General features: G+C 70.2%; 48 protein-coding genes and 1 pseudogene (1 of these 49 cut by a window edge). 24 read left to right on the top strand and 25 right to left on the bottom strand.

Annotated elements, in window-relative coordinates; translation table 11 throughout:
• The 6 genes from ABDZ66_RS02605 to ABDZ66_RS02630 all read right to left on the bottom strand — a co-directional run.
• Window positions 1-278 carry the 5' end (the start) of a beta-galactosidase gene (locus ABDZ66_RS02605; protein ID WP_343755715.1) on the bottom strand. It extends 1765 nt beyond the left edge of the window, so the window shows 278 of its 2043 coding nt (coding positions 1-278); it begins with the start codon at window positions 276-278; its stop codon lies beyond the left edge, outside the window.
• A gap of 129 nt (window positions 279-407) precedes the next feature.
• A complete protein-coding gene (locus ABDZ66_RS02610) occupies window positions 408-1277 on the bottom strand; it encodes a carbohydrate ABC transporter permease (protein WP_343755717.1) in 870 nt (289 codons plus the stop codon).
• Complete coding sequence (locus ABDZ66_RS02615) at window positions 1274-2176, bottom strand: carbohydrate ABC transporter permease (protein WP_343755719.1); 903 nt, start codon at window positions 2174-2176, stop codon at window positions 1274-1276. Before ABDZ66_RS02615 ends, ABDZ66_RS02610 begins: the two co-directional genes overlap by 4 nt.
• Window positions 2177-2445: 269 nt before the next feature.
• Window positions 2446-3714 (bottom strand): ABC transporter substrate-binding protein, encoded by a 1269-nt coding sequence (locus tag ABDZ66_RS02620; protein ID WP_343755721.1) that lies wholly within the window; start codon window positions 3712-3714, stop codon window positions 2446-2448.
• Between the two features lie 38 nt (window positions 3715-3752).
• Window positions 3753-4511, bottom strand: a complete 759-nt coding sequence (locus ABDZ66_RS02625; protein WP_343755723.1) for a DeoR/GlpR family DNA-binding transcription regulator — start codon at window positions 4509-4511, stop codon at window positions 3753-3755.
• Window positions 4512-4705: 194 nt separating this feature from the next.
• Window positions 4706-5047 (bottom strand): FKBP-type peptidyl-prolyl cis-trans isomerase, encoded by a 342-nt coding sequence (locus ABDZ66_RS02630; protein ID WP_343755725.1) that lies wholly within the window; start codon window positions 5045-5047, stop codon window positions 4706-4708.
• A gap of 124 nt (window positions 5048-5171) precedes the next feature.
• On the opposite strand from ABDZ66_RS02630, the gene lepB reads away from it, so the two are divergent.
• The 3 genes from lepB to ABDZ66_RS02645 all read left to right on the top strand — a co-directional run bounded on the left by lepB (window position 5172) and on the right by ABDZ66_RS02645 (window position 7162).
• Window positions 5172-5777: a signal peptidase I gene (gene lepB / locus ABDZ66_RS02635; protein WP_343755727.1), complete on the top strand. Its 606-nt coding sequence runs from the start codon at window positions 5172-5174 to the stop codon at window positions 5775-5777.
• A gap of 79 nt (window positions 5778-5856) precedes the next feature.
• Window positions 5857-6372: a hypothetical protein gene (locus ABDZ66_RS02640; protein ID WP_343755729.1), complete on the top strand. Its 516-nt coding sequence runs from the start codon at window positions 5857-5859 to the stop codon at window positions 6370-6372.
• Window positions 6373-6433: 61 nt separating this feature from the next.
• Window positions 6434-7162 carry a DUF2259 domain-containing protein gene (locus ABDZ66_RS02645; RefSeq protein ID WP_343755731.1) on the top strand — a complete coding sequence of 243 codons (729 nt, stop codon included), beginning with the start codon at window positions 6434-6436 and terminating at the stop codon, window positions 7160-7162.
• 70 nt (window positions 7163-7232) lie between these two features.
• Here ABDZ66_RS02645 and ABDZ66_RS02650 read toward each other — a convergent pair whose 3' ends face one another.
• From ABDZ66_RS02650 to ABDZ66_RS02660, 3 genes are all read right to left on the bottom strand, one after another.
• Entirely contained in the window at window positions 7233-8888 is a 1656-nt protein-coding gene (locus ABDZ66_RS02650; RefSeq protein WP_343755733.1) for a VOC family protein, read from the bottom strand.
• Between the two features lie 138 nt (window positions 8889-9026).
• Entirely contained in the window at window positions 9027-9536 is a 510-nt protein-coding gene (locus tag ABDZ66_RS02655; RefSeq protein WP_343755735.1) for a MarR family winged helix-turn-helix transcriptional regulator, read from the bottom strand.
• A 104-nt stretch (window positions 9537-9640) separates the two neighbouring features.
• A complete protein-coding gene (locus ABDZ66_RS02660) occupies window positions 9641-10918 on the bottom strand; it encodes an aspartate aminotransferase type Ic (RefSeq protein WP_343755737.1) in 1278 nt (425 codons plus the stop codon).
• Between the two features lie 266 nt (window positions 10919-11184).
• On the opposite strand from ABDZ66_RS02660, the gene ABDZ66_RS02665 reads away from it, so the two are divergent.
• Together ABDZ66_RS02665 and queA are read left to right on the top strand one after the other, a co-directional pair.
• Complete coding sequence (locus ABDZ66_RS02665) at window positions 11185-11733, top strand: LabA-like NYN domain-containing protein (RefSeq protein WP_078299597.1); 549 nt, start codon at window positions 11185-11187, stop codon at window positions 11731-11733.
• 31 nt (window positions 11734-11764) lie between these two features.
• A complete protein-coding gene (queA, locus tag ABDZ66_RS02670) occupies window positions 11765-12907 on the top strand; it encodes a tRNA preQ1(34) S-adenosylmethionine ribosyltransferase-isomerase QueA (protein ID WP_343755851.1) in 1143 nt (380 codons plus the stop codon).
• 21 nt (window positions 12908-12928) lie between these two features.
• Here the strand turns inward: queA and ABDZ66_RS02675 are convergent, their stop codons facing one another.
• Together ABDZ66_RS02675 and ABDZ66_RS02680 are read right to left on the bottom strand one after the other, a co-directional pair.
• Window positions 12929-13954, bottom strand: a complete 1026-nt coding sequence (locus ABDZ66_RS02675; RefSeq protein WP_343755743.1) for a GNAT family N-acetyltransferase — start codon at window positions 13952-13954, stop codon at window positions 12929-12931.
• A 339-nt stretch (window positions 13955-14293) separates the two neighbouring features.
• Complete coding sequence (locus tag ABDZ66_RS02680; protein WP_343755745.1) at window positions 14294-14722, bottom strand: hypothetical protein; 429 nt, start codon at window positions 14720-14722, stop codon at window positions 14294-14296.
• A gap of 131 nt (window positions 14723-14853) precedes the next feature.
• Between ABDZ66_RS02680 and recO the strand changes: the two genes are divergently transcribed.
• Window positions 14854-15591 carry a DNA repair protein RecO gene (gene recO / locus ABDZ66_RS02685; protein ID WP_343755747.1) on the top strand — a complete coding sequence of 246 codons (738 nt, stop codon included), beginning with the start codon at window positions 14854-14856 and terminating at the stop codon, window positions 15589-15591.
• Between the two features lie 20 nt (window positions 15592-15611).
• Here the strand turns inward: recO and ABDZ66_RS02690 are convergent, their stop codons facing one another.
• Both ABDZ66_RS02690 and ABDZ66_RS02695 read right to left on the bottom strand, forming a co-directional pair.
• Window positions 15612-16340 (bottom strand): 16S rRNA (uracil(1498)-N(3))-methyltransferase, encoded by a 729-nt coding sequence (locus ABDZ66_RS02690; protein WP_343755749.1) that lies wholly within the window; start codon window positions 16338-16340, stop codon window positions 15612-15614.
• Window positions 16337-17146 (bottom strand): 50S ribosomal protein L11 methyltransferase, encoded by an 810-nt coding sequence (locus ABDZ66_RS02695; protein ID WP_343755751.1) that lies wholly within the window; start codon window positions 17144-17146, stop codon window positions 16337-16339. The genes ABDZ66_RS02690 and ABDZ66_RS02695 overlap by 4 nt, the downstream gene beginning before the upstream one ends.
• Window positions 17147-17398: 252 nt before the next feature.
• Here ABDZ66_RS02695 and ABDZ66_RS02700 point away from each other — a divergent pair, with 252 nt between their 5' ends.
• The 8 genes from ABDZ66_RS02700 to ABDZ66_RS02735 all read left to right on the top strand — a co-directional run bounded on the left by ABDZ66_RS02700 (window position 17399) and on the right by ABDZ66_RS02735 (window position 27668).
• Window positions 17399-19618, top strand: coding sequence for an HD domain-containing phosphohydrolase (locus ABDZ66_RS02700; protein ID WP_343755753.1), 2220 nt, complete (start codon window positions 17399-17401; stop codon window positions 19616-19618).
• Window positions 19619-19743: 125 nt separating this feature from the next.
• Window positions 19744-20535, top strand: coding sequence for a pyrroline-5-carboxylate reductase (proC, locus tag ABDZ66_RS02705; RefSeq protein ID WP_343755755.1), 792 nt, complete (start codon window positions 19744-19746; stop codon window positions 20533-20535).
• Window positions 20536-20854: 319 nt separating this feature from the next.
• The gene (locus tag ABDZ66_RS02710) at window positions 20855-21868 is read left to right on the top strand and encodes a LacI family DNA-binding transcriptional regulator (RefSeq protein ID WP_343755757.1); all 1014 of its coding nucleotides are present in this window, start codon (window positions 20855-20857) and stop codon (window positions 21866-21868) included.
• A 513-nt stretch (window positions 21869-22381) separates the two neighbouring features.
• Complete coding sequence (locus tag ABDZ66_RS02715) at window positions 22382-23644, top strand: ABC transporter substrate-binding protein (protein ID WP_343755759.1); 1263 nt, start codon at window positions 22382-22384, stop codon at window positions 23642-23644.
• Window positions 23645-23719: 75 nt separating this feature from the next.
• Window positions 23720-24691: a carbohydrate ABC transporter permease gene (locus ABDZ66_RS02720; RefSeq protein ID WP_343755761.1), complete on the top strand. Its 972-nt coding sequence runs from the start codon at window positions 23720-23722 to the stop codon at window positions 24689-24691.
• 2 nt (window positions 24692-24693) lie between these two features.
• A complete protein-coding gene (locus ABDZ66_RS02725) occupies window positions 24694-25542 on the top strand; it encodes a carbohydrate ABC transporter permease (protein WP_343755763.1) in 849 nt (282 codons plus the stop codon).
• A gap of 107 nt (window positions 25543-25649) precedes the next feature.
• On the top strand, window positions 25650-27005 hold the full coding sequence (locus tag ABDZ66_RS02730) for a GH1 family beta-glucosidase (RefSeq protein WP_343755765.1): 1356 nt from the start codon (window positions 25650-25652) through the stop codon (window positions 27003-27005).
• Window positions 27006-27092: 87 nt separating this feature from the next.
• Window positions 27093-27668 carry a hypothetical protein gene (locus tag ABDZ66_RS02735; protein WP_343755766.1) on the top strand — a complete coding sequence of 192 codons (576 nt, stop codon included), beginning with the start codon at window positions 27093-27095 and terminating at the stop codon, window positions 27666-27668.
• A gap of 21 nt (window positions 27669-27689) precedes the next feature.
• Here ABDZ66_RS02735 and ABDZ66_RS02740 read toward each other — a convergent pair whose 3' ends face one another.
• Both ABDZ66_RS02740 and ABDZ66_RS02745 read right to left on the bottom strand, forming a co-directional pair.
• A complete protein-coding gene (locus tag ABDZ66_RS02740; RefSeq protein ID WP_343755768.1) occupies window positions 27690-28340 on the bottom strand; it encodes a glycosyltransferase family 2 protein in 651 nt (216 codons plus the stop codon).
• A 68-nt stretch (window positions 28341-28408) separates the two neighbouring features.
• Window positions 28409-30223, bottom strand: coding sequence for a hypothetical protein (locus ABDZ66_RS02745; RefSeq protein WP_343755770.1), 1815 nt, complete (start codon window positions 30221-30223; stop codon window positions 28409-28411).
• 213 nt (window positions 30224-30436) lie between these two features.
• Here ABDZ66_RS02745 and ABDZ66_RS02750 point away from each other — a divergent pair, with 213 nt between their 5' ends.
• From ABDZ66_RS02750 to ftsY, 3 genes are all read left to right on the top strand, one after another.
• Window positions 30437-32515 carry a protein kinase domain-containing protein gene (locus tag ABDZ66_RS02750; RefSeq protein WP_343755771.1) on the top strand — a complete coding sequence of 693 codons (2079 nt, stop codon included), beginning with the start codon at window positions 30437-30439 and terminating at the stop codon, window positions 32513-32515.
• Window positions 32512-32787, top strand: a complete 276-nt coding sequence (locus ABDZ66_RS02755; RefSeq protein WP_343755773.1) for a glutaredoxin family protein — start codon at window positions 32512-32514, stop codon at window positions 32785-32787. The genes ABDZ66_RS02750 and ABDZ66_RS02755 overlap by 4 nt, the downstream gene beginning before the upstream one ends.
• Before the next feature lie 318 nt (window positions 32788-33105).
• A complete protein-coding gene (gene ftsY, locus ABDZ66_RS02760) occupies window positions 33106-34062 on the top strand; it encodes a signal recognition particle-docking protein FtsY (protein WP_343755775.1) in 957 nt (318 codons plus the stop codon).
• Between the two features lie 198 nt (window positions 34063-34260).
• Here ftsY and bshC read toward each other — a convergent pair whose 3' ends face one another.
• Complete coding sequence (bshC, locus tag ABDZ66_RS02765; protein ID WP_343755778.1) at window positions 34261-35826, bottom strand: bacillithiol biosynthesis cysteine-adding enzyme BshC; 1566 nt, start codon at window positions 35824-35826, stop codon at window positions 34261-34263.
• A 171-nt stretch (window positions 35827-35997) separates the two neighbouring features.
• Entirely contained in the window at window positions 35998-36672 is a 675-nt protein-coding gene (locus ABDZ66_RS02770) for a Crp/Fnr family transcriptional regulator (protein ID WP_343755780.1), read from the bottom strand.
• A gap of 105 nt (window positions 36673-36777) precedes the next feature.
• On the opposite strand from ABDZ66_RS02770, the gene ABDZ66_RS02775 reads away from it, so the two are divergent.
• Window positions 36778-37536 carry a WecB/TagA/CpsF family glycosyltransferase gene (locus tag ABDZ66_RS02775; RefSeq protein ID WP_343755782.1) on the top strand — a complete coding sequence of 253 codons (759 nt, stop codon included), beginning with the start codon at window positions 36778-36780 and terminating at the stop codon, window positions 37534-37536.
• A 20-nt stretch (window positions 37537-37556) separates the two neighbouring features.
• Here ABDZ66_RS02775 and ABDZ66_RS02780 read toward each other — a convergent pair whose 3' ends face one another.
• Window positions 37557-38075 (bottom strand): hypothetical protein, encoded by a 519-nt coding sequence (locus tag ABDZ66_RS02780; protein ID WP_343755784.1) that lies wholly within the window; start codon window positions 38073-38075, stop codon window positions 37557-37559.
• A 132-nt stretch (window positions 38076-38207) separates the two neighbouring features.
• Here ABDZ66_RS02780 and ABDZ66_RS02785 point away from each other — a divergent pair, with 132 nt between their 5' ends.
• The 3 genes from ABDZ66_RS02785 (at window position 38208) to ABDZ66_RS02795 (ending at window position 43381) form a co-directional block, all read left to right on the top strand.
• Window positions 38208-39563 carry an acyl-CoA dehydrogenase family protein gene (locus ABDZ66_RS02785; protein WP_343755786.1) on the top strand — a complete coding sequence of 452 codons (1356 nt, stop codon included), beginning with the start codon at window positions 38208-38210 and terminating at the stop codon, window positions 39561-39563.
• Between the two features lie 46 nt (window positions 39564-39609).
• Complete coding sequence (locus ABDZ66_RS02790) at window positions 39610-40425, top strand: alpha/beta fold hydrolase (protein ID WP_343755788.1); 816 nt, start codon at window positions 39610-39612, stop codon at window positions 40423-40425.
• A gap of 367 nt (window positions 40426-40792) precedes the next feature.
• A complete protein-coding gene (locus ABDZ66_RS02795) occupies window positions 40793-43381 on the top strand; it encodes an ATP-binding cassette domain-containing protein (protein ID WP_343755790.1) in 2589 nt (862 codons plus the stop codon).
• 87 nt (window positions 43382-43468) lie between these two features.
• Here ABDZ66_RS02795 and ABDZ66_RS02800 read toward each other — a convergent pair whose 3' ends face one another.
• The 6 genes from ABDZ66_RS02800 to mntE all read right to left on the bottom strand — a co-directional run bounded on the left by ABDZ66_RS02800 (window position 43469) and on the right by mntE (window position 50735).
• A complete protein-coding gene (locus ABDZ66_RS02800; RefSeq protein WP_343755792.1) occupies window positions 43469-43600 on the bottom strand; it encodes an MFS transporter small subunit in 132 nt (43 codons plus the stop codon).
• A gap of 82 nt (window positions 43601-43682) precedes the next feature.
• Window positions 43683-45083 (bottom strand): L-lactate MFS transporter, encoded by a 1401-nt coding sequence (locus ABDZ66_RS02805; RefSeq protein ID WP_343755794.1) that lies wholly within the window; start codon window positions 45081-45083, stop codon window positions 43683-43685.
• 128 nt (window positions 45084-45211) lie between these two features.
• Window positions 45212-45994, bottom strand: coding sequence for a formate dehydrogenase accessory sulfurtransferase FdhD (locus ABDZ66_RS02810; protein ID WP_343755796.1), 783 nt, complete (start codon window positions 45992-45994; stop codon window positions 45212-45214).
• A gap of 32 nt (window positions 45995-46026) precedes the next feature.
• Window positions 46027-46530, bottom strand: coding sequence for a helical membrane plugin domain-containing protein (locus tag ABDZ66_RS02815; protein WP_343755798.1), 504 nt, complete (start codon window positions 46528-46530; stop codon window positions 46027-46029).
• A gap of 61 nt (window positions 46531-46591) precedes the next feature.
• Window positions 46592-49612: a formate dehydrogenase subunit alpha gene (gene fdhF / locus ABDZ66_RS02820; protein WP_425544393.1), complete on the bottom strand. Its 3021-nt coding sequence runs from the start codon at window positions 49610-49612 to the stop codon at window positions 46592-46594.
• 193 nt (window positions 49613-49805) lie between these two features.
• On the bottom strand, window positions 49806-50735 hold the full coding sequence (mntE, locus tag ABDZ66_RS02825) for a manganese efflux transporter MntE (protein WP_343755803.1): 930 nt from the start codon (window positions 50733-50735) through the stop codon (window positions 49806-49808).
• Window positions 50736-50843: 108 nt separating this feature from the next.
• Between mntE and ABDZ66_RS02830 the strand changes: the two genes are divergently transcribed.
• Genes ABDZ66_RS02830 through ABDZ66_RS02840 form a run of 3 tightly spaced genes read left to right on the top strand, consistent with a single transcriptional unit; the run spans window position 50844 to window position 55171 of the window.
• On the top strand, window positions 50844-54116 hold the full coding sequence (locus ABDZ66_RS02830; RefSeq protein WP_343755805.1) for a UvrD-helicase domain-containing protein: 3273 nt from the start codon (window positions 50844-50846) through the stop codon (window positions 54114-54116).
• 60 nt (window positions 54117-54176) lie between these two features.
• Entirely contained in the window at window positions 54177-54821 is a 645-nt protein-coding gene (locus ABDZ66_RS02835) for a polymorphic toxin-type HINT domain-containing protein (RefSeq protein ID WP_343755807.1), read from the top strand.
• A 23-nt stretch (window positions 54822-54844) separates the two neighbouring features.
• Window positions 54845-55171 carry a hypothetical protein gene (locus tag ABDZ66_RS02840; RefSeq protein ID WP_343755808.1) on the top strand — a complete coding sequence of 109 codons (327 nt, stop codon included), beginning with the start codon at window positions 54845-54847 and terminating at the stop codon, window positions 55169-55171.
• Window positions 55172-55393: 222 nt separating this feature from the next.
• Here ABDZ66_RS02840 and ABDZ66_RS02845 read toward each other — a convergent pair.
• Window positions 55394-56060, bottom strand: a pseudogene (locus tag ABDZ66_RS02845) (IS630 family transposase); the annotation flags it as partial.
• Window positions 56061-56175: the final 115 nt, after the last annotated feature.

Here is a 56175-nt window from a genome sequence, read left to right on the forward strand (position 1 = left end):
CGGATCAGCCACGCGGGCGGGGTGGGCGTGGGCGTGCACAGCACCACCCGCAGGCCCTCGGCGTGGTACGCCCCGATCGCGTCGTCCAGCCAGCCCCACTCGAAGGTGCCGGGAAGCGGTTCCAGACGGCTCCAGGCGAATTCGGCCAGTCGCACGAAACTCAGGCCCAGGTCACGCTGCATCCGCGCGTACACGGGAGGACGGTCCTGCGGGACATGCTCCGGGTAATCGCAGGTGCCAAGAAGGAGATGGAAGGGAGATGCGTCAGCTTGGGTCATGAACTCGTCCTTACGGGCAGGCCTGCGCGCGGCGGAGAGGCCTGTGGAAACGGGAGGAACAGCCAGCGGAAACCGGCCGGGTCACGTGCAGGAGAAGGGGGAGGGGCGGGGGCCAGCGGCCCCCAGGCGTCAGTCCTTGACCGCGCCGCCCGCGATGCCCGCCACGAAGTGCCGCTGCAACGCCAGGAACAGCGCCAGGAACGGAAGGGTGGCGATCGCCGTGCCCACCATGATCCCGCCCCACGACACGCGCGTCAGGCCGATCAGCGTGCCCAGCGCCACCGGCATGGTGTAACTGTCCTTCTGGGTCAGGACCAGCAGCGGCCACAGGTAATCGTTCCAGGACGCCAGGAACAGCAGGATCGCCAGCGCCGCCATGGCGGGCCGCACGACCGGCAGCGCGATCTGCCAGAAGGTCCGCCACTCGCTGGCCCCGTCAATGCGCGCCGCGTTCAGCAGGTCCGTCGGGACCGTCTGGAACGCCTGACGCATGTAGAAGATCCCGATGGTGTTCGCCAGGGTCGGCAGGATCACCGCCCAGTACGTGTTCGAGATCTTCATGTCACGCGCGATCATGATGAACTGCGGGATGATCGTCACGAACGTCGGGATGGTCAGGGTCGCCAGGATCAGCCCGAACAGCCAGCTCTTGCCGGGAAAGTCGAACTTCGCGAACGCGTACCCGCCCATGGAGGTCAGCAGCATGCTGAACGCCGTGTACAGCGACGCGATCACCACCGAGTTCAGCAGCGCCCGCAGGTAGTTCGTGTCGGCCTGCAAGCCGCGGAAGTTCTCGCCGAACGACCCGCCGAACCACAGGGGCGGGTTCGCGCTGAAGATCGCGCTTTCCGGGTGCGTGCTGAACACCGCCATCATCCACAGCGGGGCCAGGAACAGCGCCGCCAGCGGAATCAGGGCCAGGTGCAGCCAGAACGCCCTGATGCGGTCGCGGGCCTTCACGCCCGCCTTCTCCTTGGGGGCCTGCATGGTCGTGGTCATTCGTCCCTCCCGAACAGGCGCAGCTGCACCACGCTGAAGATCGCCGCGATGGCCGCGACCGTGTACGCGATCGCGCTGGCGTACCCGAAGTTGAAGGAGCGGAAGCCCTGCTGGTACAGGTACGTGCCGAGCGTCATGGTGGCGTTGCCGGGGCCGCTGTTGGTGATCAGGGCCGGTTCCGTGAACAGCTGCAGCGTGCCGATCACGCTGAGCACCAGGCAGAACAGCAGGCTGGGGCGCAGCAGCGGCAGCGTGATCTTCCAGAACTGCTGCGTGGGGGTCGCGCCGTCGATGCTGGCGGCCTCGTACACGTCCTCACTGATGCCCTGCAGGCCCGCGAGCAGGATGATGGCGTTGTAACCGGTCCAGCGCCACGTCATGGCGAGGACCAGCACGGTCATGGCCGGCCCGGACTGGTTCAGCCAGTCCACGGGAGGCAACCCGATTCCGGTCAGTGCGCGGTTCACCATGCCGAAATCCGTGTTGAACAGCAGGCGGAACACCGCCGAGTACGCCACGGTCCCCACCACCAGCGGCGCGAAGAACGCGAACCGGAACCACCCGGCCGCCCGCAGCAGTTTGCTGTTCAGCGCCACGGCCAGCACGGTCGCCAGGGACAGCATCAGCGGCACCTGAATGATCATGATGACCAGCGTGTTCCGCAGCGCCGTGCGGAAGAATTCGTCCTGCACCAGCCGGGACCAGTTCGCCAGTCCGAAGGGCGCGGTCGCGCCCAGGCGCGAGTCCTTGAAGCTCATCAGGAAGGAGCTGATGATCGGCCACGCCCAGAAGGTCAGGAAGATCAGCAGGTAGGGCAGGATGAACAGGTAGGGAGCCTTGGGCGTGCGCGCCCACCATCCGGCCCTCGGGGCGGGGCGGCGCTTTGGAACTGTGGTCATGGATACCTCGGTGGAGCGGGTGACACGGAAGGTGGAGCGGGTGACACGGAAGGTGGAGCGGGAGGGGGAACGGCGCCCGCGCGGCGCCTCACCCTCCCCGCCCCACCCTCATGGGTTCAGACCGGACTGGGCCTTATACGGATTCCGTTTGTTTCGCCAACAATCCGGAACTTCACCGGATTGCCGCCTCCACGTCCGGAACCCGCTTTGCTCCCACTCGCTTCGCTCGGACCCAACGGGCTTTGCAGCCCATTCAATCGGAGTCCTTATTACTTCGCGACCGGCAGGCCGGTGGCGCTGGAGATCTTCTTGGCCGCGTCGTCGAGGGCTTCCTTGGCGGTCTTGTACTTGCCCTTGAGGAAGTCGGCCTGCACCACGATCATGACCTGACGGGCGTCCTGGAAGTACTGCGTGCCGCGCGCCTGGGGCACGTCGCCCAGCGTGTCGAGGATGGTCTGCCAGACCTTCTGGTTGCCCCAGTACGGCTGGGCGACCTTCACGTAGGGGTCCTTGGTGGCCGAGAGCAGGCTGGGCACCAGGCCCTGGCTCTTGAGCATGGCGACCTGACCGCCGGTGGTGGCGAGGGCGTTTTCCATGAAGGCGTACGCGGCGGCCTTGTTCTTGCTGCTCGCGGGCAGGGCCAGGGCGCTGCCGCCCAGGTTCGCGGCGCGCACGCCGCCGGGCTTGCTGGCGGGCATGGGGTACACGCCCCACTTGCCTTTCTGGTCCGGGGCGTTCGTGCGGATGGTGCCCTCGTACCACGCGCCGAACATGGCGCTGGCGCTCTTGCCGGACTTGAAGGACGTGATCTGGCCGCCCCAGTCGCCGGTCGCGACGACCTGCGCGTCGTACAGTTTCTTGACGGTGTTCAGGGCGTCCACGCAGCCGGGCTTGTTGACCGTGACGCTGGTGCCGGCGTTGTCGAAGTAGAAGCAGCTGTTCTGGTTGGCGAGCATGCGGAACCACTCGTCGTCCTGGCCGTTGCCGACGATGCCCATCTTGACCTTGCCGTCGAACTTGGCGTTCACCTTCTTACCGGCGGCAATGAAGTCGTCCCAGGTCTTGATGGCGGTGGGGTTCACGCCGGCCTGCTGGTACAGGTCGCGGCGGTAGAAGATCACGACGGGACCGGAATCCCAGGGCATGGCGTAGCGTTTGTTGCCGGCCATCAGTTCGGTCCACTTGAACGCGGGGAAGTTCTTGGCGACCTTGTCGGCGCCCAGGGTGTTCAGGTCCACGAAGCAGTCCGGGAAGCGCGCCCAGAACACCTCGGCCTCGTTGTTCTCGATGGAGTACACGTCGGGCATGTCGGCGCCGCCGGCGGCGCAGCCGGCCAGGCCGCGGTCGTACACGTTCTGGTTGCCCAGGTCGACCACGTTGACCTTCACGTTGGGGTACTTCTTGTTGAAGCTGGGAATGGTGCTCTGGAGGGCCTTGGCGGCGGCGTCCCAGGACCAGACGGTCACGGTGCCGGACAGGCTCTGGGCCGAGGCGGCAGAGGCGAGGGCAAGGGCGGTCAGCAGTGCGAGTTTCTTCATGGGCATCCTCCGTGGATGGGTGGAAAGCGGTTGGGGGCCTACGCGAGTTGCAGTTCCGGGATGGCGCGGCGCAGTTCCGGGGGTGGGGCGGGGCCGCTGCGGTCGCTGATCAGGGTGCTGACGCGGTCGGTGGGGGCAATCAGCGCGCGGCTGATCTTGCCGAGTTTGCTGTGGTCCGCGACGACCACGATCTCGCGGGACTGCGCGACCATCACGCGTTTGATCTCGGCTTCCTCGTGGTTGGCGTTGGTGACGCCGTGCTCGGCGTGCACGCCGTTGCAGCCCAGGAACAGCCGGTCGGCGTGAATGTGGCGCAGCACGTCCAGGGCGTAGGGGCTGACCAGCGAGTGCTGCAGGGGCCGCAGCGTGCCGCCGGTCACGATGACGCGCACGCCGGGCAGCCGTTCGAGTTCCAGCGCGATGTTCAGGCCGTTGGTGACGACCGTGACGCCCTGCAGGGTGGGGGAGAGGGCGCGGGCGACCTCGGTGGTGGTGCTGCCCACGTCGATGAACACGGTTTCCCCGTCGCGGATCAGGGCGGCGGCGGCCCGGCCGATGCGGCGTTTGGCGGCGCTGTGTTCCAGGCGGGTCTCTTCCAGGGGGGATTCGCGGCGGGCGTCCATGGGCAGGCGGACGCTGCCGCGGGTGCGGCGCACCTGTCCGGCGTCGGCCAGGACTTTCAGGTCGCTGCGGACCGTCACTTCCGAGACGCCCAGAAGTTTCGAAAGTTCCGTAACTGGCAGTTCGCCATGTTGATTCACGAGCGATAAAATCTCGCTCCTGCGCGCATCTATCAAGGCAGCCCCCCGATACTTGGATTTCGTTACTTTCGGAGTTTACGTTTTTCTCATCGGGCCGTCAAGAGGTCCGGACCCCGGTGACCCCCACGCACTCCCGCAACCCCCCTACAGGAAAACCCCCCGGTTCCGCAGAACCAGGGGGCAGGAAGGACGGACGGAGCGGCGGAGGGACCGTTCCCTCCGGCCGGATGTCAGCGGACGTCGACGAGTTCCACGTCGAAGATCAGGGTCGCGCCGCCCGGAATCACGCCGGGAACGCCCGCCGCGCCGTAGCCCAGGCTGGCCGGAATGGTCAGCTTGGCCTTGTCGCCCACGTTCAGCTGCGCGATCCCCTGATCCCAGCCCTGAATCACGTAGCCCACGCCCAGCGGAAACTCGATGGGCTCGCCACGGTCACGGCTGGAATCGAACTTCTGCCCGTTCTCCAGCATGCCGGTGTAGTGCACGCGCACCATCTTGCCCGCCTGCGCCGGAGCGCCGTTTCCCTCGTGGTACTTCTCGACCTTCAGCCCGTTCGTCCCATCAGCAGTCATGCGCGACAGGGTAACGGTTGCGGCCCCCCTCCCGCCACCCCATCTGAAGTGACCATGAAGACAGCCGCGCCGACCCCACCCGGCACCCCGGGGCCGGCAGAGGGAATGCTAGCCTTCTGGCACCGTGACGCCCGCCCTCCCGACCCCCCCACCCCGGCCGGCGCCGCCCAGACCCGACAGCGCGTGGCGGCGCTGGGTGCTGCGCGGCCTGCTGCCCGTGTACCTCCTGAGCACCTTCGGCGCCACCCTGGCCCGCGTGGACGGCGACTCCATGAACGACACCCTGCACACCGGCGACGTGCTGCTGCTCCTGAAATACCCGCGCTGGCTGCGCGCCTGGGGTGTCCCCGGCCCCTACCCGCGCCGCGGCGACCTGCTGATCTTCAAGGCCCCTGCCGACAGCGAGTACGCCTTCGAACGCCTCGCCGGCGTCCGCCACCGCCCCTACAACGTCAAGCGTGTCCTGGGCCTGCCGGGCGACACGGTCGCCATCCGGGACGGCCGGGTCATCCTGAACGGCCGCCCCCTGGCCGAAAGTTACGCCAGCGAGGGCTACGTGGCCGACCAGCCCGAGCAGACCGTCCCGCCCGGCAAGGTCTGGGTCATGGGCGACAACCGACGCCTGGGCGCCAGTCTCGACAGCCGCGCCTACGGACCGGTGGACCTGCGGGACGCCGCCGGACCCGCCGACCTGCGCCTGTGGCCCCGGCCCGGCCCCATTCCCCGCTGACCGGCCGCTGACCCCACCCCGGCCAGCCGTTCACGCGCGGCAACCGGGGCACTCATCCACGGCTGATACGGTGCCTCTCATGAAGGTTTTCACCGCTGCCCTCCTCGTCCTGAGCCTCCCGGTCGTCGCCGCCGCGCAGACGCCCGTCACGCTCGTGCCCATCAACGCGCCCAAACTGCCATTCAGCGTCAGCATGCCCAAAGGCTGGCTGGGCGTGAACTTCGAGGACGGCGCCCTCGGCGTGAGCGCCGTGTCCGCCAAGGCCCCCCCCGCCACCCTCATCCGCCTGCTGTACGCCGCGAAAGCCGGCGGCAACCCGACGGCCCCCACCGAATTCCAGAAGTTCGAGCAGGGCGTCCGGAGCACCGGCGCTTCCCTCAAACAGACCGCCAGCCGCACCGTGCGCTACGGCGGCGTGAACGGCCTGGAACGCGAGTACACCCTCACGCACCCCAAAGGCAAGCTGAACATGCGGGTCTGGTACGGCATCGGCGCGAAGAACCTGTACTCGTTCCAGCTGACCGACACCCCGGCCCGCTACGCGGCGGCCAGCAGCACCTTCAGCAAGGTCCTCGCCACCGTCAAGTTCCGCTGACCCCCCTGCGGCAGGCCGCCCGCACGCCCCCCTGGGTGTGTGGGCGGTGTACGGTACGGCCATGCGACGACGGCGTCCGGCCCTGCTGATTCCACTGACGGTGTGGGCTGCCCTGGGCAGCGCCCACGCCAACGAACGCCTGCCCGTCACCGAGGTTCGCTTCAGCGCCAGCGGTGAGCGGGTCATGGCCGTCGTGAGCGGCGAGCAGGACGGCAGCGGCTTTGGTGCCGCCCGCCTCAACGTGCTGAGCACCCGCAACGGACAGACGCTGCTGGGCCGCGCCCGCACCCTGGAAAACGGCACGGCCATGCAGGCCCGCGCCGCGCTGCTGGACACGCCGCCCGTCCCGGCCTTCCTGCGCGCTGCCGGACTGACCGCCCGCCCTGCCAGCGTCCCCCGCTACCGCCGCAGCTACCCGGTCCCGTACCCCCGCTGGGAGGACGCCGTGACCCCCGGGCACGCCCAGACCACGCCCGTGCGCCTCTGGACCGTGCCGGTGCCCGTGCGCCTGAACGTGTACGCCGTGAACACCACCTGCCCGTACCCGGACATGCTGCCCCCCGGCACCCGCCCCGCCGGGTTCAGCCTCCGCGTGAACGGACAGGTCGTTCATACCGATCCCCTCACGCCCGCCCGGCCCGCCGCGCACCCGCTGAACTGCGCCGCCGGGTACACCGTCGAACGCGTGGACGTGCAGGGCAACCGCGTGCTGGTCACCCTGCGTGCCCTGATCCCGGGCTTCGAGGGGCCGGACGCCGTGCCCGTCTACGTCGCCGCCACCCTCAAGTAGGTTGATGGTGAGCAGGTGATGGTTGATGGAAGTCACGCAGAGTCCTCCATCAACCATCACCCTGTCACGATCACGCCAGCGTGCTGGCGACGCGGTTCATCAGGGCGCGGGCGGCGTTCAGTTCGTCGGTGTTGATGGTGTGACCCAGGCCGGGAATCACGCGGGCGTCCACGTCCGCGCCGCGCGCGCGGAGGGTCGCGGCCGTCTCCTCGAAGCGGGCCAGGGGAATGTGGCCGTCGCGGGGGTCCACGCCCATGAACACGGGCGTGCCGCTCAGGTCGCCGGTCCGGTCCAGGGTGATCAGGCCGCCGCTGAAGGCGATCACGCCGCCCAGGCCCGGCCTGCGGCTGGCGTACTCCAGCGCCAGGCACGCGCCCTGGCTGAAGCCGCCCAGCACCACCCGGCTGGCCGGGATGCCCTGCGCGGCCAGGATGCCCATGACGGCGTCCACGGTGGCGAGGGCGCGGTTCAGGTGCGGCTGGTTCTGCTCGACGGGCGCCAGGAACGACTGCGGGTACCAGGTGTTCCCGTCCGCCTGCGGCGCGAGGTACGTGAACGCACTCAGGTTGAATTCGCGTTCCAGGCTCAGGATGTCGGCCGCCGTGCCGCCGCGCCCGTGCAGCAGCACCATCGCCACCCGCGCGTCGGCCAGGGGGCGTCCGGCGGTCAGGACCTGCACGCCCTGCCCGTCAGGCCCGTCCTGGGTGGGGGCGGGCGGGCTGTTCAGGTCGCGTCCGCCGATGGTCACGCCGTACTCGCGGTTCACGATGCGCGGCACGTGCGCCTCGATCTGCGCGCGCTGCGGCTCGAACCACGCCGGGAGTTTCAGGTGCCGCCCGAGTTCCTCGACCGGCTCGTCGTCCGGGAAGCCGGGCGCGTCGGTGGCGATCTCGAACAGCACGCCGTTCGGTTCGCGGAAGTAGATGGAATGGAAGTACTGGCGGTCCTGCACCGGGGTGGGGCGGTACCCGGCCTCGCTCAGGGACGCCATGTACGCGTCCTGCTCGGCGTCGTCGCGGGTGCGCAGCGCGACGTGGTGAACGCTGCCCGCCCCGAAGGTGCCGCGCGGCTGGCCCGGCCGTTCCACGACGTCCACGAACAGGCCCACGCCGTCCCCGCTGCCCCGGAACCGCGTGCGGGTGCCTTCCGGGTCGGGTTCGCTGCCGACCTCCGTGAAGCCCAGTTGCCCGACCAGCAGCTGGCGCACGGCGTCCGTGTCGCGCACCCAGGCGGTCACGGAATGAAAGCCGCGCAGTTCGTGGTCGGCCGGGACGGGCGAGGCGGGCCAGGGCTGCACGGGCACGCCGTCGTCGAAGGTCAGTTCGATCCAGGTGCCGTCCGGGTCCTCGAAGGTCAGGACCTGCTGCCCGAAGCGGGTGCTGGCGGTGGCGTTCAGCCCGTGCCCCGCGAGGCGGGCCTGCCAGTAGGCGTGGCTGGCGGCCGGGACCGAGTAGGCCAGCGCGACGACCTCGCCGTTGCCGCGCACGCCGCGCCGCGCGCCGGGCCAGGGGAAGTGGGTCATGATCGTGCCGGGCTGCCCGGTCCGGTCGCCGTAGTAGAGGTGGTACGTGCCGGGGTCGTCGAAGTTCACGGTGACCTTCACCAGCCGCTGCCCGAGCACCTGCGTGTAGAAGTCCACGTTGCGCTGGGGGTCGCTGGCCATGACGGTCAGGTGGTGCAGGCCCTGGACGGGGCTGGTGCCGGGAGCGGGGGAGTGGGAGGTCATGAAGCCATACTACTTAACATTGAACTATTAAAGGTGGCCCGCGCTACACAGAGCAGGCTCCCTGGCGGCCACCACCCGACCGCAGAAGCGGGGAGAACCCACCTTCCCGGTCCCTCCCCGCTCCGCGACCAGTTCCGGTCAGGCGCGGCCGCGCGCCCCCCGGCGCCTGCCGGCCCCGACCGGTTCGGCCTGCTCGCGCCCGCGCAGCGCCAGCCCCAGCTTCTTCGACAGGCGGGTCAGCTGATCGCGTTCCTCGCCCGTCAGGACCGAGAACACCTCACGGATGCCCGCCACGTGCTGCGGCAGCACCCGCCCGATCAGCGCCTCGCCCTCCGGCGTCAGCGACACCCGCATGATCCGGCGGTCCACCTCGTCCCGGTCGCGGCGCACCAGCCCGTCGCGTTCCAGGTTGTCGATCACCATGGTCAGGTTCCCGCTCGACCGCAGGATCTTCTCGGCCAGTTCCCGCTGACTCAGCGGTCCCAGGTGGTACAGCGCCTCGATCACCCCGAACTGGCTGATGGTCAGGTTATGCGCGGCCAGATGCCGGTTGGAGGCGACCTCCACGGCGTGAGACGCGCGCCACAGCTTCACGTAGGCGTCCAACGCCGCTCGGTCCTCGGGTGAGCCAGCGTAACGGTTCGGCATAAGCTCCATGGTCGCCGCGAGTCTTCATGAAGTCAAGTAAACGCCCCCGGTCGCGGGTGGACCGGGGACGGAGTGTTCAGGCGCACGCAGGGCCGGCGTTCACGTCAGCCGCGCGCGCGGTACTCCTCGGTCGCCAGCCGCACGCAGGCGGCCACGGCGCGCATCGCCACGTAGACCTCCTCGACCGGCGGGCGGGTCGGCGCGAGGCGGATGTTGCGGTTGTGCGGGTCCTTCCCGCCGGGGTACGTGGCGCCCGCCGGGGTCAGGCTCACGCCCACCGCGTCCGCCAGGGCAACCACGCGGTCCGCGACCGGCTCGGCCGTATCCAGGCTGATGAAGTACCCGCCGCGCGGATTCTTCCAGGTGGCGAACGTGCCGTCCGTGCCGAGTTCCTCACTCAGGACCTCGTTCACCGCGCGGAACTTCGGTTCGATCAGCGCCGCGTGCGCCGCCATCAGGCCCTCCAGCCCGCCCGGGTAGGTCTGGAGGAACTTCACGTGCCGCGCCTGCTCGACCTTGTTCGGCCCGATGCTCTGTGCGTTCAGGTACTTCGAGAGCCACTTCACGTTGTCCTCGCTGCTGCCCAGGAAGCCCAGGCCCGCCCCGGCGAACGTGACCTTGCTGGTGCTGGCGAACACGAACGCCCGGTCCGGGAAGCCCCCGTCACGGCACAGCGCCACGAGGTTCACCGGCCTGTCCTGCGCCGCCGGGTCCGGCGACAGGTGATGCACGCGGTACGCGTCGTCCGCGAAGACCGTGAAGTCCGGCGCGGCCGCCCTCAGCGCGGTCAGGCGGCGGGCCTTCTCGGCGCTGATGGTCTCGCCGCCCGGGTTCGAGTACGTCGGCACGAACAGCACGCCCTTCACGGACGGGTCGGCCGCCGCGAGCCGCTCGATGGCGTCCACGTCCGGCCCGTCGGCCTGCATGTCCACCGTCAGCAGCTCGAAGCCCAGCGTCTCCAGCAGCAGGAAGTGCCGGTCGTAGCCGGGCACCGTGACGATCATCTTCGGCGCCTGCCCCGCCCAGGGTTTCCCGCCGCGCAGGCCGTGCAGCAGCGCGAACGTCAGCACGTACCCCTGCAGTTCCAGGCTGGCGTTGTTCCACACGATCATGTTCTCGGGCTTCAGGTCCAGGTACGCGCCGAACAGCGCCCGCGCGGACGGCAGGCCCGCCACGCCGCCCGGGTAGTTGCGCAGGTCCAGGCCGTCCATGTGCGTGTCGTTCTCGCCCAGCGCGCCCAGCAGGCCGTTACTCAGGTCGAAGTCCGCGTCGGCCGGCTGTCCGCGCTGCATGTTCAGTTTCAGGCCCTGCGCCCGCACCGCCTCGTACGCCGCGCGCGCCCGCTCCAGTCCCGTTCCCGTGCTCACCGTGTCGCTCGTCATGCCCACAGGGTAACGGCCCGCGCCTTCCGGGATGCCCCCCTTGTGCGGTCAGCTTCCGGGGTGGGGGCGGGGTCTCCGGGGCGGGCGGGTGTTACACTTCTGGCGCCCGGCCCCCGCGCCGAGCGTCCCTCTTTTGCGTCTTTCCCCCTTTTGCCTTCCGCCGCCCGGCCCTTTGCCCGGCTGCGGCACACTGAGCCCCGCCCAATCCGATTTCGGCCCAATCCGAGTTCCGCCCAATCCAGGCACCACCCAACAGGAGACCTTCAATGCAGTACATCGTTCACCGTCCGCGCGTCGGGGTGTTCATCGACACCCAGAACCTCTACCACTCGGCCCGCGACCTGCTGGAACGCACCGTGAACTTCGAGACGATCCTGAACGTCGCCACCGAGGACCGCGAACTCGTGCACGCCATCAGTTACACCGTGGAACGCGAGAACGAGGCGACCGCCCGCCCGTTCATCTACAAGCTGTCCACGCTGGGCTTCAAGGTGCGCCGCATGAACCTCACGCTGCACCACGTCACGGACGGCGGCAAGGCCATCTACGAGGGCAACTGGGACATGGGCATCGTGGCCGACATGGTCCGCATGATGGACCACATGGACATCATCGTGCTGGGCAGCGGCGACGGCGACTACACCGACATCGTCGAGGTCCTGCAGGAACGCGGCAAGCGCGTGGAGGTCATCGCGTTCCGCGAGCACACCGCGCAGAAACTCATCGACGCCGCCGACCGCTTCACGCACCTGCCCGACATCGAGAACGGCCTGATGCCCGCCCGCACGCCCAAGGCCAGCAAGACCGAGGAGTGAGGCCGTGCCAGACGCACCGCAGCCCGGCGGCATGTCGCCCGTCACCACCCTGAGCGCCGAACAGGCCGCGCTTGCCGACGCGACCCTGGCCCGCCTGAACTTCGACCTGCCACCCGACCGCATCGCGCAGACCGGCGCGGAACCCCGCGACGCCTCCCGCCTGATGGTCGTGGGGCAGACCGTCACGCACCACATCTTCCGGGACCTGCCGAAACTGCTGCGCCCCGGCGACCTGCTGGTGTTCAACGAGAGCCGCGTCATCCCGGCGCGCGTCATGGCCCGCAAACCCGTGGACGCCGCCGGACACGGAGGCGGACAGGTCGAGGTGCTGCTGCTGCGCGAGGAGGACCTCCCGGACCTGAGTGCCGAACACGGCCCGCACCTGTGGAGTGCGTACCTGAAACCCGCCCGCCGCGCCGGGAACGAACTGTGGCTGGGCGACGGCGAGCACCGCCAGCGTGCCCGCGTGGTCGGGCAACTGGAGGACGGCGCCCGCATCCTGGCCTTCGACCGGGACATCAAACCCCACCTGGACGACATCGGCCGCCTGCCCCTCCCGCCTTACATCGACCCCGGCAGCAGTGACGACACGTGGCGGGAACGCTACCAGACCGTGTACGCCCGCGCGCCCGGCAGCGTGGCCGCCCCCACCGCCGGCCTGCACTTCACGCCGGACCTGCTCGCGGCGCTGGACGCCGCCGGGGTGGAGCGCACCACCGTCACCCTGCACGTCGGGGCCGGGACCTTCAAACCCGTCACCGGCCCCGTCGCCGAGCACACCATGCACGCCGAACGCTACTCCGTGACGCCGGGGGCGGCCGCCGCCATCAACCGCGCCCGCGCCTCCGGACGGCGCGTGATCGCGGTCGGCACCACCACCGTCCGAACCCTGGAAAGCGCCTGGGACGGCACGCAGGTCCGCGCGGGCGAGGGCGACACCCGCATCTTCATCACGCCCGGCACGCCCGTGAACGTCCCGGACCTGCTGATCACCAACCTGCACCTGCCCGGCAGCACCCTGCTGCTGCTCGTGACCGCCTTCGCCGGAGAGGACCGCATCCGCGCCGCCTACGACGCCGCCCTGCACGGCGAGTACCGCTTCTACTCGCTGGGCGACGCCATGCTGCTGACGAACGTGCGTGGAACGCAGGCGGCGGGCAGCGGGACGCGCTGAAGGTGGGCGCTGGCCCGCTTCCTACTGATCACCCTCCACGGCCCGTTTCAGGGTGGCGGTCGCCGCCTCGCGCGTGAAGCCCAGGCGGTTGTTGATGGCCAGCATGGGGGCGTTCCCGGTGTGGTTGCCGGTGTGCGAGTGCGTGAAGCCGCGTGCCAGGGCCGCGCGGGCCGCCGCCAGCTTCAGGGCGAGACCGAGGCCGTGGCCGCGCCACTCGCGGCGCACGCCGGTCAGGCCGTTGTGCAGGTGGCCCGGCTGGGCGGGCAGCGTCTGCGCCAGCTGACTGGTGCCCAACCACGTGCCGTCCGGGGCGACGGCGATCATCAGGCCGCGCGGGTCCAGTTCACGCTGAGGCATCCGCATCCGCCAGACCTCGAACGGCCAGACCTGCACGGGAGTCGCGCTGGGCACGTCGGTCAGCAGGGCGCGGATCAGGTCGTAATGCTCGCGCGGCTGCGTGTCCCAGGGGTCCGCGCCGGGGGCGGTCAGGTCCGCCAGCGAAACGACGCGCACGCCGCTCGCCAGGGCGCGGGCTTCCTCGTCCGCGAACGCCGCGAAATCCAGGGTGCGCAGGTCCAGGACGCTGCTCCACATGCGGTCGTGTTCCGCCCAGCCGCGCCGTAGCAGGTGCCCGGTCTCCCACCAGCCCTCCCGCAGGCGCGTGACGGCCACCCGCGCGCCCGCCGCGCGCAGCACCTCCAGGCCGTACTCGACCAGTGAGTCGGCCAGCGCGGAGCGGCGGTACTCCGGGTGCAACGTGACCGTTAGGTCCAGCCACCCGTCGTGGTTGTCCATGCCCGGCACGCCCGTCTGCACCGCCCCGACCAGTACGCCGCCCAGGAACGCCCCGCGCTGCGAGTGATGCTCGCCCGGCAGTCGCCCCGCCGCCAGCCGCTCCAGATTCACGGCGTCCGTCGGTTTCTCCGGGTGCGCCAGCGTCAGCAGCGCCGCGTACTCGGCGGTGCTCAGATCACGAAACGACACGTCACGGAACGACAGGTCGGCGGGGGTTCCCTGCGCGGAGGGCAGCGGGGTGTGCTCGCTCATGGCGTGCAGCAGATCACACGCCCGCGCCCCGCGCATCCGCAATTCAGCTCATCAATGGTGCGGACAGGTTCATCCCTTCAGATCAGACCAGCGATGAACACGCCGTGTTTACCCCTCCCCCTTGAGGGGGGAGGCTGGGAGGGGGTGAGCAGGCATGGCGTGACAGAAACCGTGTTTCATGCTTGTCCGCTCTGGCGCTTAAGGGCGTCGAAGCTAACATTGCGAGATTCCGGGAAAACGCCGGAATCCCTCCATTCCCGCTTCAACGCCCTTCCTCTGCTGCGCGCTCCGCGCGGTTTATCTACAAGATAAACGCAGTGTACTTAAACAGTGTCCGTATCAGTGATCGTCCGGGCCGATCGGCTCGATGGGGAAGATGCGCCCTGCCAGGGATTCCAGCCCGCGCGTGCCCGCGCGTTTCTGGCAGCCCTCGGTGGCGGTGCACAGCGTCATGTACCGCGTGCGGCGCGCGGCGACCTGCACGCGGTACAGCGCGGCCTCGCTGCGGCTGCGGGTGTAGTGGCACAGGTCGCAGTGCAGCACGCCACGCGTCTTCGGGTCCAGCGGCGTGAACTCGGCCAGCTGCTCGCCGTGCACCAGCGCCAGCCGGCCGTCCGCGACCGGGTACAGGCCCAGCGTGGGTGCGGCGGGCCGGGCGGCGTCCTGCTCGCCGAACAGTTCGCGGTGCGTGTCCGGGAACAGTTCGCGCAGCAGGTCCCTGACATCGTGTGCCCGCGCGCGGGCTTCCTTCCGGTGCGGGTCGTTCATCATGTCCAGTGTAGAAGCGGACGCCGCGCAGCAAAGTGGAAACGGGCACAGGGTCGCCCGCACCGGCGCAGTAGACTGGAGGCTGTGACCTGCCTCCTGCCCCGCACCACCCCGCCACGCAGGCAGCGCCCTTGAGGTCCCGCACCGCCAACCGCAGCGGCATCGTCATCCGCCGCCGCGTGACGCCCGCCGGGGACATCCTGCTGTCGCTGCTGACCCCGCAGGGCAAACTGAAGGCCGTGGCGCGCGGCGGCGTGCGCGGCCCGCTCGCCAGCCGCCTGAACCTGTTCCACCACGTGCACGTGCAGGTGTACCAGGGCCCGCACAACGACCTCGCCAGCGTGCAGCAGGCTGTGCTGGAGGGCGCGCTGCCCACCCTGGCGCAGCCGGAACGCTACGCCTTCGCGCACCTGATGGCCGAATTCGCCGACGCGCTGTTCCAGGAAGGCGAGTTCAGCGAGCAGGCCTTCGAGCTGTTCGCGGGGGCGCTGCGCGGCGTGGCGCACCAGCCGGATCCGGAATGGGTGGCGCTGGTCATGAGTTACAAACTGCTGGCCCTGGCCGGATTCGTCCCGCAGACCACCCACTGCGCCCGCTGCCGCGCGCCCGACCCGGCGCACCCGGACCCGCTGGGCGGGCAACTGCTGTGCCGCGCGTGCGCCGCGCTGCCCGCATACCCGCCCGACGCGCTGGACTTCCTGCAGGGCGTGGCCCGCCGCACCGTGCGCGCCAGCATGGACGCCCCGCTGCCCGACGCGCAGCGGCCCGCGCTGTGGCGGGCGCTGGAACGGTTCGTGACCGTGCAGATCGGGAACGTCCAGTCCTGGCGGCAGCTCGTGCCGCACGCGCAGGCGGCGCCCACGTCGTAACGGCCGACACCCCCCAGTTTCTACAACCCCAGTGCGGCGATGGCGCCCAGCAGCGCGACCGGCGCCGTCTCGGCCCGCAGGATGCGCGGCCCCAGCGTCACGGCGTGTGCGCCGCCCGCCACCAGCCGCGCGACCTCCGCGTCGGTCAGGCCGCCTTCCGGGCCGGTGATCAGGGTCACGGGCGCCGACCAGTCGAGCACGTCGGTCAGGCGGGTGTTCGAGCCGGGCTGCGCGACGAACACCTGCCCGGTCAGCGGCACGCCTGCCAGCGCAACGGGGGCCAGCACGGGCGGAATCACGTTGCGGCGCGACTGCTTGGCCGCCTCCTGCGCCACGCGGTTCAGGCGGTCGAGTTTCTGCGCGCCGATCTCGCGGGCGTCCGCGCGGGCCGTGACGGTCAGCTGCACGGCGCTCACGCCGAGTTCCGTGGCGGCGCGCACCACGTCGCTCAGCTTGTCGCCCTTCAGCAGGGCCGCGGCCAGCGTGACCGGCTGCGGCGTTTCCAGGTGCGTCTCGATGGCCTCGCCCAGGTGCAGCGTGGCCCGCGCTTCCTCCAGTTCGGTCAGGGTGGCGAGCGCCTCGGCGCCCTGACCGTCGAACACGCGCAGGGCGTCCCCGGCGCGCAGGCGCAGGACATGCAGGTGCCGCGCCTCGCCCGGCCCCAGCGTCATGACCGCCGACAGGGCCGGCACCCGCACCCGGTGGCGCGGCAGATCGGGCCGGGGGCGGTCGGGCCGGTCGGCGGTCATGCGTTGCGGGCGGTCACGAGCGCCCAGTCGCCGTCGGTCCGCACCTGCACGTCCGTGAACCCCTCGCGCTCCAGGGCATCCTGCACCAGCGGCAGCTTGCTGACCAGGATGCCGGTCAGGATCAGCGGTCCGCACGGGCGCAGGTGCCCCAGGTACGCGCCCACCAGCAGGTCGTGCAGCTCCGCGTACAGGTTCGCGACCAGCACGTCGAACACCCCGTCCGGAACCACGTCGCCCGGCAGGTCGTCGCCCAGCGTGCCCACCATGAACGCCGCGCGGCCCTCCGGCACGCCGTTCTGCCCGGCGTTCTCGGCAGCAATCGGGATGGTGACCGGGTCGATATCCACGCCCAGCGCGTAGCGGGCGCCCAGCAGCGCCGCCGCGATGGCCAGCACGCCGCTGCCGGTGCCCACGTCCAGCACCGTCTGCCCGTCCAGGTCCAGCGCCGAGAGCGCCTCGACGGCCATGCGGGTGGTCGCGTGGTGCCCGGTCCCGAAGGCCATGCCCGGCTCGATGATCAGCGGCACCTGGGTGGACGGCACCTCGGCGCGCAGCCACGGCGGCACGATGGTCACGCGCCCGGCGGGCACGGGCCGCAGGTTCGCCTTGAATTCCGCCTGCCAGTCCTGATCGGCCTCGTCCCGCCACTCGCCGTCGCGGATGTCGGCAGGCAGGTCGGCCTGCTCGTCGAAGTACGCGCGGATCAGGCCCGCGCGTTCCTCCAGGCCGGTCGCGCCGGCCTCCCACAGCAGGTCGAGGTGCTCCTCGCGCGTTTCGAACGTTCCGGGAAGGTGGTAGACCAGCATCCCCTCAGTCTAGGGTATTTCCCGGATTGTCGGCGCTGGAGCGGCCCTGGGCCACGCCGGCACGCACCGGACGGGCGGTGTCCCGGCCCCGACGCGGGCAGGCGGGTCCGGTAACGCTTCTGTAGCGCGGCAGAAGCGGCACTCGACTCCGGGCGGCCCGGCCCCCTTCATCCACTCAGGTCCGGGCCTTAGACTGCCAGTCAGACCCCCCCCGGCTTCCCGGGGAACACGGGCCGCCCGGAGGAGACGCAGATGGCACGCAGGACCGACACCCACACCACCGGACCGGACCGGATGCCGGACGGAGGTGACTGCCGGAGCGTGCCGGACCACCTGATCCTGACCCTGGTTCCCGGCGCGGTCATGCGTGCCGGATGGCCGGCCGGCGCGGCCCGCGCCGCCCTCCCGTGGCTCGCCACGCTCGGTCCCCGCGACCTCCACCGCGCCGCCTGGGGCGAGCGGGTCACGCTACGCCGGCCCAGGCACAGTGCCGTGCGCCTGCCCGGCGCGCACCGGCAGGCCGGGACGGCCGTGCTGGAGGCCGTGCGGCCCGGCGCGGCGCAGGTGCGGCTGGACTGGTCCGCGCGGCCCGCTGCCCCCACGCACGCCGGGGTCACCGTGCACGGCGCGCCGCCCACCGACCTGCCGGCCGAACTGCTGCCCTGCCTGACCCTGCCGCCCGCACAGGCACTGGACGCGGCCGCGCCCTTCCTGCGGAGGGCCGGCGTGACCCGCGCCCAGCTCAGCGACGGGTTCGACCTGTTCAGCCGTGACCTGACCGGCGGCCCCGACCCCGCCGGGCTGCGGCACGCCCTGACGGTCGGCCCGCCGGACGCCACGCTGGGCCGCCTGTGGCTGAGCGGCCCCCCGGGTCCGGACGCGCACGCGGCGGCGCAGGCGCTGTTCGTGTCGGCCAGCGCCGCTGCGCGGCAGGTGCGGGCGGCGCGTGAGGCCCGCACCGCCCGCCTCAGCCTGGACCTGCAGTGGGCCGCGCAGGCCCTGCGGGACGGTCATGTGTTGCCCGAGGAGACCCTGCAGGCCGCGCAGCGACTGACCGGCGCGCTCGGCGCAGCCCTGCTGACCCCCCAGGGCGCCCTGCTGCAGGCCGGTGCGCTGGACGACGGCAGCCTGTGCCGCGCCGTCCGCGCGCTGCGCCTGACGCGCAGCCCGGCCGGGCCGACCTGTCCGGCCGCGCCGCTGCTGCTGGACCTGGGGGGGGCCGGCGGCTGGACGCTGCTGGTGCCGCTGAACAGCCCGGGCGTCTCGGACGCCGCCTGGGCCTTCCAGTTGCCGGCCGGTCCGCACGGCTGGCTGGGCGACCCGACCAACCAGATCTGGGAGACCCTGCGCCGCGCCGCGCGCGATCCGGTGCATGCGTCCGGCCCGCGCGGCCTGGAACGGCGGCAGGAGGGAACCGTGACGCTCTCGCCGACGCTGCTCAGCGTGCTCGACAGCGTGGGTGACAGTCAGATTCCCAGCCAGATCGCCGGGCGGGGTTTGGCGCACCTGACCGGCGCGGGCGGCGCGGTGGGCGGCGCGTACCTGACGGTGCCCGGCCCGCCGGACCGCCCGGCCGGCGCGGGAGACACCGGGCGGGACCTCGCGGCGTCGGCCGGTGACGTGGCGGCGCTGGGGGAACCGCAGGTGCAGGCCGCGCTGCGCCGGAGTGCCGGGCAGAGCGGCACGCGGCAGCTCAGCCGGCCCGGTGCTGCGGCCGTCTTCCTGAGTGTCAGTCCGGTGCAGGTGGGCGGTCAGATGACCGGCGTGCTGGCCCTGCTGCACGCCTCGCCGCCACCGGCCGCCACGCTGCCGCTGCTGAGCGTCCTGGCGACCCAGGTGGGCAAGGCCTGCGAGCGGCAGCGGGTCCTGCGGGACCTCGCGCAGGTGCGCGAGCAGACCTTCCGCGTGCTGGGGCGCGTGCTGGAGTACCGCAGCTTCGAGACCAAGGGCCACACGGACCGCGTGACTGCCCTGGCGCTGCGGCTGGGGCAGGAACTGGACCTGCCCAGCACGCAGCTGGCGCACCTGCGCTGGGGCGCGTACCTGCATGACCTGGGCAAGATCGCCATCTCGGACGACGTGCTGCACAAGGAAGGTGCCCTGACGGACCCGGAACGGCGCTGGATGCGGCGGCACGTCACCATCGGCGAGACGCTGCTGCGCGAACAGGGTCTGGTGCCGCCCGAGGTGCTGCAGATCGTCCGTCACCACCACGAACGCTGGGATGGTGGGGGCTACCCGGACGGGCTGAGCGGCCGCGACATTCCGCTGCTGGCGCGGCTGTTCGCGGTGGTGGACGTGTTCGACGCGCTGAGCAGCGAGCGGCCCTACAAGGCCCCCTGGTCGCGGCAGGACACGCTGCGGGAACTGCGGCACATGGCCGGCACGCACCTCGATCCGGCCCTGGTGGAGACCTTCCTGGGCATGCTGGGTGCGGGCCTGCCCGCGCCGCCCTTCGGGGCCCTGAACTGAACTGCCGGGCCGCGGACCGGGCGCCCTGGACCGGGTGCCCTGGACCGGGCGGCCCCGGCGGCGGTCTGCACATCTGCGGGCCGGTGCGGGCGGCGTGGGGGCGCGCCGCACCTATACTGGCCCGCATGAAGCTCGCGATCGTCGGTGTGGGGAAGCTGGGCCTGGCCCTGCTGGAAGGTGTGGTGGCCCGGGGCGTGATCCCGGCCTCCGAGATCGGGCTGCTGGACCTGAACACGGCCCGGACCGAGGAGATCGCCGCGCGGACCGGGGCGCGCGCCATCACGCCCGCGCAGCTGCCGGGCACCGAGCGGGTGCTGGTCAGCCTGCAGCCCCGCGTGTTCCCGGAGGCGGCCGGCTGGCTGGCGCAGGAGAACACCGGGTACATCAGCACCATGGCCGGCGTGAGCGTGGCGGCGCTGGCCCGCCGGCTGGGCACGAAACGGGTGGTGCGGGTCATGCCGAACCTCGCGGCGACCATCGGGCGCAGTCAGACGGCCATCACGGGACCGCGTGAGGCGACCGACGCGGGTGACCTGGCGTTCGCGCGCCACCTGTTCGCGGCCGTGGGGGACGCCTACGAGCTGCCTGAGCACCTGTTCAACGCCTTTACCGGCATGAGTGCCAGCGGCCCGGCGTACGTGGCGGTGGTGGCCGAGGCGCTCGCGGACGGGGGCGTGCGCATGGGGCTGCCGCGCCCGCTGGCCAACGAGCTGGCGGCCAAGCTGCTGGTCTCGACCGGCGAGCTGCTGCAGCTGCGCGCGCACCCGGGCATGCTCAAGGACGAGGTGGCCAGTCCCGGCGGCACGACCATCGCGGGACTGGCGGCGCTGGAGTCGGCCGGCGTGCGGGGCGGTCTGATCGAGGCGGTCGTGCAGGCGACCCGGCGGGGTACCGACCTGGGCCGCGATCAGGAGTAAGGGTGATACGGACTCCGGTTGAAAGGCGCGCAGATACTTTCGACCCGAGCGGACCCGTGGAGTTGCGACGCAGAGCGAGCGCGAGAGAGGTGGGTTCCGGGCGTGGCGTTGACAGATCGGTGGTGTTCCGGTCTGTCAACGAAACAATCGGAATCCGTGTGGGCGGCCGGCGCGGCGCCCGTGAGGGCGCGGTCCTGGCATCTGAAAGCGCTTTCAGGTACAGTGCGGACATGTTCCCAGCGTTCAAGTCGCGTCAAACGGCTTCCGTGTGTCCTGCCAGCCGCCCGGACCGGCGGCGCACCAGCGTGGAGAGCGGCGCATGAACCGCGCCGTGACCCTCAGCGAGGTGGCCCGCGAGGCCGGCGTCTCCCCGAGCACCGTCTCCCGCATCCTGAACGGCACCGCCCGCGTCAACGACGCCAAGGCCCGGCAGGTGCGGCTCGCCATCGAGAAACTCGGCTACACCCCCAACACCTTCGCGCGCAGCCTCGCCACCGGCACGTCCGGCAGCATCGGCGTCCTGACCCCGGACATCGCCAGCCCCTTCTACAACGACGCCCTGAGCGGCATCGAGCGCGGCCTGATGGGCAGCGGCTACTCCCCGATCATCATCAGCGGCCACTGGCGCACCGACGAGGAAGAGCACGCCGTCGCGCTGCTCCTCAACCGCCGCGTCGAGGGCATGATCATCCTGGGCGGCCAGCTGCCGGACCATGACCTGCACGCCCTGGCCGCCCGGCTCCCGGTCGGCGTGCTGGGCCGCGCCATCGACCTCGGCGCGCACGGCGGCGTGTCGCTCGCCATGGACAACCGGCAGTCCGCGCGGGACCTCGTGAACTACCTGATCGGTCGTGGACACCGCGTGATCGGGCACATCAGCGGCCCGCCCGACCATGCCGACGCCCGGCAACGACTGGACGGATACCGCGACGCCCTGCAGGAACGCGGCCTGCGCTTCGACCCGGCACTGGTGGTGCAGGGCGACTTCCAGGAATCGAGCGGCCTGATCGGCATGCAGCGCCTGCTGCAGGGGCATTCGGACATGACGGCGGTGTTCGTCGCGAACGATCAGATGGCGTACGGCGCGCGCCTGGCCCTCTACCGCCTGGGCCTGCGCGTGCCCGAGGACATGTCGCTGGTGGGGTTCGACGACCTGCCCGGTTCCTCGTACACCATGCCGCCCCTCACCTCGGTCCGGCAGCCCATGGCCGAGATGGGGCAGTGGCTGGCCCGCTACGTCCTGTCCCGCCTGCGCGGTGAGGAGATCGAACCCTTCGAGCCGCGTCAGGAACTGATGCTGCGCGAATCCGTCGCCAGCCGCCGCGGCCGCTGACCCCGGCCGCCCCCCTGACGTCCGGTTGGATGGGCGGCCTGCACCGTTCCGTCCGGGCCCGGCGCTACGGACTCCGGTGGAAGGGGTGGCAAATACCGTTCAATCCGATCGGACCTGTCGAGCTGGCCTGAAGTGCTGGCCTGAAGTGGAACAGCAAAGCGGGTGCCGGACGTGGAGTTGACAGATCGGTGGTGTTCCGATCTGTGAACGAAACAAACGGCAGGCCGTATGAAAGGGCATTCTTTCACGATCGCCCCCGGCTATCAGGAATGCCGGCTTTCTGAATCGTTATATACGGACTTTGTGATCGTCCGCCGCCCGAGAGGGGGAAAGTCCATCTTGACAGCGCTTTCAAAAGGCGAGTACAGTGACATCCAAGCAGACCTGAAACACCCAGACCCCTCCGTTCACCCGTGAACGGAACCCCGCAAGCGCCCGCCGTCCACCCGATGCGTGCCCGCTGTCCTGTCTGCCGAGGCCCCGACCCGCCCCCCACCCCACGGAGGAACCACCATGCGCCAGCTGCCCCGCCTGACCCTGACCCTGACCGCCGCCCTCTGCGCCGCCCTCGGCAGCGCCAGCGCCCAGAAGACCACCATCACGGTCGGCGTCTTCCCGGACCTCGACAGCGTCGTGAAGGCCGCGCTGCCCGGCTTCAACAAGCTCTACCCGAACATCACGGTCAAGATCAACTCGCTGGCCTACGCCGACCACCACACCGCCCTGACCACCGCCCTCTCCACCGGCAAAGGCGCCAGCGACGTCGTGGCCGTCGACTTCGGCTACGTCGCCCGCTTCGCCGAAGGCAACGGCCTGGTCGACATCAGCAAGGCCCCCTACAACGCCGGTCAGTACCGCAGTCAGTTCGTGGCCTACACCTACCCGCAGGCCATGACCCAGGACGGCCGCATGGTCGGCATGCCCACCGACATCGGCCCCGGCGCCATGTTCTACCGCACCGACCTGCTCAAGAAGGCCGGCGTGAGCCCCGCCGCCATGAACGCCAGCTGGGAAAGCTACATCAGCAACGGCAAGAAGGTCGTCGCGGCCAACCCCGGCACCTTCCTGATCCCCGACGCCAGCGAGGCCGCGCAGATCATCCTGCGTACCGGCCTCAAGAGCGGCGAGGGCCTGTTCTTCGACAAGAACAACACCGTCCTGGTCGACCCGGCCAGCCCCCGCTTCGTGCGCGCCTTCACCATCGCCAAACAGATCCGCGACGCGAAACTCGACGCCCGCGCCGGCAGCGCCTTCAGCCCCGAATGGACCACCGCCTTCCAGAAAGGCAACCTCGCCACCGAATTCAGCGGCGCGTGGCTCGTCGGGCACATGCAGAACTGGCTGGCCAAGGACTTCAGCGGCAAGTGGGCCTCGCAGCAGCTGCCCGGCAACACCTTCGCCAGCTGGGGCGGCTCCTTCTACGCCATCCCCCAGCAGAGCCAGCACAAGACCGAGGCCTGGGCGCTCATCAAGTACCTCACCACCAACAAGGACCAGCAGGTCCTGGCCTTCAAGACCACCGGCGCGTTCCCCGCGCTGCGCGCCGCCGGCAGCGACCCCGTGTTCAACGAGGGCGTGCCGTACCTGGGCGGCCAGAAGGCCCGCGTGCAGTGGCGTCAGGCGGCCCTGAAGATCCAGCCGCTCGACGTGAACAAACTCGACCCCATCGCTGAACAGATCGTGAACGACGCCCTGGCCAGCGTCCTCGACGGCAGCAAGGACATTCCCACCGCCCTGACCGAAGCGAAGAACCTGATCAGCCGCCGCGCCCGCTGAGCGGCGCCACCGGGGGGCAGGTTCCGCGGCCCGCACCGGCCGCCGGAACCTGCCCCCCACCCCATGGAGTGAAGGATGCAAGCGACCCTCAAACCCCCCAAGGCGCGCCGCAGACCCAGCTGGAGCGACTTCCAGCGGCGGTACGCGCCCTACCTGTTCATCAGCCCCTTTTTCATCCTGTTCTTCGCGTTCGGCCTGTTTCCCATCGTGTTCAACGCCTTCCTGAGCTTCCACCAGTGGCAGCCGGGCACCGGCCTGGGCGAGATGAAATTCGTCGGGCTGCGGAACTACACCGACAACCTGACCGACCCGACCTTCTGGCTGTCCCTGAAGAACACGGCCGTCCTGGCCGTCCTGTCGGGTCTGCCGCAGCACCTGATCGCCATCCCGCTGGCCTTCGCCATCCAGGGCGGCCTGCGGCGCATGCAGAACCTCGTGACCGCCGTGTACTTCCTGCCGTACATCACGTCCATCGTGGCGATCTCCGTGATCTTCTTCACGCTGTTCTCCTGGCAGTACGGCGTGATCAACGTCGTCCTGAACGCCCTGCACGGCCTGCCCCTGATCGGCGCGCTGTTCCCCGCCGAGAAGATCAACTGGCTGGGCGAGAAGGAGTACGTGCAGAGCGCCGTCGCCATGGTCGTCGTGTGGCGCTACACCGGCTGGAACATGCTGCTGTACCTCAGCGGCCTGCAGGCCATTCCCCGCGAACTGTACGAGGCGGCCAGCGTGGACGGCGCCACGCGCGGCCAGCAGTTCCGCTTCATCACGCTGCCGCTGCTGCGCCCGATCATGTTCATCGCCGTGACCCTCAGCCTGATCGGCGGCCTGCAGCTGTTCGAGGAGCCGTTCATCCTGACCAACGGCAGCGGCGGCGCCGGACAGGCCGGACTGACCACCGTGATGTACATGTACCGCACCTACGCCGCGTACTCCGACGCCGGCGTGGCCGCCGCCATGTCCTGGCTGCTGTTCCTCGTGATCGGCGCCCTGACCCTCGTGAACAACCGCGCCTTCGGCCGCAGCGGCCTCGCCGGAAGGGACTGACCATGACCGCCGCCCCCACCCGCACCCCCCGCCTGGACACCCGGCGCATCGGCGCGTACCTGCTGATCTTCCTGGGCGCCCTGCTGACCGTCGCGCCGTTCTACTTCATGTTCGTGTTCGCCACGCACACCCGCACCGACATCTTCCACCTGCCGCCCCCCGCGTGGTTCGGCAGCAACCTCGACGAGAACTACCGCAGCCTCGTGGAACGCGTGCCGTTCTGGCGCAACCTCTGGAACAGCCTGTACCTCGCGGTCCTGACCACCGGCTTCACGCTGTTCTTCTGCACGCTGGCCGGGTACGCCTTCGCGATGTTCTCCTTCAAGGGCCGCGAGGCGCTGTTCGGCCTGCTGCTGGCCACCATGCTGATCCCCGGCACCCTGAACATCGTTCCGTTCGCGCTGATCATGCAGGCGCTCGGCTGGATCGACCAGCCCCGCGCGCTGTGGGTGCCGGGCATGGCCAGCGCCTTCGGGATCTTCCTGATGCGCCAGTACATCGGCAGTTCCATTCCGCGTGAACTGGTCGAAGCGGCCCGCATCGACGGCGCCACCGAGTTCGGCATCTTCCGCCGCGTGATCGTGCCCCTGACCGGCCCCGCCATGGCCACCCTGGGCCTCGTGACCTTCGTGCAGTCCTGGAACGGCTTCCTGGGACCGCTGATCATCTTCCGCACCGCCGAGACCTTCACCGCGCCCCTGGCGCTGCGGTCCATGCAGGGCATCGCGAACACCGACTGGGGCGCCCTGATGTGCGGCGTCGCCCTGACCGTCGTGCCGCTGCTGATCCTGTTCGCCCTGGCCTCCCGCCAGCTGATCGAGGGCCTGACCGCCGGCGCGACCAAAGGCTGAGCCGCGGGCCGACCCGCCCGCTCCCCGCGTCCTTCCGCGCCACTCTCCACCCACCTCGCACGGCCGGATGCCTGAATCCATTCGACCGGAACCACAGGAGTTCCCGCATGACCCGTACCCTCCCCCAGACCCCGCCCGCCTCCCGCCCCCTCCCGGCCGACCTGACGCGCCGCGACTTCCCGGCCGGATTCGTGTTCGGCGTGGCCACCAGCTCGTACCAGATCGAGGGCGCCGCCGCCGAGGACGGCCGCACGCCCAGCATCTGGGACGTGTTCTGCGCCGAGCCGGGCCGCATCAGCGACGGCAGCAGCGGCGCGGTCGCCTGCGACCACTACCACCGCTGGGAACAGGACCTCGACCTGATCGCCGCGCTGGGCGTCGACGCCTACCGCTTCAGCGTCGCGTGGCCCCGCGTCGTCCCCGCCGGCCGCGGCCCCGTCAACCCCGCCGGGCTGGACTTCTACGAACGCCTGACCGACGGCCTGCTCGCCCGCGGCGTGCAGCCCCACGTCACCCTGTACCACTGGGACCTGCCCGCCACCCTGCAGGACGCGGGCGGCTGGACCAACCGCGACACCGCCCACGCCTTCGCCGAGTACGCCGCCGCCGTCGCCGCGCGCCTCGGCAACCGGGTCGTCAGCTACGCCACCCTGAACGAACCCTGGTGCTCCTCGATTCTCAGCTACGAACTCGGCGAGCACGCCCCCGGCACCCGTGACCGCGCCGCCGCCCTGAGCGCCGCGCACCACCTGATGCTCGGCCACGCCCTGGCCCTGCCCGAGATCCGCCGTCACGCCCCGCAGTCGCAGGCCGGGATCGTCCTGAACCTCGGCCCTCAGGAGAGTGCCAGCGACCGCCCGGAGGACATCCGCGCCGCCCGGCACGCCGACGGACGCTTCAACCGCTGGTTCCTGGACCCCCTGCTGCGCGGCGAGTACCCGGCCGACACCTGGGCGGACGTGGCTGTCGACGCGCCGCCCGTCCAGGACGGCGACCTGACCCTGATCGCCGCGCCCATGGACTTCCTGGGCGTCAACTACTACTCGCGCGGCGTGATCGGCGCACAGGGCGGCGTGCTGCCCGAGGGCGCCCGCGTCACCGACATGGGCTGGGAGATCCACCCGCAGGGTCTGACCGACCTGCTGCTGCGCCTGAACGCCGACTACCCGAACCTGCCGCCCGTCTACATCACCGAGAACGGCGCGGCCTTCGCCGACGAACGCAGCGGCGACCGCGTCCACGACCCGCGCCGCACCGAGTTTCTCAGCACCCACCTCGACGCCCTGCTGCGCGCCACGCAGGCCGGCGTGGACGTGCGCGGGTACTTCGCGTGGTCCCTGATGGACAACTTCGAATGGGCGCACGGTTACCAGAAACGGTTCGGGCTGGTGTACGTCGATTACGCCACCCAGGAGCGCCTCCTGAAGGACAGCGCCCTGTGGTACCAGGCATTCCTGAAATAGCGCCCGCTGCGCGCCGCAACAGGGGAGAGGCCCGGGCGCCCCTATCCGCGCAGTGTCCCGCCGGGAACTGCTCTAAGCTGCGGGGCGATGCCCGCCCTCGCCCGCGCCGCCCTCCACCCCACCCGGCTGTTCCCGCTGACCGCGCTGCTGTGCCAGGCGGCGCTGGGTGCGCCGCCCGTGGACAGCCACTACTACCCCCACCGGCCAGGCACACGCTGGACCTACTCCAGCGGCGAGACGCAGGTGGTCGGCGTGCCCATCACGCACCGGGGCGTGTCGGTCGTGCCGGTCAGCCACCAGTTCGGCAGTACCACCTACACCCAGGACCTGCTGGAACACCGCGCCGACGGCAGCGTGTGGCTGCGCGGCGTGAATGCCGGGGGTCGACTCACGTGGTACGCCTCACCGCTGAACGTCTACCCCGCCGGTCCGCTGTCGCCGGGCATGACCTGGACCGGCAGCGCCGGCACCCTGAAAACGCGTTCCACCGTGACCGGGGTGGCGCCACTGAAACTCGCGGGCGGCACCTTCAACACCCTGACCATCCGGACCGAGACCACCGCGGGCGGCCGGGCCAGCGTCCAGACCACCTACTTCGTGCCGACCCTGGGTATCGTCCGCTACCAGACGGCCGACGGCAGCGTCATCGACCTGCTGCGCTGACCGGCCACCCGGCGCGGCCCTTCAGGGTTTGCGCCGGCGCACCCCGTAGGTCAGCAGCGAGGCGTACATGCGGGTGCGGGCGGTCGCGCCGCGCCAGAAGCCGCGTTTCTTCTCCTTGACCACCTGCGCCACGTTCGGCAGGTCCACGTACGCCCAGCGGGCCCCCGTGACCTTCAGGTGCCGGGTGATCGCCGGTTCCGGCCAGCGTTCCTGATCCAGGCCCGGCACGCCCAGCAGCCACTCGCGCCGGCAGGCCCGCTGCCCGCTCAGGTGCGGCGTGAGCTTGTTGCCCCAGTCGGTCACGAACCCGCCGCCCTCGAACACCCCGATGCTCATGTCCAGCTGCCCCGAGCGCACGGGCGCCGCCAGCGTCTCGAGATGCGCGGCGCTCAGGCCGGTCAGGTCCGCATCGAGCAGCACGACCAGCTCGGCGGTCGTGGCCTGCAGCGCCGCCAGCAGCGCCGCACCCTTCCCGCCGTTCTGGGCGAGTTCCACCACCTGCGCCCCGGCGTCCCGCGCGGCCTGGGCGGTGCCGTCACTGCTGCCGTCAGACGCCACGACCACGTCCGGCGTGAAGTCCAGTGCCACCCTGACCACCGACCCCACCGTGTCCTGCTCGTTGAACGCCGGGATGAGAACGGCCAGGGAAGGTGAACGCGGAACCGCAGACATGCTGTCATGGTAAGCGAAACGCCCGCCCGCACCGGCCGGTACGGGCGGGGGCGTCCCCGGCGGCGCGGTCAGTGGAGGGCGGACAGATCGGCTTGCGCCTGCCCCTGCAGGTCCGGCCGGATCACGTCCATCGCCTCGTCCTGTCCGGCGGCGGCGGCCAGCCAGCGACCGTGCCGCACCAGGATCACGTTCAGGTCCGGCACCCGCACCACCAGCAGGTCCTGCAGGATCATCGGCGCGTGACCGGGAATCACGACCGCCAGCTCGGACTTGTAATCCAGCCGCAGCGTCACGGAGCGCGTCCCCGCCTGCAGGGTCAGGGGCCCGTCCCCGAGCTGCACGCTCAGGAACCCCCCGGTGTCCGGCAGCTCGAAGCTCTCGCCGCTCAGCGGTTCGGCCAGGGTCTCGGGACTGCGCAGCGCCACGTGCAGCGCCTCGTGCAGGCGCCGACCCAGCAGCGGGTGGACGCCCAGCGCGTCGGCGGCCGCGTGGAAGGTCTGCGCGGCCTGCGCGGTGTCCGTGCGGCTCAGGCGGACCATCAGGGACTCCACGCCCTTGCGGGCGAAGGCCATCAGGGCGTCCGGGGTGGCGTCGTGGTACTTGCGCGCCGACGCGCCCTGCAGGGACGGCAGGTCCAGCGCCGCGCCGCGCAGCAGCTGCGCGGCGGCGCGCGCCAGCCGCAGGAACACGAACTCGCCGCCCGGGTCCAGCAGCAGCGACACCGCCCGGCCCAGCGCCGCCCGTTTGCCCAGTTCCAGCGCCGCCTGGCTCTCCAGGCGCAGCATCAGGTAGTCACCGCTCACGAAGGCGCGCAGTTGCGTGTCGGGCAGCGTGATGCTCTGCGGGCCGTCGGGCGCGTCCCGCGAGGGGCGTAGCAGCGCCACCTGACCGGCCACCTGCATCTGCCAGTTCTTCCCGATCGGTTGCCACAGCAGGTCCAGGCCGCGCCAGCGGGCCGCCTGACCGCCGCGCAGGTTCACGACCAGCACGTCCGCGCCCTCGTCCGGCCCGCGCATGGCGGTGGCCGGATGACGGGCGTACAGGACGCTGCCGTGCGGCACCACGCCCAGGGTGGGCAGCGGCGCGGCCGCCATCAGCGGTTCCAGGAACTCGGTGACGCTGCGGACCGCCGCGCGGATCGCGGGCCGCTCGCGCGGATCCCGCGGCATGGGGTACTCGGCCTTCAGGGCGCGGATCAGGGTCGCGCGCGCCTCGGGGGCCAGGGGTTCACGCTCGGCAGCCTCCAGCCGCGCCGCGAGCACGTCCTCGTCCGCGTGACGCGGAAACGGTTCGGCCGCCACCTGCGACAGCGCCGCCCGCACCCGCTGGCGACCCGCGTCGGTCAGCAGCAGGTTCGACAGGGCCAGGGCGAGGTTCTGCACGACTTCCGGGTCGTGCAGGTCCATCAGCGGATCGTTCGCCGGCGGAACCGGCACCACCGTCCCGCCCTGCCCGCCGGCCCGTTCGGCGTTCTCGGTGACGGTGTACAGCACCCGCAGGCGGGCCAGGGTCGGCTCGCGCTGCCAGCGCAGCGCCTGCTCCCGCACCTGCCGCGCCGCCTGGTGGTGCCAGGCGAGCAGTTGCAGTTCCTCCCAGGCGCGCGATTCGTCCGTCTCGGTGGTGGCCGGCGCCTCCCAGGTGCTCGGCCCACCGAACCCGGCGCGGACCGGGGCCGGCGTGGACCGGTCCGCCTTCTGCGCGGCGCGGTACTGCCGGTCCGCCTCGATCAGGCGGCGCAGCAGGGTGGGTTCCAGCGAGGCCTGCAGCAGTTCCTCGCGCAGCAGGCCCAGCGAACGCCGCCCGCCGCGCGGCACGCGGCCGGCCAGGGCGTCCGACACCTTGTACTCGAACAGCTCGATCAGTTCGGTCCAGTAGGTGGTCACGCGCGCCGTCCGTTCACCGCAGCGGCGCGACCACACGCAAGCAGGGCAGTGGGCATCCCCTCCAGTATGCCGCACGGACCGGCGCGCACGCGGCGCGTTCCGGCCGGAACTCCGCGCGTCACGGCAAGTGTAAGCTCCGCGCAAGGCCGGCCCTGTATAACTGTGGGTAATGTTCCCGCTGCCTCCCTCCCCGCGCCCGACCGGTGATTCACCGTGATCGCGCTGCTGCTTGTGCCGCTGTTCATCGTGGGCGTCCTGCTGACCGTCCGCGCCCCGGAACGGGCGCTGAGCGTCACGGCGGCCGTGGTGGCGATCCTGCTGCTGCTCACGGTGGCGGGCCTGGCGCTGACCGCGCAGGGCAGCCCACCCACCCTGGAGAACCTCGACCGTGCGCAGGGCGTGCTGGCCGCCACGGCCTTCGTCCTCGTCACCGGGGCCTTCCGCCTGGGCCGGGTCGTGATGCCCAGCCTGGACCGCCCCGGCCGCGCCGCCCAGAAGCAGCCGGTGCGGGTGCAGCGCACCTCGTCGCCCACGCCGCCGGCCCGCCGGCCCACGACCACGCAGACCGTCTCGGACCTGCGCTTCCAGGAGTACGAGGTGCTCGACCGGGTCGGGATCGGCGGGATGGGCAGCGTGTACCGCGCCCGCCGCCGCCAGGACGGCCGGATCGTGGCGTTGAAGGTCCCGCAGGACAAGTACCTCGCGGACGCCAAGTTCGTCAAACGCTTCTACCGTGAGGCGGAGGTCCTCAAGCGCTTCAACCACCCGAACATCGTGCGGGTCTACGACTACCGCATGCAGGACCCGGAACACTACATCGCCATGGAGTTCCTCGACGGCGACAGCCTCGAGGCCATGCTCGAGAACCGCACCCTGAGCTTCCACGAGGGCACGCAGCTGATCCGCGCGCTCGCCGACGCGCTGCGCCACATCCACATGCAGAACGTCGTGCACCGCGACATCAAACCCGCCAACGTGATGGTCCTGAAAAACGCCTTCACGGACGGCGTGCTGCGCGAGGGCGGCGTGAAACTCATGGACTTCGGCATCGCCGTCGGGAAGGTCCTGACCCGCCTGACCATGACCGGCGCGCGCGTCGGGACGCCCATCTACATGGCCCCGGAGCAGGCCAAGGGCAACCGCGTGGACGCCCGCAGCGACGTGTACTCGCTGGGCCTGCTCGCCTACGAGATGGTCACGGGCCAGACCGCCTTCAAGGGCAGTTACGAGGCGGTCGTGCACCAGCAGGTGTTCGAGTCCCCCAAACCGCCCAAGCAGGTGCGGCTGGAAGTGCCGGGCAAACTGAACGATCTGATCCTGCACATGATCGAGAAGGACCCCGCCTCGCGCCCCACCCTGGACGACGTGATCGCCCGCATCGATGCCGGCGTCCTGACCGACGAGGTCTTCAACGACCCCATCGCGCTCGCCATGAGCGTGCAGGAGAAGCGCGGCACGCTGCGCCTGCTGGACCTGAAAGGCAAACTGCGCGCCAGCCTGCGCGACCAGACCGGCGGCGCCCAGGGCCTGCCCGGCACGCCCAACGCCATGACCGGCGACCCGGAAGGGAACCTGTACGTCACGCTGCTCGACTACCGCCAGGGCAAGGCCGGCGCCCTGGTCCGCAAGCTCGGCCCGGACGGCGCGGAACTCCTGAGCTTCGGCCCCTACGGCCTGAACGAGGGCGAACTGCTGCAACCCGTCGGCATCGCCGCCGCGCAGGGCCAGGTGTTCGTGCTGGACGCCGAGGCGCACCAGGTGGTCGTATTCGACGCGCTCGGCCGGTTCATCCGCCGCTTCGGCGGGCGCGGCCAGGGCCTGGGCCGCTTCGAGAAGCCCAGCGGCATCGTCGCCGCGCCCGACGGTCACGTCTACGTCCTGGACACCGGCAACCACGAGGTGCAGCGCTTCAGCTCGCAGGGCGAGTACCTCAGCCGCTACGCCTTCCGCCTCGACCGCAACAGTGACAGCCTGCGTCCCCTCGAGGGACTGGGCGTGGACCAGTTCGGCGCGGTGTACATCGTGGACAGCGTGGCCCGCAAGGTCCGCAAGATCGAGGCGGACGGCACGCCGGGCCTGACCTTCGCCATGGAGACCCTCGTCGGGGAACCCACCGAGGCCCCATGGCTGATCCAGGTCGGCCCGGACGGCCAGATCTTCGCCGTGCGTCAGGGCGGCCAGGTTCTGCGGACCTTCTCCAGTGTCGGCGACCTGCTCTCCTCGAACGACATGTACGCCCCGGTGCAGGCCATGAGCATCCTGAGCCGCCCACAGGTCCTGCAGCCCGCGTGAATACCTCCGCCCCCCGTCCGGGCCTGCCCACCCTGACCCTCTACACCCGGCCCGGCTGCCACCTGTGCGAACAGGCCGCCGCTCACCTCGCCCAGCTGGCATTCAGCGTGCAGACCGTGAACGTGGACCTCGACCCGCAGCTGCGCGCGCAGCACGGCGATCACGTGCCCGTCCTGGCCCTGGGCGAGCGGGTGCTGGGGCGCGGCGCGTTCAGCCGCGCGCGCCTGAGCACCCTGAAACTCGCCCTGATCCGCGAGTACCGGCCCGACTGATACGGACTTCGATTGAATGGGCTGCAAAGGCCATTCAATCCGAGCGGACTCGCAGAGCTTCGCAGCAGAGCGAGCAGGAGAGAAGCGGGTTCCGGACGTGGAGTTGACAGATGGGTGGTGTTCCGATCTGTCAACGAAACAAACGGAATCCGTATGACCCACCCCGACTGCCCGCCCCGGCCCCTTCCCGCCCCCCTCCCACCCCGAGGGGGCCTTTCTGCCGCGCCCCGGCGGAATGCGGCGGCCCGAACCGTTCCGGATGCGGACGGGACGCTATGGTAAACGCATGAACGTCACCCCCCCCGCCGGAGCGCACGCGTGAGCTGGCTCGAACGCCTGCGCGACGGGCTCAGCAAGACCCGCCAGCAGATCAACTCCACCGCCGGGTTCCTCGGACAGGACGTCCGGGACGTCGTCACCAACCGCCTCGACACCATCGAGGACCTCGAGTACGCCCTGATCGCCGCCGACGTGGGCCGCGCCGCCACCGAGGACATCCTCGAGGACATCCGCCGCGCCGAGGGCAAGGACCTCCAGCAGGCCCTGATGGACGCCCTGACCCTGCAACTCGAACCCGACGCCCGCCGCGCCGAATTCCGCAAGCTCGGCTTCGCGCCCGACGCGCGGCGCACCAGCGTCGACCCCAAAGGCCACGTGGTCATGGTCATCGGCGTGAACGGCGTCGGCAAGACCACCACCATCGCCAAACTCGGCCAGTACTACATGAACCGCGGCAAGAGCGTCATGTTCGCCGCCGGGGACACCTTCCGCGCCGCCGCCGGCGCGCAACTCGGCGAGTGGGGCGAACGGCTCGGCATTCCCGTCGTGCAGGGTGCCGACGGGGGCGACCCCGCCGCCGTCGCCTTCGACGGTGCCAGCGCCCGCGCCGCGCGCGGCACCGACCTGCTGTTCATCGATACCGCCGGCCGCCTCCACAACAAGCACAACCTGATGGAGGAACTCAAGAAGGTCCGCCGCGTCGTCGAGAAGGCCGACCCGGCCGAACCCTCCGAGACGTGGCTGGTCCTGGACGCCGTCACCGGCCAGAACGGCCTGCAGCAGGCCAAGAAATTCCACGAGGCCACCCCCCTGACCGGCGTGATCGTCACGAAACTCGACGGCACCGCCAAGGGCGGCATCCTGGTCGCCATCGTCCGGGAACTCGGCGTGCCCATCAAGTTCATCGGCGTGGGCGAGCAGGCCGATGATCTGCAACCCTTCGACAGCCAGGAATTCGTGCGCGCCCTGTTCGACGTGAACATCCCGCGCGAGTAAAGAACTGGCAAGGCAGGCGGGCGGCCCGGTTGAATGGGGTCGCCCGCCTGCCGTCCAGACTCATGCGGACTCCGTCTGTTTCGCTGCCAATCCGGAACGTCACCGGATTGCCAGCTCCACGTCCGGAGGGGCGTTTCTCTCCCACCCGCATCCGCTCGGACTGAAGGGCTTTTGCAGCCCCTTCAATCCGAGTTCGTATCAGGGAATGTCGAGTTCGCCCTGCCAGCCGGCCGGGAGGTCCAGCAGCTGGCGCAGGGGCGTGTCGCCGTGCTTGAGCAGGAAGGTCAGGAAGTTCATCTCGCGTTCCTGGGGCACGCCGTTCGGGAGCAGGTGGGCTTTCAGGCGGGTCAGCTGGCCGCTGCGGTCGTTCTCGGCGCGGGCCAGGGCGCGGGTGGCGAGGTGTTGCAGGTGCGCCACGCGCGCCGTGGTGCGGGCGCGGGTCCGCTGCGCCGCGCCGTGCAGGGTCGGGTCCAGCGCGGCCAGTTCGTCGGTCAGGGTGCGCAGGTCGGCGTCCAGCGCGGCCAGTCGCGCGGCGCTGACGGCCGCCGCGCCCCGCTCGGCGGCCAGGGCGCGGCCCAGCACGCCTTCCGGGTCGGCCTGCACCTGCGCGGCCGTGGCGTTCAGGCGGCCCAGGAGGCGGCGCACGTTCGGTTCGACCCAGATGACGCTCAGGCGCGGCCACAGCAGCGGCTGCCCCAGCCCGTGCAGCGGGTACACGTCCCGCAGCTGCGCGCCGTACGCGATCTCGCCCGGCCCGACCACGAAGGCCAGGGTGGGCAGCAGCGCGTCCTGCACGGTCGGGCGCAGGCCAGCGGCGGGCGTGAGGCGGCTGGGGTCGCCCGCCAGCACCGCGAGCAGGTCCGCGTGCGAGTACGCGGCGTGGTCGGTGTGGAAGGTGCGTCCGTCGAAGCGCAGCAGGCGGCGCTGCCCGTCCGCTTCCTCGATGAACAGGTTGGTCGCCCCGGCCGGGCGGCGCAGTTGCGGCACGAACCCGTCGGTTTCCAGGCGGGCGGCGGCCGCCTCGATGGCCTCGCTGGACGCCAGGGGGCGCTCCAGTTCGCGGGCCAGGGTGGGGGCCATCAGGGCCGCCAGGGCCGGGTGCAGCGGGTCCAGGACCAGCAGGCCCGCCGGGGCCAGCAGGCCGTGAATCAGGCGGGCGAACACGTCGGCGTAACTGCCCGCACCCGCCGGCCCGCTCACGGCCCGGTCGAAACGGGCGCGGACGGCCGCCACGTGCGCGGCGGGCGCATCGAAGGCGTCCAGCAGCGCGTGAACCTGCGCCGTCCACTCGGCGCGCCACGGCACGCGGCCTACCGGCACGCCCTGCGGAACGTCCAGCGTCAGGTGGTGCAGGCGTTCCGCGAGGTCCAGCAGGGTGGTGCCGGCCACCTCGGCCGCGTCGTGGTCCTGACTGGCGATCCAGTACACGGCGACCACCGGGGCGTCCTCGCGGTCCTCCTGGCGGGCCAGCAGCGCCGCGTCGGCCGCCTTGTGCACCGAGTACGCCGGGCCGGTCAGCGCGCCCGCCTGCTGGCCGGTCACGACCACGCGGGACGCCGGGTGCGCCAGGCGTTCCAGTGCCGCGTGCGCGTGCGTGTCCAGCGTGCCCAGGTCGCGGTGGTAGGCGCGCAGCGCCTCCGTCAGCGCGGCGCGGTCCACGTCGCCGCGGGTCTCTGCGCGCGCCTGTTCCAGCGCCCCGGCCGGCAGGCGGAAGTACGCCTGCATGCCACCGTTCCTGTATTCCGCTCCTGCGTTCCGCGCCATGGTTCTTCCTTCCGCCCGGCGCTGCTCGGTGGCGGCGCGGGGTCCGTCCCCGGCGTCTGCCGGGGCGCGTGCGTGCCCTGTCGTGTGCCGGCATTCCGGTTCAAGTGGCAGCGGGCCTCACACTACACTGCCTGTCACAGCACACTGTGAAATAAAGCCCGCGCGGGCCACTCAGCGGAGCGGTTCGCGCGTGGCGCGCAGCAGGCCCGCGCGGTCCGTCAGAATGATCCGCCGGTAGCCCAGGTCCAGCAGGCCGCGTGACCGGAAGTCCCCCAGCAGTTTCGTGATGGTCTCACGGGTACTGCCTACCACGTGCGCCAGGTCCTGGTGAGACACCCGGTCCCGCAGGGCCTGCGTGCCACCTTCCGGCCAGGGGCCCTCGCGCTCGGCGAGGGTCAGCAGCGCCAGCGCCAGCCGTTGCGACACCTCCAGGAACACCAGCCCCGAGAGCCGTTCCTGCACGCCGCGCGTCTGCCGGGTGATCTGCTCGGTCAGCGCGACGCCCACCGCGGGCTGCGCCTGCGTCAGGCGGCCCAGGGCGTCCTGGCCCAGCATCAGGGCCTCGGTGTCGTCCATCGCCTCGGCGTACACGCCGCAGCGCTCGCCGGGAATCAGGGCCATGACGCCCAGCAGCGCGCCGGGTCCGTGGACGTCCAGCGTGACCTCACGCGCGCCGGAACCCAGCCGGTACAGGCGCACCGCGCCCCGCGTCAGGAGGTACAGCGTCTCGGCCGGGTCCTCCGGGTGGTACAGCAGTTCGGCGCGGGTCCAGCGGCCCTGCCGTCCCGCCGCGACCACCTGCGCCTGAGCGTCCGCAGGCAAAGCACCGAAAGCACCGGGCAACATGCGTAGCAGTATGCCGCACGCACGCCGCTCCGACGCAAGCCCGCCCCCCACCGCCCCCGCTGCCCGCCCCCGCCGCGGCGCGCGGCAGGTACAATCCGGCTCAGCATGCCTGACCCAGACCACTCCCAGCGCCTGAGCCTGTTCGACCTGCCGCTGGATCCCATCTCGCTGGACGCCACGCTGGACCGCCTGGGCGACTGGATCTACCGCTCACCGCGCGCCCCGCACACCGTCGTGACCCTCAACCCGGAATTCATCGTGCAGTCCCGCACCCAGCCGGACTTCGTGACGGCCATGCAGGCCGCGGACCTCGTCACGGCCGACGGGGTGGGCATCGTGTGGGCGGCGCGGCAGCTGTGCGCGCAGGAGGTGCCGCGTGCGCCGGGCTTCGACATCGTGCAGGGCCTCATGCGCCGCCACGGCGCGGACCTGCGCGTGTTCTTCCTGGGCGCCAAGCCCGGCGTGGCCGAGGTCGCCGCGCAGAACGCCGCGCGCGACTACGGCATTCAGGTCGCAGGCATCCACCACGGGTACTTCGACCTGCCCGAGGATCAGCGCGTGGCGGAACTCGTGCGCGACAGCGGCGCGGACCTCGTCCTGACCGCGATGGGTGCCGGCCGGCAGGAGACCTTCAACCAGTACTGGCGGCAGGTCATGAACACGCCGGTCATGATCGGCTGTGGCGGCGTGATCGACGTGCTGGCCGGCACTGCCGACCTCGCGCCCGCCTGGACGCGCCGCCTGGGCGTCGAGTGGATCTGGCGGGTGGCGGGGGACCGTAAGCGCTGGAACCGCGCGCCGCGCCTCGCGAAGTTCGTGCAGATGGTCCGCGCCGAGAAACGCCGCGCCGCCCGCGCCGGCTGACCCACGCCCCGGCCGGACGTTCAGGCGAGGCCGCAGGCGCGCTGCACCAGCAGGTGCAGTTCGTCGCGGCCCAGCCGGCGGGCGTCGAGCGTCAGGTCGTCCGGAAGGGTGCTCAGGCCCGGCACCAGCGGCGCGAAGCGCAGTTCCGGCCGGGCGATCAGGTCGCGGCTGGCGGTGAGTGCCAGCGTGAAGTCCACACGCAGTTCGAAATGGGCGTTCAGTTCCTCGCGCAGCGGATCCGGGTCGCCGCTCAGGAGCGCGAGCAGCGCCGGGTGAGGCGCGAACCCGTCGTCGAGGTCCCGGACGGTACGCAGCTCGTCGAGAAAGATCCCGGCCCGGCCGATCGCGTAGCCGCTCACGCGGCGGCGGCACACGTCCGGCGCGTCGCCGCGCACCAGCGTCACCTGTCGGCCCGCGCGGGCCGCGCCGCCCAGCATGGCCCACAGCCGACTCAGGCTGGAGTACCGGGCGAGTTCCACGTACCCGGCCGGCCGGTGCGGGAGCGGTCGGACAGGCCGTTCCGTGTGTGGGGCGCTCATGCCCGGATGCTACCGCCTGCGGGGGGCGGGGGACCGGGCGGCGCGTGCATGAAGGGCAGGTGAATGACCGGCGCGACGAAGCGCGACAGGGAACGCAATCTGAGAATTGTTGAACGCGGTACAACTCGGAGCATGGACACCTCCAACGTGGACGCCCAGGCGCTGCTGGCCGGGCTGGACCTCGACGCGCTCGCCCGCCTGAACCGACGACTCGACCTGGGCGCCCTCGTGAAGGCCGCCGCCGGCATGAGCGACGCGCAGCTCAGGGGCCTGACCCGCCTGATGAGCGCCGCGCCCGGGAAGACCCCCAGCCTGCCCACCCCGGACGCCGACTTCTTCGGGCAGATGGACACCCTGACCCAGGCGCAGCGTGACTTCGCCGGCGAGGTCCGGGGCTTCATGCACGCGCACGTCGCGCCGGTCATGAACGAGTACTGGAACCGCGACGAGTTCCCCCGCCACCTGATCCCGGAACTGAAGAAACACGACTTCCTGCGCCGCATCTGGAACGAGGACGGCAGCCGCACCCCCGACGCGACCGTCATGGAGGGCCTGTTCACCATGGAGGCCTGCAAGGTGGACGTGAGCACCGCCGTGTTCTTCGGCGTTCACGCCGGACTGGCCTTCGCGTCCATCGCGCTGGGCGGCAGCGACACGCAGAAGGCCGAGTGGCTGCCCAGGATGCTCGACATGGACGTCATCGGCGCGTTCGGCCTGACCGAACCCGAGGGCGGCTCGCAGGTCAGCCAGGGCATGCGCACCACCTGCAGACGAGACGGTGACAGTTGGACCCTGCGCGGCCAGAAGAAATGGATCGGGAACAGCCCCTTCAGCGACTTCACGGTCATCTGGGCCCGCGACGTGGACACCCAGGAGGTGCGCGGCTTCATCGTCCGCGCCGGCACGCCCGGCTACGAGGTCGAGAAGATCCAGGGCAAGACCGCGCTGCGGATCGTCGAGAACGGCCTGATCACCCTGAGCGACTGCCGCGTCCCCGACACCGACCGCCTGCAGAACGTGCAGGGCTGGCGCACCACCGCCGAGGTCCTGAAACTCACCCGCGCCGGTGTCGCGTGGCAGGGCGTCGGGTGCGCCATGGGCGCCTACGAACTGGCCCTCGCGTACGCCCAGACCCGCGAACAGTTCGGCAAGCGCATCGGGGAATTCCAGCTGATCCAGAACCACCTCGTGCACATGCTGGGCAACGTCACCAGCCTGTTCAGCCTGTGCCTGCGCCTGAGCCACATGGCCGACGCGGGCCACATGCGCGACGAGCACGCCGCCCTCGCCAAGGTCGTCACCGCCGCCCGCTGCCGCGAGACGGTCGCCCTGGCCCGCGAGACCTTCGGCGGGAACGGCATCCTGCTCGAGTACGGCGTCGCCAAGCACTTCGCGGACACCGAGGCCATCTACTCCTACGAGGGCACCAACGAGATCAACACCCTGGTCGTCGGGCGGGCCATCACCGGCCTCAGCGCCTTCGTGTAAGGGTGGGGGGTAGGGAGGGAGGCAGGACCGGGCCTATGCTGGGGCCGTGAGCACCGAACCTGCCCAGACCCCCCCGGCCCCTGCCCGCTCCCGGCGCCGCCCGCGCCTCTCGCCGCGCGTGCGGGCGTGGGTGATCGCGGGCGTCTCGTTGCTGGGCGGGTACCTGATCTCGACGGCGCGGCAGGCGGTCGTGCGGCCCCCGCTGATCGTCGGGCAGGACGCCGTTCCCCCGTCCGGCCAGGACACGGCGCGCGTGACGCTGGAGAACGTGGGCGGCCCCGTCATCGACATCCGGCCCGCGCAGGGCGAGGCGGACACGCTGCTGGTGTTCTACCCCGGCGGACTGGTGCGCCCGCAGGCGTACGAGTGGCTGGGCCGCGCGCTGGCCGCCCGTGGCGTGCAGACGGTCATCCCGGCCTTCCCGCTGGACCTCGCCGTGACCGGAATAGGGCGTGCGGACGGATTGATCGCGCAGTACGGCCAGGGCAGGCGCGTGGTGATCGCCGGGCACTCGCTGGGCGGCGCGATGGCCGCGCAGTACGCCGCGAGTCACGCGGGCAAGCTCGCGGGCCTGATCCTGATGGCCGCGTACCCCGCCGGGAACGTCAGCCTGAAAGACCAGACGCTGCCCGTGCTGTCACTGCTGGCCGAACGGGACGGGGTGGCCGCCCCCGACGACGTGCGCGGCGGCCTGGACCGCCTGCCCGAGGGTACGACCCTGACCGTCATTCCCGGCGCGGTCCACTCGTTCTTCGGGCGGTACGGCCCGCAGAAAGGCGACGGCCTGCCCACCGTCACGCACGCGCAGGCGGAAGAGGAGATCCTGAACGCCGTGCAGGCCTTCCTCACCACACTGAAATGACCCGGTACGCTGGGGCCTGACGCGCCGCCGGCTTCCCCTGGCGCTGACACTCCCGCTGCTGGCCGGGTGCGACCCGCAGGGCTTTGGACCTGTCCTCGCCGAGGAACGCGCGGGACGACGTGCGCTCCTGCGCCCGCGCCGCCAGCGGTGTCCTGTGCCGCGCCACGCAGCCCACCCTGGCGGCCGTGATACGGACTCCGATTGACTGGACTGCCAAGCCCGCTGGGTCCGAGCGGATGCGAGTAGGAGCCGGGCGTCCTGCCGGGTTGCCAGCGAAACAGACGGCAGTCCGTATGGCGCCCGAGCATGGGCAACGGCTGAAGGCCCTGCGTACCCGCCCGGCGGGCGACGGGGGAATCATGCCGGGATGAACGACCTTCCATCCTCCTCCCGCGACGGCTCCCCGCGCGACGACCGGCCGCGCGACGGGTTCGTGCAGGTGCGCGGCGCGCGGGAACACAACCTGAAGAACGTGGATGTGGACCTGCCCAGAGGCGCGCTGGTGGTCTTCACGGGCGTGTCGGGTTCCGGGAAGTCCTCGCTGGCGTTCGGGACGCTGTACGCCGAGGCGCAGCGCCGCTACCTGGATTCCGTGTCGCCGTACGCGCGGCGGCTGTTCAATCAGCTGGGCACGCCGGACGTGGACCGCATCGACGGCCTGCCGCCCGCCGTGGCGTTGCAGCAGGGGAGGGGTGTCACGTCGGCGCGCAGCAGCGTGGGCAGCCTGACCACCCTGAACAACGTGCTGCGCCTGCTGTACTCCCGCGCGGGGGATTACCCGGCGGGGCAGGGCATCATCTACGCGGAGGGGTTCTCGCCGAACACGCCCGAGGGAGCCTGCCCGGAATGCCACGGGCTGGGCCGCGTGTTCGCCGTGACCGAGGAGAGCATGGTCCCGGACCCGTCCCTGACCATCCGCGAGCGGGCCGTGGCGGCGTGGCCGACCGCGTGGGCCGGGCAGAACCAGCGCGACATTCTGGTCACGCTGGGCTACGACGTGGACACCCCCTGGCGGGACCTGCCGCGCGAGGCCCGCGACTGGATCCTGTTCACGGACGAGCAGCCGCAGGTGCCGGTGTACCCGGGCCTGACGCCCGAGGAGACGCGCCGGGCCGTGAAACGCCGCGCCGAACCGTCGTACCTGGGCACGTTCACCTCGGCGCGGCGGCACGTGCTGCACACCTTCGCGAACAGTGGCAGCGAGAGCATGAAGCGCCGGGCGGCGTCGTTCATGGTGGTCCGCGAGTGCCCGGTCTGCCACGGCAAACGCCTGACCCGCGCGGCCCTGGGCGTGACGTTCGCGGGGCTGGACATCATGGACTTCTCGCGCCTGCCGCTGCGCCGCGCCGCCGAACTGCTCGCCCCGGCCGCTGCCGGGCAGACCGACCGCCTGGACGGCCCACCCCGCCCGCCCGAGGAGGCGCTGGCCCTGACCCGGCTGGCCGCCGACCTGTGCGCCCGCGTGGACGTGCTGGAACGCCTGGGCCTGGGCTACCTGACCCTGGAGCGCGGCACGCCCACCCTGTCGCCCGGCGAACTGCAACGCCTGCGCCTCGCCACGCAGCTGTACTCGAACCTGTTCGGGGTGGTGTACGTGCTGGACGAACCCTCCGCCGGGCTGCACCCCGCCGACACCGAGGCGCTGCTGGGCGCCCTGGACCGCCTGAAGGCCGGGGGGAACTCGCTGTTCGTGGTCGAGCACGAGCCGGGCGTGATCCGCCACGCCGACTGGATCGTGGACGTCGGCCCGCACGCCGGGCAGCGCGGCGGGCAGGTGCTGTACAGCGGCCCCCCGGCGGGCCTGCGGGACGTGCCGGACTCGCTGACCGCCCGGCACCTGTTCGGGCCGCCCGCCCCGCTGCCCGAGGTGCGCCGCGACCCGACCGGCTGGCTGGACCTGCGCGGCGTGACCCGCAACAACCTGCGCGGCGTGGACGTGCGCCTGCCGCTGGGCGTCCTGACGGCCGTGACGGGCGTCAGCGGGTCCGGGAAGTCCAGCCTGATCACCCAGGCCCTCACGGACCTGCTGGGCGCCCACCTGGGCCGCGAGGTCGCCCCGGTCGAGGCGGGTGCCGACCCGGCCGACCTGCTGACCGCCGACGACGCGCCCGCCCCCACGCAGGGCAGCCTGGGCGGCGACGTGGGGCGCGTGAGGCGGCTGGTGCAGGTCACGCAGGCACCCATCGGGCGCACGCCCCGCAGCAACCTCGCCACGTACACCGGCCTGTTCGACCACGTCCGCCGCCTGTTCGCCGCGACGCCCCTGGCACGGGAGCGCCGCTACAGCGCGGGCCGCTTCTCGTTCAACGTGAAGGGCGGCCGCTGCGAACACTGCCAGGGCGAGGGCTTCGTGACCGTGGAACTGCTGTTCCTGCCGTCCGTGTACGCGCCCTGCCCCGTGTGCCACGGCACCCGCTTCAACGCCGCCACGCTGGAGGTCAGCTGGCAGGGCCTGAACATCGCACAGGTGCTGGACCTGACCGTGGACGCCGCCGCGCCGGTGTTCGCAGAAGAGGCCCCCGTCCACCGCGCCCTGAGCACCCTGCAGGAGGTCGGCCTGGGTTACCTGCGCCTCGGGCAGCCCGCCACGGAACTCTCGGGCGGCGAGGCGCAGCGCGTGAAACTGGCCGCCGAACTCCAGAAGGCCGTGCGCGGCCACACCGTGTACCTGCTGGACGAACCCACCACCGGCCTGCACCCCAGCGACGTGGAACGCCTGCACGCGCAACTGAGCCGCCTCGTGGACGCCGGGCACACCGTCATGGTCGTCGAGCACGACCTGGGCGTGATCGCCGCGAGCGACTGGGTCGTGGACCTCGGCCCCGGCGCGGGCGAAGGCGGCGGCCAGGTCGTGGCGCAGGGCACCCCCGAACAGGTCGCCAGGGCCAGCGGCAGCCGCACCGCGCCGTACCTGCGCCGCGAGCTGGCCGGACACGCCCAGCCCACCCCGACCTGAACTGCGGGTGGCAAAAGCAAACCTCCCCCGAAAGTGGGGGAGGCCGTCATCTGCCATCTGCCATCAGCTGTCTGCCTGCGGGCCGGGTTACTGGAACAGCTGCGAGACCTTGATCAGCGTCTGCCAGATGCCCCACACCAGGGGGATGCCGGGCACCAGCCACGTCAGGTAGATCACGGGGGAGAGCGGTTCGGTGGGTTCGGGGGTGGAACGGGTCATGCGGACCTCCTGGCTGGAATGCGGGTCGGGATGCGCGTCAGTCGTGGCCGCGCCAGTGATGGCTGCGTCAGTCGTGGCTGCGTCAGTCGTGGCTGGGGGCGGGTGCGCGGTTCTCGGCCCAGAACTTCTCGGCGACCGGGCGGACCATCAGGTTGGCCACAAACCCCACGACCAGCAGCGCGGCCATGATGTACATGGTGGTGCTGTACGCCTGCGCGGCGGGAATCCCGGCCTTGATCTGACTGTCGCGGAAGCCGTTCACGAGGCTGGGGCCGACGATCGCGGCGGCACTCCAGGCGAGCAGCAGGCGGCCGTGGATCGCGCCGACGTTCGCGGTCCCGAACATGTCCCGCAGGTACGCGGGAATGGTGGCGAATCCGCCGCCGTACATGCTCATGATCACGCAGAAGCCCGCCACGAACAGCGCCAGGCTGCCCATGTTGCCGAACATGGGAATCAGGAAGTACAGCACGGCGCCCAGCGCGAAGAAGATCATGTACGTGGGCTTGCGCCCGATGCGGTCGCTGGTGGACGACCAGATGAAGCGCCCGGCCATGTTGAAGATGCTCAGCAGGCCCACGAAGCCGGCGGCAGCGGCGGCCGTCACGCCGTTCCCGGCGCCCAGCACACGGTCGCTGAACATCTCCTGGATCATCACGCTGGCCTGCCCGAGCACCCCGATGCCGGCGGTGACGTTCAGGAACAGCACGGCGAACAGCAGCCAGAACTGCGGCGTGCGGAACGCCTGATCGACCAGTACGTTGTGAGAGGAGATCATGCCGCCCGCCGCCTGCGGTTTCGGGGTCCACCCGGCCGGTTTCCAGCCGTCGGCGGGCACGCGGATCAGGAACGCGCCGAACAGCATCATGATCAGGTAGATGGCACCCATGATCAGGAAGGCCGAGCCGACGCCCAGCGTGCCGTCCCCGGCGAAGCGGGTCATGAGCGCCGTGCCCAGCGGACTGCCGATCAGGGCGCCGCCGCCGAAGCCCATGATGGCCATGCCGGTCGCCAGTCCGGGGCGGTCCGGGAACCACTTGATCAGCGTGCTGACCGGGCTGATGTACCCCAGGCCCAGCCCGATGCCGCCCAGCACGCCGTTCCCGAAGATCACGAGCGGCAGGGAGTGCAGCTTCACGCCGAGCGCCGCGACGAAGAACCCGCCGCAGAACAGCAGGGCGCTGGCGAACATGGTCTTGCGGGGCCCCTCGCGTTCCACCCACTTGCCGAAGATGGCGCTGCTGGCCCCCAGGAAGAACAGGGCGACGCTGAAGATCAGGCCCACCTGGAACAGGGACCAGTCGCCGGGCGCGCCGGTCTCGGCTTTCAGGTCGCCGCTGATCAGGCGGGAGAGGGGCTTGTTGAACACCGAGTACCCGTAGATCTGGCCGATGCTCAGGTGCACGGCCAGCGCGGCGGGCGGGACCAGCCAGCGTGTCCAGCTGGGCCCGGCGACAGAATGCTCACGATCCAGAAATCCCATATGTCCTCCTGGCCAGCCGTGGGTGGATGGCCGCACTGTTTGTTTGACGTCAAGGAGTCTAGTGGGATCCGCGGAAACGACACTTCACGCTTGCAGGGGAAAGTCCTCATGAACGGACGCGGCCGCGTTCAGGACCGCAGCCGCTCGCAGCCCGCATAGACGTTCAGGCGGTCCCCGCGCACGAAACCACACAGCGTCACCCCGAACACCTGCGCGGTCTCCACGGCCAGACTGGTGGCCGCGCCCACCGCCACGACCACGCCGATCCCGGCCGTGACGGCCTTCTGCACGATCTCGAACCCCGCGCGGCTCGACACGACCAGCAGGTGATCGGTCAGCGGGAGGGTCGCGTGTGCCTGCGCCCAGCCCACGACCTTGTCCACCGCGTTGTGCCGCCCCACGTCCTCACGGGTCACGAGGCACTCGCCCGTCGCCGTGAACAGCGCCGCGCCGTGCAGACCCCCGGTCGCCGCGAACCCCGGCTGCGCCGCCCGCAACCTCTCGGGCAGGCCCGCCAGGAAAGGCGCCGGCAGGGGGCCAGCCGTCCAGAGCGGGGCCGAGGCGCGCACCGCCAGCCGCTCCACGCTCCCGGACCCGCACACCCCGCAGGCGCTCGACGACACGGCCAGCCGTGCGCCCGCCGCCAGCCGCGCGTGCTCCGGCGTGCGCAGGTGCCACACGTTCGCGTTCTCCGGGTCCGGGTCCAGCGTGAACGCCGCCGGCAGCAGGCCCTCGGAGACCAGCCAGCCCAGCAGCAGTTCGCGGTCGTGCCCGGGCGTGCGCATCAGCACGCCCAGCGGCAGCGGGCCGCCGGGCGCGTGCAGGCGCAGTTCCAGCGGCTCCTCGACCGCCACCGTGTCCGGCCGTTCCGTCCCGACACCGTCCCGGAACAGGGTGACGGGGAGGCGCACGCTGGCCTCCCCGTCACGGTCTTGCGCGGTACTCAGCGGCCCACCTCGGCCTGATTCGCGGTCCTCGCCACGTCGCCGTTCGCCTCGCGCAGTGCCCGCCCCGCGCCCTTGAGCACCGCGAAGATCGCGCCGAGCGCCACCTGCACGTCCCGGTCCCGCAGCAGGCCCATCAGTTCGCCCAGGCCCACGCCCCGGCCCTGCGCGACGTGCCGCGCGCCCTCACTCACCCCGGTCGTGACCGCGTGCCCCAGCACGCTGACCTCACGCGGGTCCAGCGCCGCCAGCGTCTTGCCCAGTTCGGTGGCGTTGCGCAGCAGGGTCGTGCCGCTCTCGCCGCCCGTGATGTGCAGCAGCGACGCGATCAGGCCCTCGCCGCCCCGCACGGTCTTGCCCAGCACGTCCAGCACGCCGTGTTCGTGCAGCTGCCGCAGCAGGTACAGACCCTCGAGCAGCGCGTCGGTGGAATCCCCGACCTCGGCCTGCAGTTTCTCCTGCGGCGTGGGGGTGCGGGGCGTGAATTCTAGTGGTTTCGCCATGGTGTCTCCTGGGGGCTCCGGCGCGGGAGGAACGGCGCGTGCCGGCCCCTCCCGCTGAGAATCAATCGTCCGCGCCCAGCGCGTCCGTGCGGGCGTTCAGGCTGTCGCCGTGCATGGGCAGCAGCCCACCCGGGAACACGTAGTCGGGCCGCGCCCACTTGCGCTCGACTTCCACGCCCCGCTGCGGGGTCGGGTGGCCCCAGCGGTGGTTCGTGGCGGGCAGCGGATTCTCACCCACATCGTTCAGGACCTCCATGCGGACGCTGGTGTCCTTGTACGCCGGGGTGTTCGTGATCGAGTCGCCGCCCGAACCGGTCAGGCGGTTCACGGCGTCCTCTGCCCGGCGGGCGTTCATGGGCACGTACACCTCGTTCCCGCTGACCCGGCCCGTCACGAGCGCCCGCAGCCGCACCGCGCCGTGCGGGCTGATCAGGCGGACCCACTGGCCGCTCTGCACGGCCCGCTCGGCCGCCAGTTCCGGGCTGAGTTCCACGAAGGTGTCCGGCGCCTTCTCGGCGATGCCGTGCACGCGGAAGGTCATGTTCCCCTCGTGGAAGTGCTCCAGCATCCGCCCGGAGTTCAGGTGCAGGTCGAATTCGGCGTCCGGTGCGTTCTGGCGCGGCTTGTACGTCGCCGGGTACAGCACCGCCTTCCCGTCCGGGAAGTGGAAGCGGTCGCGGTACAGCAGCGGGGTGTCCGTGCCGTCCTCCGCGACCGGCCAGCACAGGGTCTCGTAACCCTCCAGCCGCGCGTAGTTCACGCCGGCGTAGAAGGGCGTGAGCCGCGCGATCTCGTCCATGATCTCGGCCGGATGCGCGTACGACCAGTCGAAGCCCAGACGCCGGGCCACGGCCGAGTAGATCTGCCAGTCGGGCCGGGTGCCCCGCAGCGGCTCCATGACCTGGTACAGCCGCTGGATACGCCGCTCGGTGCTGGTGAAGGTGCCCTCCTTCTCCAGGGACGGCGAGGCGGGCAGCACCACGTCCGCGTACCGCGCGGTGTTCGTGAAGTACAGGTCCTGCACCACGAAGAACTCCAGCGCCTCGTAACCCCGCTCGAGGTGGTTGGCGTTCGCGTCGGTCAGGCTCATCTCCTCGCCGGTCAGCCACAGCGCTTTCAGGCGCCCCTCGATGGCCGCGTCGATCATCTGGGTGTTGTCCAGGCCGCGTTCCGGGCGCAGGGTCACGCCCCACTCGCGCTCATGGCGCTGCACGGTCAGCGGATCACCGACCCGCTGGTAGCCACTCACCTGGTCCGGCATGGCGCCCATGTCGCTGGCCCCCTGCACGTTGTTGTGCCCGCGCAGCGGGTACGCGCCGGTGCCGGTACGGCCGTAGTTCCCGGTCAGCAGCAGCAGGTTGCTGATCGCGGCGCTGGTGTCGCTGCCGCCGCACTGCTGCGTGACGCCCATCGCCCACAGGATGCACACGCCCTCCTGCGCCGCGAGGTCCCGCGCGAAGGCCTCCAGGGTCGCGGCGGGAATCCCGGTCTCCTGCTCGGCGTACGCCAGGGTGTAGCCGCTGATCGACTCCAGGTACTCGTCCAGGCCATTCACGCGCGCTTCCACGAACGCCCGGTCATGCAGGCCCTGCTCCACGATGAAGCGGCTGACCGCACTGAGCCACACGAAATCCGTGCCGGGACGCGGCCGCAGGAACAGGTCAGAGCGGCGGGCCAGTTCATGCTCGCGGATGTCGAACACGACCAGCTTCGTGCGCCCCAGCTTCTGCGCGCGTTTCACGCGGGTCGCCAGGACCGGGTGACTCTCGGCGGCGTTGCTGCCGATGGTGATCACCATGCTGGCCTGCTCGATGTCGCGGATGGTGCCGCTGTCCCCGCCGATGCCCACCGTGCGGATCAGACCGGCGGTGGCCGGCGACTGGCAGTACCGCGAGCAGTTGTCCACGTTGTTCGTCCCGATCACCTGCCGGGCGAACTTCTGCACCAGGAACGCCTCCTCGTTCGTGGCCTTGCTGCTGGCGATGAATGCCAGCGCGTCCGGGCCGTCCTTCGCGCGGATCTCCGAAAGGCGCCGCGCCACGAGGTCGAGCGCCTCGTCCCAGCTGGCCTCGCGGAAGCGGTCGCCCTCGCGGATCAGCGGGGTGGTCAGGCGGTCCCCGCTGTTCACGTAATCCCAGCCGAACTTGCCCTTCACGCAGGTGCTGATGCCGTTGGCGTGCCCCAGGCCGGGCTCGACCTTCAGGATGTGCCGCTCGTCGGTCCACACGTCGAACGAGCAACCCACCCCGCAGTACGTGCAGACCGTCTTCGTCTTCTTGATGTACCGGTCACGGGCGGCCGATTCGATCTCGCTGACGTTCATGATGGGTTTCAGGCCCGCGCTGGCCTCCACGCCCTTGACCACGTCGATCGCGGCGTTCCAGACCGGCAGCGGCAGACCCGTGAACAGGCCCGCCTCGCCCAGCATGGACTTCTCCTGCAGCGCGTTGCAGGGGCACACCGTGATGCAGTGCCCGCAGCTGACGCAGCTGCTCTCGCCGATCGGTTTCCCGCCGTCCCACAACACGCGCGGCTGCTCCATCTCCCAGCCGATGGTCAGGGTCTCGTTCACCTGCACGTTCTGGCAGGCCTCCACGCACCGCCCGCACAGGATGCACTGGTCCGGGTCGTAGCGGTAGAAGGGATTACTCATGTCCTTCTCGTAACCCTTGGGCTGGAACGGCCGGGTCTGATGATCGATGCCCAGCACGCCCAGCGTGTTGTGAACCGTGCAGTTCCCGTTGTTGTTGTCGCACACCGTGCAGTACAGGTCGTGGTTCGCCACGATGCGGTCGTACGCGTCCCGCTGCGCGGCGCGGGCGGCGGTCGTCTGCGTGCGCACCACCATCCCGGCCGCCACCTTCGTGCCGCAGGCGCGGCCCACCACGCCGTTGATCTCGACCGCGCAGGTATCACAGGTCTGGATGGGACCCAGCTGCGGGTGGTAACACACCTGCGCCAGCTCGATCTGCGCGCGGTTGATCACGTCCACCAGCGGCTCGCCCACCCACGCCACCTGCGGCGCTCCGTCCACCGTCACCTGAACCTGCTCTCCACGTGGCGGCCGGGTCGGCCCCACCATGGAACGGATGTGCACGTCGTTCGGCACGTCAATCTCGCCCATATCTTCCTCCCTGAAGCTTTCAAGGGCGAGTATAGGCACGACCGTTCGACATGAAGGAACTGTCAGATGAAGCCGGACTTCATGAATCCCCCGCTGACCACCCCCAGCCACCCCGACCGTCCCGCATCACCGAACCCCGACCGCGCCCGCACTACAGCACCAGCACCCCGTGATGCTTGGCCTTCTCCTGCGGCTCCACGTGAATACTGATCGAACACTGCGGCGTCTCCGCACGGATCGCGTCCTCCAGCCGGTCACAGATGCTGTGCGCCTCCTGCACCGTCATGTCCCCCGGCACCACCATGTGAAACTCGATGAACGTCACACTCCCCGCATGCCGGGTCCGCAGGTCGTGCATCTCCAGCGCACCCTGCCCGTGCAGACTCATCGCCTGCCGGATCTTCGCCTCGGTCTCCGGGTCCACCGCCGCGTCCATCAGGCCGCCCACACTCTCACGCACCAGCAGCCACCCGCTCCAGAGGATGTTCAGCGCCACCAGAATCGCCAGCAGCGGATCCAGCCACGCCAGACCCGTCAGACGGGCCGCCAGGACCCCCAGCAGCACCCCCACGCTGGTCACCACGTCACTGAAGATGTGCCGCCCGTCCGCCAGCAACGCCGGCGAACGCAACGCCCGCCCCTGACGCAGCAGCACCGACGCCCACACCGCGTTCAGCAGGCCCGCCCCCAGGTTCACGCCCAGCCCCGCCAGTCCCAGCCCCACCTGCCCACCGGCCGCCACCGGGTTCAGCAGCGCCGGCAGCGCCTCGCGCACGATCGCGGCCGCCGCCAGCACGATCAGCACGCCCTCGGCCACCGCGCTGAAGTACTCGGCCTTCGTGTGCCCGTACGGGTGATTGGCGTCCGCCGGGCGGGCCGCGACCCGCAGCGCCATCAGCGCCGCCACCGCCGCCGCCACGTTGATGATGCTCTCCAGCGCGTCCGAGTACAGCGCCACGCTGCCCGTCATCAGGTACGCCACGTACTTCAGGGCCAGCACCACGACCGCCACGAGAATGCTGCCCAGCGCCAGTCTGGACGCGCGGGAGGAGGTCTGCACGGAGGTCGAGGAAGCCGTCACCCGTGGAGCGTAGCAGGGTTAGGCAACCCGAAAACCGTGCCCAGCCCGGGAACACGTCCAGCCCACCCATTACGCCCAGGGCAGAACGCAGGCTGGTACAATTCCCAGGTGAACCCGCCCGACCTGCTCGCCCAACTGAACCCCACCCAGGCACAGGCCGCCGACCACTACACCGGCCCCGCCCTCGTCATCGCCGGCGCCGGCAGCGGCAAGACCCGCACCCTCATCTACCGCATCGCCCACCTGATCGGCCACTACGGCGCCGACCCCGGCGAGATCCTCGCCGTCACCTTCACCAACAAGGCCGCCGCCGAGATGCGCGAACGCGCCAGCCACCTCGTCCCCGGCGCCGACAAACTCTGGATGAGCACCTTCCACAGCGCCGGCGTCCGCATCCTGCGCGCCTACGGCGAACACATCGGCCTGAGACGCGGCTTCGTCATCTACGACGACGACGACCAGCTCGACGTCCTCAAGGACATCATGGGCAGCCTCCCCGGCATCGGCCCCGACACCAACCCCCGCGTCCTGCGCGGCATCCTCGACCGCGCCAAGAGCAACCTCCAGACCCCCAGCGACCTCGACCGCGCCCACGAACCCTACCTCAGCGGCATCCCCAAAGAGACAGCCGCCGAAGCCTACCGCCGCTACGAAACACGCAAGAAAGCCCAGAACGCCATCGACTTCGGCGACCTCATCACCGAAACCGTCCGCCTGTTCCGCGACGTCCCCGCCGTCCTGAACGCCGTCCAGAACCGCGCCCGCTTCATTCACGTCGACGAGTACCAGGACACCAACAAAGCCCAGTACGAACTGACCCGCCTGCTCGCCTCCAGAGACCGCAACCTGCTGGTCGTCGGGGACCCCGACCAGTGCCTGCCGCCCGGCACCCTGATCGGCACGCCACAGGGACCGCGCCCCATCGAAACCATCGCAGAAGGAGACACCGTGTGCGGCGTCGGCGCGTCCGGCACGCGCCTGCCCGCGCAGGTCACGCACGTCAAACGCGGTCACTCGAGCGGACCCCTCTGGAACGTGCAGACGGCAGAACACACGCTGCGCGGCACGCCGCACCACATCGTCCTCGCGCGGCACCAGCCCATGGACGGACAGTGGTACGTGTACCTGATGTACCGCGAGGACCGCGGCTACCGCGTGGGCCTGACCGTCGGCGCGAGGCAGAACAGCGAGGGGCACACCGACTACGGTTACCGCGTCCGCCTGAACCAGGAAAACGGAGACAAGGTCTGGGTCCTGCGCGTCTGCGACACCCGCGCCGACGCCGCGTACTGGGAAGCGCTGTACGCCGCCCGCTACGGCCTGCCCACCGCGCTGTTCCACGGCGTCGGCCGGAACCTCGCCATGGGCGACGACCACCTGCAACGCCTGTTCCGCGAGATCGACACGCCCGCCGCCGCCCGCCGCCTGATGACGGACCTGCACCTGCACCCGGACTTCCCGCACCACCGCCCGCAGAACGGCGTCAGGCGCCAGAGCCTGAACCTCATCATGTTCCAGGACCACCGGCACGGCAGCGTCGGCTACCACCGCATCCAGTGGAGCAGCAACCGCGCCGACATCGCCGCGAAACTCACGGACGCCGGGCACCCCGTCCGCACGAACGGACGCGGCGGCTACCGCCTCGAACTCAGCCGCAGGGACTACCCGCAGGCCCTCGCCGAGGCCCGCCAGATCGCGCAGGACGGCGGCCTGGAACTGCAACGCAAAGCGCAGATCGGCGGCGCCATGTACGCCTTCACGCCCCTGTCACACCTGCACCCCGGCATGCTCCTGCTGGCCGACACCCCACACGGCCTCCAGGAAACCGCCGTCACGCAGGTCACGCAGGAACACTACGACGGCCCCGTGTACGACCTGACCGTCACCCCCACCCACACCTACCTCGCGGGCGGTCTGCTCGTCCACAACAGCATCTACAAGTTCCGTGGCGCGGACATCCAGAACATCCTCGACTTCCAGAAGGACTACCCCGACGCGAAGGTCTACATGCTGGAGCACAACTACCGCAGCAGCGCCCGCGTGCTCGGCATCGCCAACCGGCTGATCGAGAACAACGCCGAACGCCTCGACAAGACCCTGAAAGCCGTCAAGGACGACGGGCCGCCCGTCGTGTTCCACCGCGCCACCGACCACCGCGCCGAGGGGGACTTCGTGTCCGAGTGGATCACGCGCCTGCACGCCCAGGAAGGCCGCCCGCTGACGGACATGGCCGTGCTGTACCGCACGAACGCGCAGTCCCGCGTGATCGAGGAGAGCCTGCGCCGCGTGCAGATCCCCGCGAAGATCGTGGGCGGCGTCGGCTTCTACGACCGCCGGGAAATCCGCGACATCCTCGCCTACGCCCGCCTGTCCATCAACCCCAGTGACGACGTGGCCCTGCGCCGCATCATCGGGCGGCCCCGGCGCGGCATCGGCGACACGGCCCTCACGAAACTCCTCGACTGGGCCGCCGCCCACCGCACCAGCCTGCTGGAAGCCTGCGCCCGCGCCGACACGGACAGCATCCTCGACCGGGGCGCGCAGAAAGCCGTGGACTTCGCCGCGCTGATGCACGCCATGAGCGACGCCGCCGACAACTACGAACCCGGCGCGTTCCTGCGCTACGTCATCGAAACCAGCGGCTACCTCGACCTGCTCCGCCAGGAAGGCCCGGAAGGACAGGTCCGCGCCGAGAACCTCGACGAACTCGTGAACGCCGCCGAGGAATGGTCACAGGAACATGAGGGCACCATCGGCGACTTCCTCGACGACGCCGCCCTGCTGTCCAGCGTGGACGACATGCGCACCAAACAGGAGAACAAGGACACCCCCGAAGACGCCGTCACCCTCATGACCATGCACAACGCCAAAGGCCTGGAATTCCCCGTCGTGTTCATCGTGGGCGTCGAGGAAGGCCTGCTGCCCAGCAAGGGCGCCATCGCCGAGGCGGGCGGCATCGAGGAAGAACGCCGCCTGTTCTACGTCGGCATCACCCGCGCCATGGACCGCCTGTTCCTGACCGCCGCCGAGAACCGCATGCAGTACGGCAAAACCAACGCCGCCGAGGACAGCCGCTTCCTCGAAGAGATCGAAGGGGGCTTCGACACCGTCGACCCCTACGGACAGGTCGTCGAGTACCGCACCAAAACCTGGAAAACCTACCGCCCCACCGTCCCCACCGCCAGCGCCTTTAAGAACACCAGCCCCCTCACATCCGGCATGGCCTACCGGGGCGGCGAACGCGTCCGCCACCCCAAATTCGGCGAGGGACAGGTCCTCGCCGTGGCCGGTATCGGCGACCGGCAGGAAGTCACGGTGCACTTCCCGACCGCCGGGACGAAAAAACTCCTGGTGAAATTCGCGAACCTCTCACCCGCCTGAACGCCGCGCCGGAGTGCGGAATCAGCACGCACCCCCCAGAGCCCAATCCGCTGGATCGAGATGATCCCCGAGCGTCTCTTCTTCGTCGCGCAGCCCGTGGATGCCCAGCCCAGGCCCGCGCCGGAAGGCCACAGCGACCTCAGCAAGAACTGGGTGGGCGCGGGGCACCTCAAGATCGGGGATACGATCAAGCAGGCCGACGGCACCACCGGCCTCGTGGCCAACGTCACCACCGTTGGGCAGACGCGCGAGATGTTCAACCTCACCGTCAGCGAAGCCCACACCTACTACGTCGGGGATGACGGCTGGTTGGTGCATAATTCCAGTAGTTCGTTCGCCAATTCGGGGAACTGGTCTACATCGTCTTTCATCGATTCAGCTAAAGCGATTGGAGCCGATTTATCAAATGGCACCTTGAATCCTAAAGGAACCAAGGTTCTATTTCCAAATGCATCAGGCACAAAACAGATAGTATACGATCTTGTCGATGGATATTACAGGGTACAGGACATGACCCACACTGACTTTCCCTTTAATGGCGAAAAGAGCTATCTAGATCAATTCGGAAAACCAGTGCCAGAAAATGCAAAGGTCTGGAAACCCGGCACCAATGGACGGCCTGGAAAATGGGTAGAAAGCGGCATAGGAAACGTTAGGAAGGGTTTGACTCATTTTATTGATGACGGCTTCCCATGCACGCGATAGAAAACATAGCAGGGGGATTGTAAATGGGACAAGGCGGAGTATTATACTGGCGCGAGCTTTATCCTGACATCGGATTAACCGACGGGACGGATCATAGAAATTTACTCATCCCAGCTGATATAAAGTACGAATTGATAGATAAAATTTTCGTTTTACTAGAAAATGATCTTGGATGTAGAGTTAGTGATTACGAAGAATATCCACTGTCAGAAAAAGTGATAAAATCATTACTAGAATTACTAAATAATGTTCATAACTTATCATATGAAGCTCAGCAGTGGACACAGAGAGCAGTCCCATTCATCGAAACAGCGATTGACACAGGCAAAACTCTTGGACTGGCAATATAGCTTGGGATTTCAACATGCACTCTAAGCCTTAATAAGCTGACGAGGCGACATTTCCAGTCCGAGTATTTTTGAACAGTGTGCCGTCCATTAGGGCGGCACACTGTTGTAGCTCAGCCGGGCCGATCCCAATCCCATGCGACCGCCAACCATCGGTGGTCGTGCCCACAACGCAGGCGATCAAATTTCTCCGCCCTACAGCTCCTCCTTTCAGGTCAATCCTTCTTATTGATAGCGGCATAGATTCGCATTCATAAGCTGACGAGGCAAGTCGATATACCGAACCCGCTGCCAAGCCGTCACAAGCTTTGCTTTCAGCTCCGAGACCGAGCGGGCACAGAAGTTCCCCAGCACATTGCGCTTCACATATGCCCACACCAGCTCGATCGGGTTCAACTCCGGCGCATAGGGCGGCAAAAACACCAGCGACAGGCGTTCGTGGGTCTCCACGAACGCCTGTGTTGCCTTCGCCCGGTGGATCCCGGCGTCATCCAGCACCACCACGATCTCCCCCTGAACGTGGCGGAGCAGGTGCTGGAAGAATCGGATGACGTCCCCACTACGAATCGCCCCAGACTTCGTCTGCTGGAAGAACCGCCCATCCGACGTGATCGCACCGATGGTCGAGAGTTTCTCCCAATTGGCCGGGAGCGTGACCAGGGGCGTCACGCCCCTGGTCGACCACGTGCGCCGTCGTACGCCTTTCAGCGAGAACCCGACCTCATCCAGATACACCAGGGTCGCGCCCTCAGCGACCTTTTTTTCCCAACTCCGGTGCGACCTGTTCTTTCCAGGACGCGATCCGGAGTTCATTGCGCTCTGCCGCCCGCCCATCCGGCATTTGCGGCGTGAAACCCAACTGGCGAAGGATTTTTCGGACGTGGTCGTGGTGGGTAGTTGGCTGGAACTATGCCCGACAGGGAACGCCTTGAGGCCGTGACAGCCACGCTCGCAGCGTCCAAACGCGATCGGTCAGCCCAATCGCCATCGCCGGTGTGCGCTGGAGG

This window comes from Deinococcus depolymerans, assembly GCF_039522025.1.
Taxonomy (GTDB): Bacteria; Deinococcota; Deinococci; order Deinococcales; family Deinococcaceae; genus Deinococcus; species Deinococcus depolymerans.

Coding starts and splice junctions, on each gene's coding strand:
- ABDZ66_RS02645 (WP_343755731.1), top strand. CDS start 6,434: ATGCGACGACGGCGTCCGGCCCTGCTGATTCCACTGACGGTGTGGGCT.
- ABDZ66_RS02835 (WP_343755807.1), top strand. CDS start 54,177: ATGATCCCCGAGCGTCTCTTCTTCGTCGCGCAGCCCGTGGATGCCCAG.
- ABDZ66_RS02735 (WP_343755766.1), top strand. CDS start 27,093: ATGCCCGCCCTCGCCCGCGCCGCCCTCCACCCCACCCGGCTGTTCCCG.
- ABDZ66_RS02640 (WP_343755729.1), top strand. CDS start 5,857: ATGAAGGTTTTCACCGCTGCCCTCCTCGTCCTGAGCCTCCCGGTCGTC.
- proC (WP_343755755.1), top strand. CDS start 19,744: ATGAAGCTCGCGATCGTCGGTGTGGGGAAGCTGGGCCTGGCCCTGCTG.
- ABDZ66_RS02620 (WP_343755721.1), bottom strand. CDS start 3,714: ATGAAGAAACTCGCACTGCTGACCGCCCTTGCCCTCGCCTCTGCCGCC.
- ABDZ66_RS02800 (WP_343755792.1), bottom strand. CDS start 43,600: ATGACCCGTTCCACCCCCGAACCCACCGAACCGCTCTCCCCCGTGATC.
- ABDZ66_RS02740 (WP_343755768.1), bottom strand. CDS start 28,340: ATGTCTGCGGTTCCGCGTTCACCTTCCCTGGCCGTTCTCATCCCGGCG.
- ABDZ66_RS02655 (WP_343755735.1), bottom strand. CDS start 9,536: ATGCCGAACCGTTACGCTGGCTCACCCGAGGACCGAGCGGCGTTGGAC.
- ABDZ66_RS02650 (WP_343755733.1), bottom strand. CDS start 8,888: ATGACCTCCCACTCCCCCGCTCCCGGCACCAGCCCCGTCCAGGGCCTG.
- ABDZ66_RS02815 (WP_343755798.1), bottom strand. CDS start 46,530: ATGGCGAAACCACTAGAATTCACGCCCCGCACCCCCACGCCGCAGGAG.
- ABDZ66_RS02675 (WP_343755743.1), bottom strand. CDS start 13,954: ATGAGCGAGCACACCCCGCTGCCCTCCGCGCAGGGAACCCCCGCCGAC.
- ABDZ66_RS02775 (WP_343755782.1), top strand. CDS start 36,778: ATGCCTGACCCAGACCACTCCCAGCGCCTGAGCCTGTTCGACCTGCCG.
- fdhF (WP_425544393.1), bottom strand. CDS start 49,612: ATGGTGGGGCCGACCCGGCCGCCACGTGGAGAGCAGGTTCAGGTGACG.
- bshC (WP_343755778.1), bottom strand. CDS start 35,826: ATGGCGCGGAACGCAGGAGCGGAATACAGGAACGGTGGCATGCAGGCG.
- ABDZ66_RS02785 (WP_343755786.1), top strand. CDS start 38,208: ATGGACACCTCCAACGTGGACGCCCAGGCGCTGCTGGCCGGGCTGGAC.
- ABDZ66_RS02720 (WP_343755761.1), top strand. CDS start 23,720: ATGCAAGCGACCCTCAAACCCCCCAAGGCGCGCCGCAGACCCAGCTGG.
- ABDZ66_RS02700 (WP_343755753.1), top strand. CDS start 17,399: ATGGCACGCAGGACCGACACCCACACCACCGGACCGGACCGGATGCCG.
- ABDZ66_RS02715 (WP_343755759.1), top strand. CDS start 22,382: ATGCGCCAGCTGCCCCGCCTGACCCTGACCCTGACCGCCGCCCTCTGC.
- ABDZ66_RS02730 (WP_343755765.1), top strand. CDS start 25,650: ATGACCCGTACCCTCCCCCAGACCCCGCCCGCCTCCCGCCCCCTCCCG.
- ABDZ66_RS02680 (WP_343755745.1), bottom strand. CDS start 14,722: ATGAACGACCCGCACCGGAAGGAAGCCCGCGCGCGGGCACACGATGTC.
- ABDZ66_RS02795 (WP_343755790.1), top strand. CDS start 40,793: ATGAACGACCTTCCATCCTCCTCCCGCGACGGCTCCCCGCGCGACGAC.
- ABDZ66_RS02840 (WP_343755808.1), top strand. CDS start 54,845: ATGGGACAAGGCGGAGTATTATACTGGCGCGAGCTTTATCCTGACATC.
- ABDZ66_RS02805 (WP_343755794.1), bottom strand. CDS start 45,083: ATGGGATTTCTGGATCGTGAGCATTCTGTCGCCGGGCCCAGCTGGACA.
- ABDZ66_RS02610 (WP_343755717.1), bottom strand. CDS start 1,277: ATGACCACGACCATGCAGGCCCCCAAGGAGAAGGCGGGCGTGAAGGCC.
- ABDZ66_RS02660 (WP_343755737.1), bottom strand. CDS start 10,918: ATGACGAGCGACACGGTGAGCACGGGAACGGGACTGGAGCGGGCGCGC.
- ABDZ66_RS02665 (WP_078299597.1), top strand. CDS start 11,185: ATGCAGTACATCGTTCACCGTCCGCGCGTCGGGGTGTTCATCGACACC.
- ABDZ66_RS02690 (WP_343755749.1), bottom strand. CDS start 16,340: ATGACCGCCGACCGGCCCGACCGCCCCCGGCCCGATCTGCCGCGCCAC.
- ABDZ66_RS02770 (WP_343755780.1), bottom strand. CDS start 36,672: ATGTTGCCCGGTGCTTTCGGTGCTTTGCCTGCGGACGCTCAGGCGCAG.
- ABDZ66_RS02630 (WP_343755725.1), bottom strand. CDS start 5,047: ATGACTGCTGATGGGACGAACGGGCTGAAGGTCGAGAAGTACCACGAG.
- ABDZ66_RS02725 (WP_343755763.1), top strand. CDS start 24,694: ATGACCGCCGCCCCCACCCGCACCCCCCGCCTGGACACCCGGCGCATC.
- ABDZ66_RS02695 (WP_343755751.1), bottom strand. CDS start 17,146: ATGCTGGTCTACCACCTTCCCGGAACGTTCGAAACGCGCGAGGAGCAC.
- ABDZ66_RS02780 (WP_343755784.1), bottom strand. CDS start 38,075: ATGAGCGCCCCACACACGGAACGGCCTGTCCGACCGCTCCCGCACCGG.
- queA (WP_343755851.1), top strand. CDS start 11,765: ATGTCGCCCGTCACCACCCTGAGCGCCGAACAGGCCGCGCTTGCCGAC.
- ABDZ66_RS02710 (WP_343755757.1), top strand. CDS start 20,855: ATGAACCGCGCCGTGACCCTCAGCGAGGTGGCCCGCGAGGCCGGCGTC.
- ABDZ66_RS02615 (WP_343755719.1), bottom strand. CDS start 2,176: ATGACCACAGTTCCAAAGCGCCGCCCCGCCCCGAGGGCCGGATGGTGG.